Source organism: Halobellus limi (assembly GCF_004799685.1).
Taxonomy (GTDB): Archaea; Halobacteriota; Halobacteria; order Halobacteriales; family Haloferacaceae; genus Haloquadratum; species Haloquadratum limi.
Window position 1 is genome coordinate 2,188,184 of sequence record NZ_CP031311.1, and the last position, 54,750, is coordinate 2,242,933.

64 protein-coding genes, 1 tRNA gene and 1 pseudogene (2 of these 66 only partly in view) are annotated in these 54,750 nt (G+C 58.5%); 34 read left to right on the top strand and 32 right to left on the bottom strand.

Features of this window, described 5'->3' with window-relative positions; genetic code table 11:
• The 10 genes from DV707_RS10745 to DV707_RS10790 form a co-directional block, all read right to left on the bottom strand.
• Positions 1-15, bottom strand: partial view of a hypothetical protein gene (locus tag DV707_RS10745; RefSeq protein ID WP_103991704.1) — the start only. Its footprint begins 654 nt before the window's first position; the window shows 15 of its 669 coding nt (coding positions 1-15); its start codon is at positions 13-15; its stop codon lies beyond the left edge, outside the window.
• A gap of 3 nt (positions 16-18) precedes the next feature.
• Positions 19-288, bottom strand: a complete 270-nt coding sequence (locus tag DV707_RS10750; RefSeq protein ID WP_136361859.1) for a hypothetical protein — start codon at positions 286-288, stop codon at positions 19-21.
• Entirely contained in the window at positions 263-1,684 is a 1,422-nt protein-coding gene (locus DV707_RS10755) for a phage portal protein family protein (RefSeq protein ID WP_136361891.1), read from the bottom strand. Before DV707_RS10755 ends, DV707_RS10750 begins: the two co-directional genes overlap by 26 nt.
• A gap of 56 nt (positions 1,685-1,740) precedes the next feature.
• Positions 1,741-3,429 carry a terminase large subunit domain-containing protein gene (locus DV707_RS10760; RefSeq protein ID WP_103991701.1) on the bottom strand — a complete coding sequence of 563 codons (1,689 nt, stop codon included), beginning with the start codon at positions 3,427-3,429 and terminating at the stop codon, positions 1,741-1,743.
• 671 nt (positions 3,430-4,100) lie between these two features.
• On the bottom strand, positions 4,101-4,835 hold the full coding sequence (locus tag DV707_RS10765; protein ID WP_103991699.1) for a hypothetical protein: 735 nt from the start codon (positions 4,833-4,835) through the stop codon (positions 4,101-4,103).
• A gap of 3 nt (positions 4,836-4,838) precedes the next feature.
• Positions 4,839-5,162, bottom strand: a complete 324-nt coding sequence (locus DV707_RS10770) for a BppU family phage baseplate upper protein (RefSeq protein WP_103991698.1) — start codon at positions 5,160-5,162, stop codon at positions 4,839-4,841.
• 12 nt (positions 5,163-5,174) lie between these two features.
• Positions 5,175-7,553 (bottom strand): LamG-like jellyroll fold domain-containing protein, encoded by a 2,379-nt coding sequence (locus tag DV707_RS10775; protein WP_103991697.1) that lies wholly within the window; start codon positions 7,551-7,553, stop codon positions 5,175-5,177.
• Between the two features lie 4 nt (positions 7,554-7,557).
• Positions 7,558-7,887: a hypothetical protein gene (locus tag DV707_RS10780; RefSeq protein ID WP_103991696.1), complete on the bottom strand. Its 330-nt coding sequence runs from the start codon at positions 7,885-7,887 to the stop codon at positions 7,558-7,560.
• A gap of 5 nt (positions 7,888-7,892) precedes the next feature.
• Entirely contained in the window at positions 7,893-8,327 is a 435-nt protein-coding gene (locus DV707_RS10785) for a hypothetical protein (protein ID WP_103991695.1), read from the bottom strand.
• Between the two features lie 601 nt (positions 8,328-8,928).
• Positions 8,929-9,600, bottom strand: coding sequence for an arsenate reductase/protein-tyrosine-phosphatase family protein (locus tag DV707_RS10790; RefSeq protein ID WP_103991694.1), 672 nt, complete (start codon positions 9,598-9,600; stop codon positions 8,929-8,931).
• A 2,279-nt stretch (positions 9,601-11,879) separates the two neighbouring features.
• Between DV707_RS10790 and DV707_RS10795 the strand changes: the two genes are divergently transcribed.
• The 12 genes from DV707_RS10795 to DV707_RS10840 all read left to right on the top strand — a co-directional run bounded on the left by DV707_RS10795 (position 11,880) and on the right by DV707_RS10840 (position 18,091).
• The gene (locus DV707_RS10795; RefSeq protein WP_103991693.1) at positions 11,880-12,266 is read left to right on the top strand and encodes a hypothetical protein; all 387 of its coding nucleotides are present in this window, start codon (positions 11,880-11,882) and stop codon (positions 12,264-12,266) included.
• Positions 12,266-12,457, top strand: a complete 192-nt coding sequence (locus DV707_RS10800) for a hypothetical protein (protein ID WP_103991692.1) — start codon at positions 12,266-12,268, stop codon at positions 12,455-12,457. Before DV707_RS10795 ends, DV707_RS10800 begins: the two co-directional genes overlap by 1 nt.
• A gap of 337 nt (positions 12,458-12,794) precedes the next feature.
• A complete protein-coding gene (locus DV707_RS10805) occupies positions 12,795-13,130 on the top strand; it encodes a hypothetical protein (protein ID WP_103991691.1) in 336 nt (111 codons plus the stop codon).
• Positions 13,131-13,286: 156 nt separating this feature from the next.
• Positions 13,287-13,973 (top strand): hypothetical protein, encoded by a 687-nt coding sequence (locus tag DV707_RS10810; RefSeq protein ID WP_136361860.1) that lies wholly within the window; start codon positions 13,287-13,289, stop codon positions 13,971-13,973.
• Positions 13,970-14,119 (top strand): hypothetical protein, encoded by a 150-nt coding sequence (locus DV707_RS18465; RefSeq protein WP_160113926.1) that lies wholly within the window; start codon positions 13,970-13,972, stop codon positions 14,117-14,119. The genes DV707_RS10810 and DV707_RS18465 overlap by 4 nt, the downstream gene beginning before the upstream one ends.
• A 73-nt stretch (positions 14,120-14,192) precedes the next feature.
• Positions 14,193-14,471, top strand: coding sequence for a hypothetical protein (locus tag DV707_RS10815; protein ID WP_103991689.1), 279 nt, complete (start codon positions 14,193-14,195; stop codon positions 14,469-14,471).
• Between the two features lie 70 nt (positions 14,472-14,541).
• Positions 14,542-15,546: a hypothetical protein gene (locus DV707_RS10820; RefSeq protein WP_103991688.1), complete on the top strand. Its 1,005-nt coding sequence runs from the start codon at positions 14,542-14,544 to the stop codon at positions 15,544-15,546.
• A gap of 120 nt (positions 15,547-15,666) precedes the next feature.
• Positions 15,667-15,819 carry a hypothetical protein gene (locus tag DV707_RS18470; protein WP_160113925.1) on the top strand — a complete coding sequence of 51 codons (153 nt, stop codon included), beginning with the start codon at positions 15,667-15,669 and terminating at the stop codon, positions 15,817-15,819.
• Positions 15,812-16,450, top strand: coding sequence for a hypothetical protein (locus DV707_RS10825; RefSeq protein ID WP_103991687.1), 639 nt, complete (start codon positions 15,812-15,814; stop codon positions 16,448-16,450). The genes DV707_RS18470 and DV707_RS10825 overlap by 8 nt, the downstream gene beginning before the upstream one ends.
• Positions 16,451-16,673: 223 nt before the next feature.
• Positions 16,674-17,057 carry a hypothetical protein gene (locus DV707_RS10830; protein WP_136361861.1) on the top strand — a complete coding sequence of 128 codons (384 nt, stop codon included), beginning with the start codon at positions 16,674-16,676 and terminating at the stop codon, positions 17,055-17,057.
• Positions 17,058-17,482: 425 nt separating this feature from the next.
• Positions 17,483-17,671 carry a hypothetical protein gene (locus DV707_RS10835; RefSeq protein ID WP_103991685.1) on the top strand — a complete coding sequence of 63 codons (189 nt, stop codon included), beginning with the start codon at positions 17,483-17,485 and terminating at the stop codon, positions 17,669-17,671.
• A 132-nt stretch (positions 17,672-17,803) separates the two neighbouring features.
• Positions 17,804-18,091, top strand: a complete 288-nt coding sequence (locus DV707_RS10840) for a hypothetical protein (RefSeq protein ID WP_103991684.1) — start codon at positions 17,804-17,806, stop codon at positions 18,089-18,091.
• Positions 18,092-18,247: 156 nt separating this feature from the next.
• Here the strand turns inward: DV707_RS10840 and DV707_RS10845 are convergent, their stop codons facing one another.
• The 5 genes from DV707_RS10845 to DV707_RS10865 form a co-directional block, all read right to left on the bottom strand.
• Positions 18,248-18,733 carry a hypothetical protein gene (locus DV707_RS10845; protein WP_136361862.1) on the bottom strand — a complete coding sequence of 162 codons (486 nt, stop codon included), beginning with the start codon at positions 18,731-18,733 and terminating at the stop codon, positions 18,248-18,250.
• An 83-nt stretch (positions 18,734-18,816) separates the two neighbouring features.
• Positions 18,817-19,080 (bottom strand): hypothetical protein, encoded by a 264-nt coding sequence (locus DV707_RS10850; protein WP_136361863.1) that lies wholly within the window; start codon positions 19,078-19,080, stop codon positions 18,817-18,819.
• A 165-nt stretch (positions 19,081-19,245) separates the two neighbouring features.
• Positions 19,246-19,761, bottom strand: a complete 516-nt coding sequence (locus DV707_RS10855) for a hypothetical protein (RefSeq protein WP_136361864.1) — start codon at positions 19,759-19,761, stop codon at positions 19,246-19,248.
• Between the two features lie 146 nt (positions 19,762-19,907).
• Positions 19,908-20,354 carry an ERCC4 domain-containing protein gene (locus DV707_RS10860; RefSeq protein ID WP_103991682.1) on the bottom strand — a complete coding sequence of 149 codons (447 nt, stop codon included), beginning with the start codon at positions 20,352-20,354 and terminating at the stop codon, positions 19,908-19,910.
• Positions 20,347-20,832, bottom strand: coding sequence for a hypothetical protein (locus tag DV707_RS10865; protein ID WP_103991681.1), 486 nt, complete (start codon positions 20,830-20,832; stop codon positions 20,347-20,349). The genes DV707_RS10860 and DV707_RS10865 overlap by 8 nt, the downstream gene beginning before the upstream one ends.
• Positions 20,833-21,259: 427 nt before the next feature.
• On the opposite strand from DV707_RS10865, the gene DV707_RS10870 reads away from it, so the two are divergent.
• Positions 21,260-21,742: an LAGLIDADG family homing endonuclease gene (locus DV707_RS10870; RefSeq protein WP_136361865.1), complete on the top strand. Its 483-nt coding sequence runs from the start codon at positions 21,260-21,262 to the stop codon at positions 21,740-21,742.
• On the opposite strand, the gene DV707_RS10875 is transcribed toward DV707_RS10870, so the two are convergent.
• On the bottom strand, positions 21,723-22,325 hold the full coding sequence (locus DV707_RS10875; RefSeq protein ID WP_103991679.1) for a hypothetical protein: 603 nt from the start codon (positions 22,323-22,325) through the stop codon (positions 21,723-21,725). The genes DV707_RS10870 and DV707_RS10875 overlap by 20 nt on opposite strands.
• Before the next feature lie 337 nt (positions 22,326-22,662).
• Between DV707_RS10875 and DV707_RS10880 the strand changes: the two genes are divergently transcribed.
• The 16 genes from DV707_RS10880 (at position 22,663) to DV707_RS10955 (ending at position 36,169) form a co-directional block, all read left to right on the top strand.
• Complete coding sequence (locus tag DV707_RS10880; RefSeq protein WP_136361866.1) at positions 22,663-23,625, top strand: hypothetical protein; 963 nt, start codon at positions 22,663-22,665, stop codon at positions 23,623-23,625.
• 39 nt (positions 23,626-23,664) lie between these two features.
• Positions 23,665-23,737 (top strand) — tRNA-Asn (locus tag DV707_RS10885).
• A gap of 491 nt (positions 23,738-24,228) precedes the next feature.
• A complete protein-coding gene (locus tag DV707_RS10890) occupies positions 24,229-24,444 on the top strand; it encodes a hypothetical protein (RefSeq protein WP_103991677.1) in 216 nt (71 codons plus the stop codon).
• Positions 24,445-25,911 carry a hypothetical protein gene (locus DV707_RS10895; protein ID WP_103991676.1) on the top strand — a complete coding sequence of 489 codons (1,467 nt, stop codon included), beginning with the start codon at positions 24,445-24,447 and terminating at the stop codon, positions 25,909-25,911. It begins immediately after the preceding gene.
• 4 nt (positions 25,912-25,915) lie between these two features.
• On the top strand, positions 25,916-27,112 hold the full coding sequence (locus tag DV707_RS10900) for a hypothetical protein (RefSeq protein ID WP_136361867.1): 1,197 nt from the start codon (positions 25,916-25,918) through the stop codon (positions 27,110-27,112).
• A 63-nt stretch (positions 27,113-27,175) separates the two neighbouring features.
• Complete coding sequence (locus tag DV707_RS10905) at positions 27,176-28,354, top strand: ArsR family transcriptional regulator (RefSeq protein WP_136361868.1); 1,179 nt, start codon at positions 27,176-27,178, stop codon at positions 28,352-28,354.
• Between the two features lie 28 nt (positions 28,355-28,382).
• Positions 28,383-28,895: a hypothetical protein gene (locus tag DV707_RS10910; protein ID WP_103991673.1), complete on the top strand. Its 513-nt coding sequence runs from the start codon at positions 28,383-28,385 to the stop codon at positions 28,893-28,895.
• An 8-nt stretch (positions 28,896-28,903) separates the two neighbouring features.
• Entirely contained in the window at positions 28,904-29,182 is a 279-nt protein-coding gene (locus tag DV707_RS10915; RefSeq protein WP_103991672.1) for a hypothetical protein, read from the top strand.
• Between the two features lie 472 nt (positions 29,183-29,654).
• Positions 29,655-30,035 carry a hypothetical protein gene (locus tag DV707_RS10920; protein WP_103991670.1) on the top strand — a complete coding sequence of 127 codons (381 nt, stop codon included), beginning with the start codon at positions 29,655-29,657 and terminating at the stop codon, positions 30,033-30,035.
• Positions 30,035-30,628, top strand: coding sequence for a 5' nucleotidase, NT5C type (locus tag DV707_RS10925; RefSeq protein ID WP_103991669.1), 594 nt, complete (start codon positions 30,035-30,037; stop codon positions 30,626-30,628). Before DV707_RS10920 ends, DV707_RS10925 begins: the two co-directional genes overlap by 1 nt.
• Positions 30,629-30,782: 154 nt before the next feature.
• Positions 30,783-30,974, top strand: a complete 192-nt coding sequence (locus DV707_RS10930) for a hypothetical protein (protein WP_103991668.1) — start codon at positions 30,783-30,785, stop codon at positions 30,972-30,974.
• Positions 30,975-31,223: 249 nt separating this feature from the next.
• Positions 31,224-32,045 carry a PD-(D/E)XK nuclease family protein gene (locus DV707_RS10935; protein ID WP_160113924.1) on the top strand — a complete coding sequence of 274 codons (822 nt, stop codon included), beginning with the start codon at positions 31,224-31,226 and terminating at the stop codon, positions 32,043-32,045.
• Between the two features lie 60 nt (positions 32,046-32,105).
• Positions 32,106-32,636, top strand: coding sequence for a hypothetical protein (locus DV707_RS10940; protein ID WP_136361869.1), 531 nt, complete (start codon positions 32,106-32,108; stop codon positions 32,634-32,636).
• A gap of 53 nt (positions 32,637-32,689) precedes the next feature.
• Positions 32,690-35,209 carry a DNA-directed DNA polymerase gene (locus tag DV707_RS10945; RefSeq protein ID WP_103991665.1) on the top strand — a complete coding sequence of 840 codons (2,520 nt, stop codon included), beginning with the start codon at positions 32,690-32,692 and terminating at the stop codon, positions 35,207-35,209.
• A 111-nt stretch (positions 35,210-35,320) separates the two neighbouring features.
• The gene (locus DV707_RS10950; RefSeq protein WP_136361870.1) at positions 35,321-35,713 is read left to right on the top strand and encodes a hypothetical protein; all 393 of its coding nucleotides are present in this window, start codon (positions 35,321-35,323) and stop codon (positions 35,711-35,713) included.
• Between the two features lie 207 nt (positions 35,714-35,920).
• Positions 35,921-36,169 carry a hypothetical protein gene (locus DV707_RS10955; RefSeq protein ID WP_103991664.1) on the top strand — a complete coding sequence of 83 codons (249 nt, stop codon included), beginning with the start codon at positions 35,921-35,923 and terminating at the stop codon, positions 36,167-36,169.
• Between the two features lie 1,219 nt (positions 36,170-37,388).
• Here DV707_RS10955 and DV707_RS10960 read toward each other — a convergent pair.
• The 11 genes and pseudogenes from DV707_RS10960 to dapA form a co-directional block, all read right to left on the bottom strand.
• On the bottom strand, positions 37,389-38,723 hold the full coding sequence (locus DV707_RS10960) for a tyrosine-type recombinase/integrase (protein ID WP_103991663.1): 1,335 nt from the start codon (positions 38,721-38,723) through the stop codon (positions 37,389-37,391).
• A 66-nt stretch (positions 38,724-38,789) separates the two neighbouring features.
• A pseudogene (locus DV707_RS10965) lies at positions 38,790-39,131 on the bottom strand (Rpp14/Pop5 family protein); the annotation flags it as partial.
• A 3-nt stretch (positions 39,132-39,134) separates the two neighbouring features.
• Positions 39,135-39,812: a class I SAM-dependent methyltransferase gene (locus DV707_RS10970; RefSeq protein ID WP_103991661.1), complete on the bottom strand. Its 678-nt coding sequence runs from the start codon at positions 39,810-39,812 to the stop codon at positions 39,135-39,137.
• Positions 39,796-40,539 carry an RNase P subunit p30 family protein gene (locus tag DV707_RS10975; RefSeq protein ID WP_103991660.1) on the bottom strand — a complete coding sequence of 248 codons (744 nt, stop codon included), beginning with the start codon at positions 40,537-40,539 and terminating at the stop codon, positions 39,796-39,798. The genes DV707_RS10970 and DV707_RS10975 overlap by 17 nt, the downstream gene beginning before the upstream one ends.
• 180 nt (positions 40,540-40,719) lie before the next feature.
• Positions 40,720-41,271 (bottom strand): BGTF surface domain-containing protein, encoded by a 552-nt coding sequence (locus tag DV707_RS10980; RefSeq protein ID WP_103991659.1) that lies wholly within the window; start codon positions 41,269-41,271, stop codon positions 40,720-40,722.
• Between the two features lie 210 nt (positions 41,272-41,481).
• Positions 41,482-42,699, bottom strand: a complete 1,218-nt coding sequence (locus DV707_RS10985) for a M20 family metallopeptidase (protein ID WP_103991658.1) — start codon at positions 42,697-42,699, stop codon at positions 41,482-41,484.
• Positions 42,700-43,587 carry a diaminopimelate epimerase gene (dapF, locus tag DV707_RS10990; RefSeq protein WP_103991657.1) on the bottom strand — a complete coding sequence of 296 codons (888 nt, stop codon included), beginning with the start codon at positions 43,585-43,587 and terminating at the stop codon, positions 42,700-42,702.
• On the bottom strand, positions 43,584-44,831 hold the full coding sequence (gene lysA / locus DV707_RS10995) for a diaminopimelate decarboxylase (RefSeq protein ID WP_103991656.1): 1,248 nt from the start codon (positions 44,829-44,831) through the stop codon (positions 43,584-43,586). The genes dapF and lysA overlap by 4 nt, the downstream gene beginning before the upstream one ends.
• A complete protein-coding gene (locus DV707_RS11000; protein ID WP_103991655.1) occupies positions 44,828-45,673 on the bottom strand; it encodes a 2,3,4,5-tetrahydropyridine-2,6-dicarboxylate N-succinyltransferase in 846 nt (281 codons plus the stop codon). The genes lysA and DV707_RS11000 overlap by 4 nt, the downstream gene beginning before the upstream one ends.
• Positions 45,670-46,512 (bottom strand): 4-hydroxy-tetrahydrodipicolinate reductase, encoded by an 843-nt coding sequence (gene dapB, locus DV707_RS11005; RefSeq protein WP_103991654.1) that lies wholly within the window; start codon positions 46,510-46,512, stop codon positions 45,670-45,672. Before dapB ends, DV707_RS11000 begins: the two co-directional genes overlap by 4 nt.
• Entirely contained in the window at positions 46,513-47,427 is a 915-nt protein-coding gene (gene dapA, locus DV707_RS11010) for a 4-hydroxy-tetrahydrodipicolinate synthase (RefSeq protein WP_103991653.1), read from the bottom strand. It lies immediately after the preceding gene.
• A 353-nt stretch (positions 47,428-47,780) separates the two neighbouring features.
• Here dapA and DV707_RS11015 point away from each other — a divergent pair, with 353 nt between their 5' ends.
• A complete protein-coding gene (locus DV707_RS11015; RefSeq protein WP_103991652.1) occupies positions 47,781-48,278 on the top strand; it encodes a LabA-like NYN domain-containing protein in 498 nt (165 codons plus the stop codon).
• A 111-nt stretch (positions 48,279-48,389) separates the two neighbouring features.
• Here DV707_RS11015 and DV707_RS11020 read toward each other — a convergent pair whose 3' ends face one another.
• Positions 48,390-48,572, bottom strand: a complete 183-nt coding sequence (locus tag DV707_RS11020) for a hypothetical protein (RefSeq protein ID WP_103991651.1) — start codon at positions 48,570-48,572, stop codon at positions 48,390-48,392.
• A gap of 164 nt (positions 48,573-48,736) precedes the next feature.
• Between DV707_RS11020 and DV707_RS11025 the strand changes: the two genes are divergently transcribed.
• Positions 48,737-49,249 carry a PUA domain-containing protein gene (locus DV707_RS11025; RefSeq protein WP_103991650.1) on the top strand — a complete coding sequence of 171 codons (513 nt, stop codon included), beginning with the start codon at positions 48,737-48,739 and terminating at the stop codon, positions 49,247-49,249.
• Between the two features lie 89 nt (positions 49,250-49,338).
• On the opposite strand, the gene DV707_RS11030 is transcribed toward DV707_RS11025, so the two are convergent.
• From DV707_RS11030 to srp19, 3 genes are all read right to left on the bottom strand, one after another.
• On the bottom strand, positions 49,339-50,415 hold the full coding sequence (locus tag DV707_RS11030) for a presenilin family intramembrane aspartyl protease PSH (RefSeq protein WP_103991649.1): 1,077 nt from the start codon (positions 50,413-50,415) through the stop codon (positions 49,339-49,341).
• Between the two features lie 76 nt (positions 50,416-50,491).
• Positions 50,492-50,719 (bottom strand): H/ACA ribonucleoprotein complex subunit GAR1, encoded by a 228-nt coding sequence (locus DV707_RS11035; RefSeq protein ID WP_103991648.1) that lies wholly within the window; start codon positions 50,717-50,719, stop codon positions 50,492-50,494.
• A 2-nt stretch (positions 50,720-50,721) separates the two neighbouring features.
• On the bottom strand, positions 50,722-51,003 hold the full coding sequence (gene srp19 / locus DV707_RS11040; protein ID WP_103991647.1) for a signal recognition particle subunit SRP19: 282 nt from the start codon (positions 51,001-51,003) through the stop codon (positions 50,722-50,724).
• Between the two features lie 154 nt (positions 51,004-51,157).
• On the opposite strand from srp19, the gene DV707_RS11045 reads away from it, so the two are divergent.
• Positions 51,158-52,396, top strand: coding sequence for a M24 family metallopeptidase (locus DV707_RS11045; protein ID WP_103991646.1), 1,239 nt, complete (start codon positions 51,158-51,160; stop codon positions 52,394-52,396).
• 163 nt (positions 52,397-52,559) lie between these two features.
• Here the strand turns inward: DV707_RS11045 and DV707_RS11050 are convergent, their stop codons facing one another.
• Positions 52,560-53,063, bottom strand: coding sequence for a hypothetical protein (locus DV707_RS11050; protein ID WP_103991645.1), 504 nt, complete (start codon positions 53,061-53,063; stop codon positions 52,560-52,562).
• 297 nt (positions 53,064-53,360) lie between these two features.
• On the opposite strand from DV707_RS11050, the gene DV707_RS11055 reads away from it, so the two are divergent.
• Entirely contained in the window at positions 53,361-54,173 is an 813-nt protein-coding gene (locus DV707_RS11055) for a prephenate dehydrogenase/arogenate dehydrogenase family protein (protein WP_103991644.1), read from the top strand.
• Positions 54,170-54,750, top strand: partial view of a small ribosomal subunit Rsm22 family protein gene (locus DV707_RS11060; RefSeq protein WP_103991643.1) — the 5' portion only. The gene runs 880 nt beyond the window's last position; the window shows 581 of its 1,461 coding nt (coding positions 1-581); its start codon is at positions 54,170-54,172; its stop codon lies off the right edge, out of view. Before DV707_RS11055 ends, DV707_RS11060 begins: the two co-directional genes overlap by 4 nt.

Below are 54,750 nucleotides of genomic sequence, written 5' to 3' on the forward strand. Positions count from 1 at the left end.
CTTACTCGTGTCCATACATCAAATCCAATTCAAAAGGTCAGCTAACTTCGCAGAAATCGCCGTCAGAACCGCCCCGGAACCAATAGAGAATCCAGAAATTATCGTCGTATTTCGGCGCACGCGGTTATCGAGATCTTCGTAACTCCCCTCGATCGACGCAATGCGCTCATATTGCTCGGAGTTGGTTTCGTTAATCCGAACCTCCATCCGCTCCATACGATCTTCAATTCGTGCCGTTCGTTCGTCTACACGGTAAAGAAGCTCAGCGACCTTTCCATCGTCGCTCATTCTTGTGTAACATCACCCTGCGGGCGACTCTCGCCCCCGAGGTGTCCTTCTCAGGGTTCTGTCGGCCCTTTACAGACCGACCACCCGATTCCGTACCGCCACCTGTGCCACTCGGTGAGCCACCATTCGGGTTCTGAATGTTATCGCCCTTCCCCGCAAGCTCGTTGATGATCCGAATATGCTCAGCTAATTCGTCCTCTTGGGGAAGCTCCGTTTCCGGATCGATCCCGATTCTCTCGGCTGCTGCCTCTCTCGTGAGAAGCCCATTATTCACCAACTGAATCGCCATTTCAGCCTCAAGGCGCTCCTCCTCAGACGAGTGTTGCCCAAACTCGAAGTCCGGGGGGATCTCAACGTAATCCTCAGGCGTCGGGTGCCCAAGAATCGAGACAAACACTTGATAGCGAATGACGTGCCGTAGAATCCGCCGGAACCGCTGAATCCGGCGGTCGAACTTCGGCATTACCGCCACAGACGTATTTCGATTAATGTCGGTATCCATCCCCGTCAAGAACGGCGGAACACCCATCCCTGCGTGAATCCGCTGAAGAAGGTGCTTGAACACCGGCTCAAGATTCATCATCCCCGCCGAGGATTGCGTCGAAGTCGTCCCAACAACATCGTGCTCAACGTCGTGACCCGTTGCCAACATTGATTCCGGCTCAATATCTCGAAGCTCATTCAGCCAATTCGTGATCTCATCGGGATGCCACGGCCGATCCTCCGTCCCACACTTGAAGTGAATCGGCGGATAGGCCTTCGTCGCCACGAATCGGGCCATATCGATCTCCATATCTCGGAGCATATCGACCGGCTCCTGAATGAACTCGATCAGCGAGTGACCCCACGGCGAATTAACGTCCGGAAAAAACCGTAAAATCGCAAGATCGAACGGCCCAAACTCAATCGGATCGGCGGCATCCGGATTATCCATCTCATAGCCCGTGATATTCCCGAACTTATCACGCTGAATGGACATCGCCTTCGTGGGAAGCACCTTTGGCTTGAACACGTCGTCTTCGACAACTACAGCCAAAAACGCCGTCCCATCCGTCAGCGCAACATCAACCCACTCAGGTAACACGCCCTCGAAGCCCGACACCTCGATCAGCCGCTTGAAATCCGCTACCTCCTCGGGCGTTTGACCTTCATCGGTGTAGGGGATGTTCGCCGGGGCGACATTGAATCCCGTTCCCACAATATAATCTACGATCAGATTGATGATCTCCGCAACGTGCGGATCTGTACGCCGAATCGCCCGAAACTCGTCAATCTGTGATTCCGGAGCTTCACTCGGGCGAGGCTTCCCACCCGCCGCCTGCCCACGGACAACCACAGCCTTCGGAGATTCGAGCATAAAATCAGCCCGCCGCTTGGCGTCGTCAGAAACGACCATCTCGCCCTCGGCGGCCCGTCGATATAATTCAGTTTGAATAGCAGACATTAGATAAATTAGCGACGACCGTACCGAGAGCGGTAAGACCGACGACCTGTTGGGCGATTCACCTTCTGAGAGGCGAACGCAACCGGTCGCTCTGATCCCCGCGTGTCGCGGTCGTAATCAACAACTTTCCTACTCCGATCAACCTGCGGATACTCCTTCGCGGCAACCGATCGTGCGGGAGGAGTATCGAATCCGGGCGGAAAGGCGGACAAGACAGTAGCAATCGCAACATCATCCTTTCCCTCCGGAGCCGTGTCCTTCCCCGAAAATCGGGGCACAAGGTGGTCCTTCTTCTGAATCCGCTGAATCGCAACTAATTGCTCGAACAGCGTCTCATCCGGGAGCAAGGCAACCGTCCCCTGTCGAAGCCCCGCGTTCATCGCGTAGAACATATCGCGGACCTTCTTCGTATCAGAGAAATTGAACGGGATCACTGCGCTCCCGAGCTTCTTCCGAAGGAGTGCCGGGAGGGTCTGACCTGACCCCGTCACGTCCATAATCAGGTAATCGCAGTCGAGCGAATCGAAAACGTGGCTCACACGGGCAGCAACGTGATTCACGTTCTCCCGATCCGGATCAGCAATCCCAAGCGCCGAGATCGTCTTCGTCGAAACAACCTCAAGATAGCGTTGGGACCGCCGCTCCACGCCCACCTTTTCGTCCTCCCACGCATCGAACACAGAAATTACCGTGTCGTCGTGCGTGTACCCAACGTCGACGCCCATAAACCGAGTTCCGCCCATCCGAGGGGCCGCAATTCCCGAAATATAGGACTCGTTCCCCTGCGGTATCCGCATTGCCGCCTCAACTGACGGCTCAGAGAAGAACAGCGACTCCTCCGCAGCAGGAACACACAGGTACTCTTGGGCGAACCCCACCGGGTCCTGTGCGCGGTCCTGCTCGACCACATCGATATTCAGATCCGGGCGAGCCGGGGCAAGCTCCTGCTCGTACAACGGGACCTCAATGTCAATCTCGTCGTGATTGTGGAACGTCGGCTGAAACATCGAAATGACGCCCAACTTCGTCCCCTCCTCATCGAAGCCGCTCAGCGAACCGCGCTTGAACGACTTCATAAACTCGTCACTCTTGCCGTTCGGGGTACTCACCTGCAACATCTTCCCCGTCGACAAGCTCATCATCGGACGATAGGCGCGGAGCTTCTCCTTCTGCTTCTCCATAAACGCCATCTCGTCGAAGAGAATCGACCGAGCGCCGTCACCACGAGACGAATCTGGAGCGCCCGTGTACCCAACGAACTTCGTCCCGTTCCACAACTCAAGGTCGCCCTTATTCTTCGTCGGCAAGGGAACCTCGATCACCGCGTTCTCGAACAGATCAGTAAGATCAGAAATCCGAGAGTGCGACTGATCCTCCTTCGTCGAGACAATTGGATACAGTTGATTCGGCCGGACAATCGCCTCAAGCGCCATACAAATCAGCGCAATCGCCGTCCCCCCAATGCGCCGACCCTTCAGCAGCGTAATGACAGACGCATCTCCGTAGAAATACGCGTGAACGAACTGTCGCTGCCACGGATCAAACAGTGTGACCGGGTGTAACTGCCCGTCCGCATCCGGGAGCCGGAACAAATCCTCGATGATGTGATCAGGACGCCCATTCCACCGCTTCGCAACGGCCTCCGGGTCAGCGCCCGTCACCTCACAGAACTCCTGAAGAATTGCCCCGATTTTCATACTAACTTACATATACAGCTCAAGACTCGCCAGATCACACTGAATCCAACACGTCTCAGCCTTCGCGCACTCCATATCCCACGCAATCAGGAAATCCGAATCATCAAGCGTAAACTCGAACACCTGAGACGGGTCCGAAACACCTTCCCCCGGCCCCGCTCGTGACACCCGCGCCGCGTCAACGTGGTCCATTCTTCGCCACAATTCCCGACACAACGAGTGCCTTCAGCCCGTCACGGCGTGCAAAGTAGATCGGCTCCTCCGTCGTCTCCGTCCCATCTGACTCACCGTACATAGCTGAGGGAACTGCCAAAATCCCATACGGCATCGCCGAATCAACCACCACATCAACGTGATTTGACCCGACCTTCGCAACCATTCGCAACGAATCAGTTGCCTCGCAGATTTCCACACAGAAATCAGGCGAGACAGCAGCATACTGCCCCGTGTACGGAACCAGTTCTAATTCGTCAATCAAACAGTATTGTTCGCTAAGCTCACAAATTTCCATAGAAACCCTTATCGTCGCCACCAGCGTACCGTGGTTTGTTCCGACGCTTTCCTCGTCGGAGCAACAACAGACAATCGGGGATTAGTCACCCCGGTACACTCTCTCCCTACCACACAGGTAGGTAAGCACGCACATAGGGACTCTCTCCCCCACCCGTGCTTTACTCGAACATTTCAGGATCGTACGTAGACTCGTCGTTATTGATCAAATCACCGAGCGCACCCGCCAGCGAATCCATAACATCCGTTCGATCCTTCACCTGCTCGTCTTTCTTCTGTGCCTTCCGCGTGATTCCAAGCGACTCTTTGATCGTATCGATTAGGCGGATCTGCGACTGGTGATCCTTGATCAGACGATTGGAAACCTCCTTTGTCTCAAGAAGCTCACCCTTCGCATCGTAGACCCCCTCAGTCGTCACCTCAGTATTCGCCAAGATGTAATCAGACGAACGAGCCTGCCGGACGATCTCGATCGCCAACGTATCGAACGAATGACCCGCCGCCGGATCACTTTCGAGGTCAATATCATAGACCTCGGGCCACGTCATAATCCAATCGAGGAGATCCTGTTCCTCGTCGGTCAATGTTTCCCGGATCGTCTCAGGTAACGCGTACATAGAATGTTTGAGCGGGGCGTGCTTGTCCAAATTCTCAAGCGTCGGCTTCGCAAACGCCCCGTGGAAGCGACACCGATCTCGATTTCCATCCTTTGCAACCCGATTTTGGCAATAACGTTGCGGGCCGTCGTACTCCACAGGCTGCCTCCCAATGCGAGCAAGACAATACGCCTCCTCGAACGGAATCGCAGACTCCCGGAACTTCGGCGACTTCAGGTACTCAACCTTCAACTCGCCCAACTGCTGCTCATCGGCCCCACTAACCTCCTGTGAAGCCATACGCTATCCCAACTCAGGCCGAATGAAGATTTCAAGCGGCTCAGACGGAAACGTCTCCGGGAAGCCGTCACTGTACGTCACCTCAAACTCCGCGAGGAACACACCGGCCGTATCCGTATCACCAGCACGCCACTGATACGCCACCTTTCCCGCCGTCGCATCGAGAATCGACGCCGACTCGTTGACCTTCACCGCATCCGACCCACGAGCCTTCATATGAAACTCAACGGTTGCATCCGTCAGATCAACAGCCGCGCCGTCTTCGTCCCTACAGAAGCCGACAAGCGCCGGATAACGGTCATTCTGTGTGATTTTGTAGTCAACCATTGAGATCAGAGATCAGAGAAAATTGTCGTTCGTACTATCCAACTCGAAGCCATTACCGCCCGAATTATCCACCGATAACCCGTTTTCACCGGAATTGTCCACCGAAATCGACGAATTACCCGTCTCGCTCATCCGAAGGAACAAGAACAGGACGTTCTCGGCAGAAAGGGGGGCCACAAGTCCGCTCAGAGCCGCCAAATCGACGCCTACCGAGCGCGGAGCCACAGAGCTACCTACTGAAGACGACCCGAGACGCCCCGAAATGGAAGCTAAATCGGCTGAAACCGCCCCCGGAGACGCGCTCCACGCACCGCTTTCCGACCCCACAGACACGAGATCGAGCATCGCAACCATCGCGAGAACCACACCGAGGTCAAACGACCCCGCAGATGCGGACAGTGAACCGAGATCAGCCGAAACAGGCCCCGGAACCGCACCCGGAGAGGCCGGACTCGTTGGAAGATCCCCCGAAGATAGTGTTCGAGCCACCGGGCCAGCACTCGCACTCGGCGAGCTGATCGACGAGACAATCGACGCCACTCCAACAGCACTCGATACAGCGCCCACAATCGCCCCGAGATCGGCCGGAGAGCCCACCACACCTAATGACTCAAGGGCAGCATACACCGCCTCAGATGAGCCGATAGCGCGAGGGATCGCGACAAATCCCACCGAATCCACCGTCGCGGCGGTCGGACCCACGATCGATGACACCGAAACTGGTATTGCGCCCACAGTCGCTACTTCAAGGGGCGGCGAGACAGGAGCCAATAGTATATTGGGATCGGTCCCTGCTGACGTTATTGACGGTCCCTCCACCGCCGCACTCACCGCTCCCGGAGCAACCCCGATAATTGTAGGAGTACCCGAAGCACTCACACTCCCAAGCTGCGGCGCGACCGGACCAGCACTCGCAGTCATACCACTCGGAGCCGACGCGACCGAGCTTACCTCCATAGATGCACTCACCGCGCCCGGAGACGCCCCGAGATCGCTCTCCGCCGACGGTGAATCCACTCTGTCAATCGTCGCAGCAACCGCACCAGCGGAAGCCGAGACGCTGTAGGTCGCACCCGACACGTTCATCGTCGCCAGCGTAGCCGAAACCGACGAAACTGCGGTCCCATCGTACGCCGTCAGATCAGCAACCTCCTGATTCGTCAGAACGTCGCTGTAGACCCGAGCGTCGTCAACGCGACCGCCATTTTTGATGTAGCGGTCAGTCCCTTTCTCAGACCCAAATCGAAGCGGTGCAGTTGCGCCGCCGATTGTCGTCTCCGTGTTGGTCCCGTAGGAAACGCCGTCAACCCATAGCTCGAATGTCGAGCCGTTGTAGGTCACAATGATCGTCTGCCACGTATTCAGCGTCGGAGCCGGACCCTCAACCGTCACCGCGTTAGAACCAACGCGGACTTGGATCAGGCCATCCCACTCAACCAGCCAAAACGCCCGATCAGAGTAGCTAACGTTCTTACACGCAATCGTCTGAATATCGGTCGTCCCGGTCGTGGTCGTCGTCAGATACGATCTGATCGCAAACGTCCACGGGGCCGAGTCGATCGTCGCGTGGTCGCCCGCATCAATGTGAGACGATCCATCGAACTGCGCCGCTCCGTCAATGTAGCCGCCAGAAACGAGCGACGTTCCGTTATTCGTCGCATCGTACGTTCCGACTGAATCTGTGTATCCCGAGTCAAACTTCCACTTCGACGCAAGTGCACGAGTAACATCATCCGTCGGTGGCGCTGGTACCGACCCGGACACATCGTACGCCGTGACCGACGCCGACGCAACACCAAGTGTGGCCGACTGCGGACCACCGCCCTGCGTCGGCCCGGCTATGTCATCAAAATAGAACTCAGCCGGATCGTTGTTGGTTTGGGCGTAAATACCGATTCCGCCGCTTGAATATGCCGTATCAGTACCCGAAACCGACGCCTGAAGAACCTCAGAAGAATCGTAGAGATTAGCGGTGAATCCACCGGCCCCATCCCCAACGATCTCTAATTTAATCCACGAGTTGTACGGTAATGAGCCACCAGACCACCCAAGAAACGAAATCGACCCGTTGGTGTATTTGTATAACTCAAGCCCATCTGAGCCAATCGATGCAGAATACTCGTTTCGCTGCGACGAAGTGTCGTTCTGTACGCAAATCCTGAAATTTACTCTATGCCCTCCGGTTGCGTAAATCCAAGAAGACGCAGTGTCAGCGTTCGTGACAGTGAGATCCATCCGCTCTGCGAGCGCGCTATAGAATCCACCAATGAGGTCCCACTCACCCGAAAACGCCCCGTTCCGAGCCTGCGTGGTGCTTGCGGATAGAAGATAGGCTTTACCGCCGACCCAATCGTATACGTCACCATCTTCAAAGTCTACAAGAACGGGCATCTACTCACTCAGTCAGAAATTTAGAGAACATCAGCGCCCAATCTCGGGCAGAAATATCAACCGGCAGCATATTCGTCGCGTTCAGCGCGTTCTCGACCGCAGCAGGGTAGATCCTGAACGCGTCGGACTGCTGTTCAAGCTGATCTAACGCAACGTCGTCGGCGTCGTCAACGAACACACGAACAGCGTGATAGTCGCCCGTTGCGTGCGAGATCGCCTCCCCACCGTACCACTTTACGACACGGGAGTCATCGACGTACTTCGGTCGCTGCGGGTCATCTTCCGTACCAGCACCAACTTCGGGAACGATGAAGAAACCAGAAACAAGGGCCATTTAGCTCACCCGAGCGTCAGCAAGCCAGAAGCATTGATCGTCAACGTCACGTCGCCACCATTCGTCGGTAGCGGGAAATCAGCCGACTCGTACCATCCCACAACAGGGCTATCCGAATCAGTCGTGACCTCCTTGTAGATCAGAACACCCTGAATCGTCCCCGCATCGAGGCCCGTATAGGAGAGATCGTCGGCATCGACCACTCCCTGATCGTTCGTGTTGTCCGTGGAAACAGAGACATTCAGCGTTTTTCGTGTGTAACCCGTACCAGACATTTCATTCGCCACAGCCGTCACATCGTCAACGTAGATGTGAGTGTCAATATCAGGCGTGTAGGCCGCAGAATCGTCGATAATGAGTGCCCGAATCGTATCTGTATCGAGGTCAACACCGCCATTCAGCAGAAGCGTCTTGAAATTATTGTATAGAGTAGTAGCCATAATAGCACCCAAAATCGCATAGAAGCAGACCGCTCAGCCCGGACCCCGTAATATATCCTCCCGCAATCGATTTTCCACAATCGTAGCGGCTAACCAGTACGATCTAATCAAAAAGCGGACTGAGAAAACCAACAGTAGTCGTCAACCTCGATGGGCAAGATCACCGAACGGCCTCATCACTACCGAGGTAACCCGACCAAGATAACCACAAAGAGAATCCAAAACACAGTGGAACGTCAGAGCCAAAAACTGAAAGAGATAGAGAGATCCGGCCCCGAAGCTACCCACTAAAGAGAGCAGATAGTAGAGGATGAGCTGTTTGCTTCCAACTTCCTCTACCCCTATTAGGATACAACGGTATATATACCCGGTGCGGGATTTAAATACTCAATCGCTTAGACGCCCGAAAACGACCGATCTGAGAAGGTTCTCATCCCACCGGGTATTTAATTGTTTCGTAAAAAAGCGCGCTCGATGAATAGAGCAGCCGTGGCAAATACACCCCACACAGGGCGTTATATAACACTTCTCGCATCGATTATTTCACTATCTCATAGATGAATCAGTCGGGGGAGTTTACGTGCTAATTTATCCAAGTAGACTATGTCAGATCTTTCGAGATCACGCTTTCGTACTCATCAATGAGACTGCGGATACACGCGGCAATGTCGGCGTAGACAGTGTCAAATACCGACGAAGAGTTTCCATTCGGGTCGGGTAGTTGCATTGTAGATCCCGGTTCAAAAATTCGCAGAAGAAACATTCGGTCAATTGCCTGTGGAAAGTGAGTCGTGAAATTGTGATAATTTCGATAGTCCATCAAAAAAATAAGGTCAGCAGCTTCGATGATTGCATCAGTAGCTTTGACTGACCGATGGTCGGTGAGGTCAATATCGAAGGCTTCGGCGGCACTTTGTGCATTCCTCGGTGAACGGGGATTGTTCATATCGACAAATCCGGCTGAACTAACGTTGAGCGTATTGATTCCACGCGAAGACAGTTCCTTTCGGGCGTATCGTTCTGCAAAGGGACTTCGGCAAATGTTCCCGTGGCAGAGGAACAGTACTTCTTGAGAAGAGCGTAGTTGTTGAACCGCATCGTGACGGCGACGGGTTCGAGCAAAGGGAGTTACGTGGAGATCGTTCCAATAGTACGCGGCAATCGCACGCCTATTGAGGACTGTCCAAGCGTGCTGTGGTGCCAACCGTATCAAGTCAGTCAGTGATTTACTGCGGACTCTCGTTAGAAACTCCGACAACGTAGGCACACACACAGATCGATACTCAGATAGTTAGTAAAGAGGCAGTTACCCCATTCTGCAACGGTATCAACTGCACTGAGCGATTCCCGTGTAGGTGTGGGAAGTCTTCTACGATATACACTCACGCACCCGCCCATACAAACTCCCGAAAATCCCAAAAAATTCTGAGCAGCTTACCTCCCTCTACACGCGCCCCTCTGCTGATCGTGTCGTAACCCCATCCCTCTCGAATCCGGATCACTCTTTCTCGGCCGGATCTCCCGGATCACTCGCCCGGCACCGACGAAACCATACCCGGCACACGTCGACCGGCCGCCTTTCCGATTCCCACGGCCGACTCTCCCGGATCGAACCGACCAGATCACTCTTGACCGGATCGATCGCCCGACACTCGGCACACGTCGATCAGATCACACACAGTCTCGATCAGATCACACAGTCGAACAGATCGAATCTACCCCTAACCGCCCGGATTGATTCGGTCGCTCTGTGTCTATGGTATCACTATCGGGAGATCGTAGGGTGCAGAGAATTTCCGGCTTAGAGGGTAAGTCTCTCTCCCTCTCCCGGCACCAGTGACTACCCTTTGGTAGCGGATTCAGAGTGTCCGCTTCGATTCGCGCGTATGAGCCTGCGGAAAAGCACTTGCCCGGCGAAAAGCCGTCGGCACACACCACACGGCCGAATAGTGATAACTCTCCAGTTTCATTGACACTATCTGAGTCAAAACCGTTACACTGCGTTAACTTAGTATATATACAGATCAAAATAGAAAACTATAATACTAACCAAGTGGTTCAGTTGTATGTTGCTCGGCGAGGGTGACAGGGTGCTCGAATCGATCGGGTATCCTCCGAAAAGTAGGATGGCAAAACGGCACCGGGAGATACGCAGCTAAGGCCCGTGAACCGGAGTATTCGGCAAAAAAGCTCCGGGCAATATGATCCACTGCTCCGCGAGGAGTACGGAGTTAACATACTCCCTCGGATTCAAAGGTCGACCGAAACCACCGGCACCGGCCGGATATAACGGAACCGTGCAAAAGTGCTACCTTTGTCATTCAGTAGCAAGCAAGCCGAACTATTCGAGCGTAACCGAACGGGAGGCATACGTGGGGAACCTCAGTTATTCAAAAGGCCCGCGTATGTGTGCTGCTCAGTAGGTGCCGAGCCTTAGACTAAGTGCTACAGGTAGGGGTTAACCGCCCTGCGAGGATAGTTATGTGTGTGTTGGTACGGCCGGGATAAATCCCGATTCTACCCATACCGGGCGTTTTGCGTCTGGTATCGGTCGAAGCCGACGGTATTCGGCCGGGAGACACATACCGCTGATTTACAGGATAGTTCGGGCGTAAATGTCGTGATTCACTTAGAATTAGCTGCTATACCGGCGTATCCCTACGGATTGACTATCCGGGATACGTACGTGATACTGCCTCTCATACGTCACTATCCGAAGTCGGCGTAAAACAACGTGTGTGAGTCTCTGACTCATATACGTGTGTACGTAGGGCGGAATGGTAAACGAAAAGACACTATCTGTCGTTCGTCCGTACCTACAGGCACCGTTAACGGCGTTTCGTTTTATACCCGCTTAGGCGGGCGAATTGATGGAATACACTTTGATGGGCATATCCCGGTGAAACCCCGGAGAGGGACGAAATACGAACGATAACAGATACGAAACAAAACACGGTGCGCGCTTAGTGCGACAGTGTCGGTGCAATTCCGACGGCGTACCCTTCCCCTGCGGACGGGGGGATACGGAGAGAGCTATGTCTGATATGGCAATAAGCCGACGGCCGAGTGACTACCGGCCGACGACACACTTTGTTCAAAGATTGAAAGATCGGAAAGTGCCGGGCTTTGCGATCCGAGAGTGTATCGAATCGGGAGAGATTGAATCGGGTAATTCGCCCGATACGTGCGAGCTACGGCGTAATGGCTACTTTGTGGTGCTCAACGTCGAAAAGCGAGAGGCGGTGACTGTGGGTCAATGTGGTTGCTAATGAAGTGTCGAACACACGGCCGGGAGGTATCCCGGACCTATGACACTGCATTAGGGCGGTATGTGTATGAGTGTCCGGATTGCGTGAGAGACGCTTTTGAAAGAACGCGGGCGGGCGATACGGGAGAAGCTGTCTGATATGGCTACGATCGATCAGATCAATCAGGATATGCGGGCGGAGGCGGGCAAAAAGTGGCAGCGAAAACAGGCTGCGATTCGGCCGGATCGATCCGGGCGGGCGCGTCTGGTGAGTGTGGCAATTCGAGTAATCAGGAGAGAGTAAAATGGCTACGTTATACGCTGAAGTCGGTGGTATTGCTGTGAAGAAGGCAGGAGCGGGCGAAAACCGGGATTCGAGAGTGTCGGTTAAGCTGTCGGGCGAGCTGACGATTGAAAAAGAGATTGCATACGGTAATCCGAACATTGACGCGTATTTCGTCCACGACCCACACTACCGCGATGAGCGATACGTCGAGATCGACGGGCAACAATGGGAGATCGACTGGTCAGATGGATATGTTGAGCTGCTGCTGCGTGTCGACGAGGTGTTAGCGTGTGCGGAGCAGCGGGCGGCCGAGGATTGTTCGACTGTCAAAGAGGTGTTAGAATCGTGGGTTCGATGGGACGACGCACCGGCCGAGATCGGGCGGGCGCTTGAGCAGGTGAAATAATGACAGAGACGATCACGTTCGAGTTACCATTGAGCGCGCAAGCGGTCGAAGAAGACGGCGTTACGGTCGATGCGTTGTTTACGGCGTTAGATCACGCAAAAGCGTATCATAATCACGAGGGGGGTTACAAAGACCGATTCGACAATCTTGAGCAGTACATTTGGAATCAGGCCAAGGCGCAGTTAGAATGACAAATCCGTTTGCGCTCTATGTCCGGGAGTACGATGAGCACACGCGAGCGAAGCACACTGCGCTAGCTATCAAGTTGCAGAAATGTGAGGATTGGCCTGATTTTGTCGTGGGATTCCGCGCTGAAGATCCGGTGGTTGTCGTGTAATTCCGACAGTGAGTTGAGTACGTCGGCTGGTGAGTAGCCGGGGTTCGATTCCCCAGCGACGTTTCCGACCGAAAAGATAGGTCGGTAAGACATAGTTTTGGGGTTCCTCCCGTCCGCTCGTTCTTGGTAGATTATCCCCGGTTCGATTCCGGGGTACGAGCTTCCCCTTCGTTGGGGAGAGAGTGTTTGTAATGTCTGAAATTGAGAGAGCGGAGACGACGCGGCGAACGTACGGAATTGACGGTGGAATTGTGCCGGGGCGCTGTGCGGGATATGCGTACGATGGAGAGACGTATTGCCCTGCGTGTGCGGCGGAGATCGACGTAACGACGGCCGACGGCGACACGTACAAGATGGATCATTTTCCGGCCTACGACGACGACGGCCGAACGATCACGGACGGTCGAGGCTTCGGCGTTGGTGTAATCTCCGGATTTGACGAGTTTGAATATCCCGGTGGCTCTTGCGGTGTGTGCCTCCGACGGCTTGACACGAATATCCTCCCGGAAGGGACGCTTATCATCTAAGGAAATAGACAAGTGCAAAACAGATACATCTGCGAAAACTGCGGCGAACCGTCTTTTGGCTACCAATCTCGGTGTGCAATCTGCGGATTGATCTGCGGATCTCGCGGCCTTGAGTACAGCCCGGATGAGCTTGCGGCCTAAAATTGAGAGAGAAAAATGACGAGACACGACTACCCGGAGACTGAGTGGGGAACGCCGAACGGTCGGAACTACAGCTACAGGGTGCATATGAACAGCCCTGATTTCGAGCGTATGGTTCGGTTGAATCGGTGGGGGCTTCGAGATATTACGATGAATCCCCGCGACGTTCACGCACCATTCCCGTATGTCGGTTTCAAAACGTTCGATCGGAAGGGGAAGGTTGCGGGTATGGAGAAATGGCTGTATTCCCCTGCGTGGGAGTCTGGCCCGTGGGGACCGGGACGGCGCGAATCGCTCGAAATTCGTAATGCGACCGGTGGCGGGACTCGAATAAGAGGAGAGGTTTTCGTCGGGTTCGACAACGACGACATTCGATTCAATTACGTCGAGATCGATACGACGGTGCCGTTTACGCCGTCTGAGCTTGTCGCTATCATTGAGGGAGAGCCGGGCGAGTACCCGCACCCTGCGAACGAAAACCGGACGATCGACAGCGAAAAGGCCCGCGAGTTGATCGACGAAGAGCTGTTTTGGGCTGAGCAGGACGCTATTGAAGCAGCGGTTGAAGCGGTCTATGAGTACCGCGAGGAGTGCGAGCACACGCATACAGTTGAGTTTGAATCACCGAAGATCGGTATGACGGTGTGCCGGGCGTCGGGCTACTGCGAGGATTGTGGTGTAGAATTTGAGGCTGTGCTATGACTGAGATATTCCACGTTCCGGGAGAGGTCCACGAGTACGAGTTGTTCGATGGGTTCAAACACACGTTTCTGCTGGCTGAGACGGGGCGAGAGGCGACGGCGTGGATTGAGTCGGATATGACGTTTGATCTGTCGCTGAATCGGTAATTCCCTGCGAAATTTCGTAACCTAATCTCACCGTTAGGGTAGGGACTCCCGGATTATCCGGGGAGAGTGTAGAATGTCTGTAAATGCAGCCGTAAGCAGTGACGACGCACAGATTGAGACGCCCAAATATGCAACGTTGAGCGTTGGAAACGTTGAGCTTCAATTGAGCTTGAGCGACGTGTTCAATATTCGGAGCGGGCTGCGGCGTGAGTCGTGGCGCGCTGAGAAGGAGGGTCGGACGTTCACCGCTGAGTCGTACGACGGTCTAAAGCGTGATCTGGCTGCTGTCGCGTACGAGCTTGGTGGTCGGAATGAGACACTGCTGTCAGAAATGGCAGCGGTTGAGCAGTAACCCCGTCGGGTAGGTAATCCTCGGTTCAACTCCGGGGGCGGGTTTCCCCACTGTGGGGAGAGAGTGTATAATGTCTGAAACCAAGCAACTCCGATTTGATGGTGGAGCGATTGACGACGAAATTCTCGGGCTGCGCCGGGCGGCGAGAGAGGTTTTCGGGCTGTCGCGGGCTGACGCGGTTGAGCTAATCGCTGACGACGACGACGCGCGACCGCTGCGGTATCTCAATTATCTGGCTGCGGATCTCGAAGTCGGTAAGATCGAGTCGGTCAATCTCGCGGAATACCCACACGAATTTGATCTACTCATCGACGTGGGACCGACGGCGTGGTTTGTCGGCGAGTGCGAGCTATCGCTTCGAGAGGCTATGGATTTCGCGCCGCTCGGGTTCCAACTTGATGAGATCGAGATCCCGAAGCGGGTCGTTGAGGCGGTTGAGAATCCCCGTGAATGGATGGATCGGCTTGATGAGGCGTTTAGCGTTCGCGATAGCGGCGGCGACGACGTGTTTTGGCTGATTCCGAAGGGGAAGGACCGCTTTACGTGGATCGACGATTTCGGACATTCGTACTACGAAGACGCGTTCGAGTTTGTCGACGGCGATTACCTGTTTTGGGCTGACGACGACGACGCGCGAGATCCGCCGTTTGAGCTTGTTCACCGAGATTCGATGTGGGAATATTCGGATAATATTTCTGTGGTCGGTCACGCTGGCAAAGTCCAATACAATCACCTTGACGGCGTGATTTCTGAGAGTTGGCACGAATCGACCGGCGAATATGATGATCTTGTCCGGGCGGTTGTCAGCCGGAACTTGGACGACGTGGGATACGTCAGCGTTGCGGGCGGCTGGCACTCCTCGATGGAACGCTCGGATCTCTCGGAGCGGATCAATTCGCTGACTCGGGGAGAGGGTCACGAAAACGGCGAGCTTGATTATCCGGTCGTCGTCAAGTTCGGGAAGACGACTAACGTTTGCTCGCTGTCGATCTCGATCTATGCTCACCCGGACGACGTGGATATGCTTGAGGGATTCTTAGACGCTCGGGCGGCTCCGGCGTACGCGGGGTTCTAAGGTGGCGCTGTATTCCCGAGAGGTTGCCGTCGGGATCTCATTTTCTCTGGCGTTCGCGGCGCTTCTTGTCGTGCTGCGAGTGGCGCTGATTGGTGTGTGTCTATAGTACGGAGAGTGAAAATGACGACAGTAAAAGAGAGTCTGAGTGCGGAACAGCTTGTGGAGATTGAAGCGGCGGGGCGGAAAGCGAGCGAGGAGAAGAAAGCGGCGCTGCGTCGTCGACGGCGGGCGGGAACGAAATACGGCCTTCTAATGGAGCGAGACAATGAGTGACGTGCCTACCATTCAGACGCAGAGCGACTATCACAGATACATCAAGGGTCGGGCATACGACGAGATCCGTGAGACGATCGAGAATCTGTCGTATCGCCCGGACGGGCGGCGTCGGTGGTCTGGCGACGTTGAGGAGCTTGAGGAGGAGGTGTTTGATCGGATTCACTACTCGGTTGAGTGCTATGACGAGTTGACGTACAATTACCCCGCATTTTGGGGGCTTGTAGCTCACTTCTCAGACGCGACCGAAGACGATGTTGAGATGTATCTTCACCTTTCAGATCCGCGCTCGACGCTTCGAGAGCTTGCGTATGCCTGTGTCGTGACAGACCTTCAGCCTGCAATCTCTGAGATCCTTTCGCTGTGGCGGGAGTACCCGGAGGTGTTCGCACTGTTCGACGGATTTCAGGTTTCCCCGGCGAGCTTCGAGATTGACGGCTTTCTGTTCAAGCGGGATACGTCGGGCGAGCTTATGGCGTTCAATGAAGCGGAGAAGTTGGTTGAGTCCTACACTCCGTCAGCGTATGCGTACAATCACGACTTCCCGGAAGAAGCGTTCCTTGAGAACGTCGACGAGCTGATCTCATACAACCCTGAGGACGTGTGCGATTGGTTGAACAGAGAGAGATAAATGCACTACAGAGAGTCACTACAACTGGTTATCGGAGAGGCAACGCGGTTGAACGAGAGCGGGCTGCTGTCTGATTACGACCGGCGTATGGTTGAGGAGAGCGCAAAGGTGCTGGCTGAGTTTTTAGCGAACGCAGAGCAGCGGACTCGGTAACGCTGAGTGGTATTTTCAGGGGTTCGATTCCCCGACGGCGTGTCCCCATTGTGGGGAGAGAGTGTTTGAAATGGAATGTGAAAGAGAGAGTGAGACGGTAGAAATTCCGCTCGAAACGCTGGCTGATATGGCCTTCAATCTCGCTCCGGAAGTAATGAAAAGTGACGAGTACAAGACGATGATCCCCGACGGTGGGGAGGCTGATGATCTCCCGTATATCTACGATCTACGCGACAAGTATGATTTCGTCGAGACGATCATAGATACGGAACGAGGATGGGGAGTTGTCTTCGGCGGAGAGCTTGAGTTTCCGGTGAGCTACCGGGTTTCGCGAGGATCATATTGGCATCCCCCGGAGTACGATAACGACTGGTACGATCTCCCGTGGGAGCTTGGGTTCTTCCCCGGTGATAACGAGGGCTTCGGAAGCGCGTATTTCGAGGTTGGACTGTGAAACACCCTGAGAACGAAGACGACGACTACGAGGAGCCTGTGCTGTGTGCGACCTGCGCGCAGGAGATGAGCAAGTGGGCAAGCCGGTGCGAGCACTGCGGGGAAGTCTATGACTAAGAAAATAGAACTGCGACCGGGTTTACTTGTCCGATTTGAGTACGACAGCAACGTGGCTGACGGAACGATCAGATCAGTTGGCTCGAAGCGGATTCACATTCAGTCGGGAGACAAGGGCGTGTACGTCTCACCCGACGATATTCTTGGAGTGGTTCGAGAACCGAAAGAGAACGAGCTTCCCCTGCTTGGCGAGCGATTCCGGCTTTCCGGCGGGGTTCGGTGAGAGAAATGACTGATTCAGAGGAAACCGGGTGTGAGGTGAGCATAGCGGGGCGAGTAACGAACGCAAAACGGGCTGGTCTTCACCCGATGCAACGATCCGACATTGAGGAGGGCGTTCACTACGACGTGTTAGCGTACACAGATTGGGCGGATCTGTTCATTCCAACAGTCGTTCGGTGGGTGAACGGCGAGACGGATATGTTCAAAGATCCGGCCGTGACTGAGCGAAACAAGCGACAGTCGATTCAGCAGGTGATGATGGAGAATGAAGAGTAAAGTGGTAATTCAGGATCGAATAGACGAGTTGTGGGGATACACAGACTACGGGATCGGCCCGGAGGCAGATCGTCTTCGGCACAAGCATCAAGGGATGATCGACGCGCTGACGTGGGTTATGCGAGAGGAGTAATGTGGTCCGGTGTTCCTGACGAGTACCTTGGAGGGTGGCATAAGGTAGCCGACTACCCGGGGTTTGTCAAGTACCAATATAAGGACAGCCCGTACCGAGTGATAGCCGATCTCGATGAGCAGCGGGGGCACTACCGCGTTCTTTTCACCTCGGTCTACGGGACCGACTCGTACCTTGTGAAAGGCAATCTCGGGAAGGATGGGAGCCTCAAATCTATCGTGATTGCAGAGCAGTTTATGGCTCAGAACAAGTGGGGGTGTCCGTCTCCGAGAGCGTATGGAAAGTAGTCAGGGTATCAAAGAAGAGTTGCCACGGTGTTTATTTCACGATCGCACAGCCGAATCACCCTTGAACTCTGCTTGTGTATCTTCCGAACCACTTGATATTTCGATAGACTAAGAAGCTATAGAAGTCCAGAAAAATCGCAAATCCACCGCTCATCTTCAATGGTATCCAAGATAGCGGGGAATAAACCGTCTCATTGGTACACGTTCAAGTTGATCCGTTTGTTCCTCAATATATTCGTTCAAGCGATCCGCATCTTTGCGGTAATCAAGAAGCTCATCGGGACCTATGTTAGAATCCAGTTCCTTACTTCCTCTTCGGATATTTTTTCGATTGCGTAATATGTGTTGGATAGACCGAATCACACCAGAAACATTATGTTTCATTTCGGGGTCCATCCACCATTCGTTTTCAAGAAAAAGTCTCTGTAAGTCATCAACCAATTGATTCAGATCTTCATCGGCGGGCGAGTAGGGAGTATTATATGATTCAAGATTACGAACGGCTTTGATTTTCAGGTGTAGCTCTTCGATGCTCTGTTTCTGCTCTCTGTAATAGGTGAGAAACTGACCAATCAAGACAGCAAATAAACCACCAAGAAACGAGGCCAAGACCACCGAGCCAGTGAGTAAAATTTGATTCATCTTTACCCCTTCATATCCTAAGATCGACTAAGTGTTTGTGCCTCACTGCTAGCTCATTTAGAGCTAATCGGTGGGTGAAAATCTTATTCAGTACCCGTTGAGTCACTTGTTTCATTTTCGCTATCAGTATCCTTGGAAGATTCTCCGGAGGCAAAATTCTGGATTGGCCCCAAAAAGAACAACAGGACAAACACCCATCCAGTTAACTCCATTATTGCAGACTGTGTGACTGTCCCTGTTTCGATTAGTGATGTTAATGCAATAACGTAGACAATTAAAACGAGATAGTGGACTCTTGTTGGAGCAATCATATTTGTGATAAAATTCCACACCGTGCTAATGTCCATATCTTATCCTATTTTTCTCACCAGTTAATCATTTACCTGTACTGAGTGGTTCGTTACTATTGATTCCTCTTTTCTTTTGGTGAATCAACCATCAGAGCGCGTTTGCTTATGGAAATACCTCTCAGCTTAGAAGAGGGGCGTCGGCTTAGGAGTCAGCATCATCTTCTATGGTGAGGTAGACGGATCGGTATCTCGTTCGAGAGAAGCTTTCAACTGGTCCAATTCGTTCGTTACCAATCTCATACTAATCGGATTCACGGGGTTTCGGTGATAGCGTTCGAGAGTTTCTACGTCATATCCCCGAATCTTATACTCGCTTATTATCAATTCAACGTCACTCCCAAAATCTCTCTTGTATTCGTTAGATAACGCTTTCCTTTGTTTTTCTTCTTCCTCTGTTTGTCGGATGTGTTCCTTGTAGTTTTCTTGTTTGGATCGATCATCCAACATTAACGCGACATCCAGATCTACACTCTCGGGTTCAAAGTCTTGGATTAAATGTCGGATATCGCGTTGAATTTCTCGGGTTCGGTAGAGTAATTCCTCATCCGATAATCTCTTTTCAGAAAACACATCTGAAATGGCATCGTACAAATCATTCGAGAGTCTTTTCAAAATCGTCTTCCCTATTATGCCGAGAGCCATACCGAGTAAACCCACACCGATGTAGTCTAACTGCATAGATAGGATATCCCCTATGTTCGTAAAGTGCATATCATCAAAAAACGATCGGGTGCATTCGATGTGGCGAGAAATACTATTAATATCAATCGATATAGATTCTGTCTTGAACGATTCTCAGAGATACAGGGCGAATATACTGACGATCAGACAAACAGGTGAGAATACTTGTTCGACCACGCGAACAGTTGGCTGTACGCCCGTGCTTCGGCGGCGTCCCGGCTCCCGGTAAAGTAGAAATCAGCACTATGGGTCCGCTCCCACGCGTTGATTGACCCAATGATCGAGTTGGGATGCGCTTGGGAGTAGTAGTTCCCGGCTTTCAGATCGGCCTTTGAGGATTCGATATACACGTCAAATTCGGCGAGCTTATTCCCTCGGATCAGCTCGTCTTGGAATCGGTCGCGACCGTTGACGGTTGTGTTCACGAGATCGTCGAGTGATTTCCGTTCAATAGCAAATATATCCTCAAACCCGTGAACAGAGTAGTCGCCGGTATCCAATTTCGCTCGTTTAACCCGGACGGGGTATCCATCAAATTTCCACGGGGTCTGCTCCCGAGTGTCTACGACAATGACGAGCGGATCATTCATTGTTGACCCACTCCGGGAACAGCGGGATCAGCCGATGAATCAGCGATCGAATCTTTTTGTCGCTCAGATCAAGTTCGGCCTTGAGCCTGAGAAATTCAGAGTCATTGTTCTCGTCTGAGCGGTCGGGATTGTAGTAGCGCCGGTCACGGCGAACGGTCAGTGCACAGACGGCGAAGACGACGGCCTCAACAGGGTGCCCGATCTCTCGAAGATTGAGATTATCGACCACGGAGCGGCCGTATCGCTTCTGCCAATCGGTTAGTTCAAGCTGGCCCGCAATCGCGTCGAAAACCGCGAGGTTGTCGATGCGGCGGATCTTTTCTTGGTCGGTGCGACCACGAGTGTAGATACCCGAGTTGTATCGGGCGAGAACCCGGTAGTGGCTCTGCGCGGATTCGTGAGCTTCGTCCGGGTGAAATTTCGTAGCATTATCCCCATCGGGGGTAATCGTTGGCTCTTCTTCGTTTTCGTCGAACATAGAGAATCACAGAAGAGAGGGCGAGAGAGAACCGTGACAAGGTGAGACATAGATATAATGTATAAGATAGGATGTTAGAAGTAGAGATTCTACCTCTCTATGATAGAAGTAGTAGAGGTTAATCGGAAAGTGGACAGCAAGGAGGTAATGTAACCACTACAATGGTAGGAGTAGAGATTTTACTACGACAATGTTAGAAGTAGAGATTCTACCACTAAGATCAGATAGTACCTCTTAGTGGGAACATCATATTGATGAGATTGATCTATCTAACACACATTAGAATACACACTCAAATGGACGGTACAACGCTTGAGAAGCTATAACCCGCTTACTTCTCTTCACTAATTAGACACGGTTAGAGGAGATAACGTTGCCGGTGAGAGTCCCAACACAACTAAAAATGATACCCCCGATGGATCAGATTATGGATGACAGAAAGTACAGTGTAGAAGAATTGGTGAAAGCATATATGGCCGGTTTGGTCGACGGTGCCGGATCGTTCTCGGTACAGGTACACAAGGACACCAATTACAAATCTGGCTACGCGTTCGCGGCATTTTTCAAGATGAATCACCGCCAGCAGGAGGCATTAGTCGACTTTGCGAATTGGGCGGAAGATCAGGGTGTTGAGGTGTCGGTTGAAGGCGAGTCGTCGCTGACCGTCGGAAAGATCGATGATTTGAAGCTCTTGATCGAGACGCTTCGACCATTTGTCCGAACAAAGGCGCTCGACGTGGAGATACTCGCTGAAGAGATCATCCCCCGGATTGAGGCGGGTGAGCATACATCCGAAGACGGCCTGATCGAGTTGATGGGATACGTTGAGCAAATGCCGTCGGTGAATATGTCCAATCGAAAATACACGCAGGACTACTTCATTGAGGAGTTTAAAGAGGAGTCAGCCTGATCTGCCCATCTCGATATTCTTCAAGCAACTCGTCTAACATCCGAGCGGCGGTGACGAACCCCGCGCCCTGCTGTTCGCGTTGGCGGTACTCGTCAAGGAGATCCTCAAGAACGGCGACCGGGACCCCCTCTGCCGCCCCCTTTTCGCCGTGATCAGACAGGCTACCCATATGCGCTTGGAAGGCAGCGGCGGCATCTTCGGTATCAGGTTCGGGATCAGCGACCTTCTGCGGAACCCAAATCCCGGCAGTGTCAGCAGTGGCGCTCTCGGGGTGCTGAGAGTCGCCTTTGAGCATACCGAGGTGGGTTTCCAATCCCGCTTTGCCTTTGAAGTCGCCCCCACAGTGCTTACAGCGGTACACTTCATCAGACCTTCCCCGAACACGCTTACTGATCGGTTTGACCCCGACCGTCTCGGTTTCAGAGACGCGGAAGCCGTCGGGAACGGACCCTCGTGGGCCGTGGTCGTCATCGGCGGAAAAGGCAACGTGCCCGTAGAGAGAGCGGGCGAAGTGTTCCTCTCCACAGTAGGGACACTTCTTGATCTCTTCAAGAGATGTTGAGACTCTCTCGTATTCTGCCATAGGCTCTCATTCGCTGCAAAACTGCATATCTGTTGCGGTTAATTTTATGCATCAACGGATGAGAACCCACCGAGGTAGTCACTGAATTAGCGGCAAGGTTATAAACTCTCAGCACCTCTAATTAGTGAGGAGAAAGGGTAGTCACAACGACGCCCCGGAGTCCTTGTAATTTCTAAAATTCTATTCGGAGCAGCGATTGGTATAGCGTGAGTTGCCGGTTCGATTCCGGTACGCTGCTTGCGGCTATGTGCGCCGCATCTACCTGTGTTACGCCACCGGTTGAGTGGTTTCTATCTCTCTGATTTCTCTGCGGACGACAACAAAGAAATATAGCAAAATGTCCTACGGAAACAAGTTCGGAAACAGTGGTAACGGCAACGAAAAAGACAGCGCAGTGGTCAAGACAGACGCGAACGTGGCGATTCGCGGGCGGCTTTCTCGGCTGGTGTACGCTGGTGGTGACTACGGCGAGAGCGTCGGGCTGCTTCTCGACGATGCAGTGCTCGTTGAGGGCGTTCTGATGCGCGAGGTTGACTCTGGCTACCTCAAGGTATTCGGATGGACTGAGTTTGAGAATGATCTTCCGGAGGGCTACACTGCTGCGGACGCTCCCGAGGAGTACGACTTCCGACACCCGCAGGGCGTGAACACGTACTCGCTTGTCGCAGCCCGGCTTGTCCCTGATGGGGAGGAGCCGAGCGGCGAGGAGTACGAGATTGGAGATATGATTACGTTCGAGGGCGGTTCGGTGAAGCCAAAGGGATTCTCGCGGGCGCTCGTCAAGACGCTGGCATCGAACCCCGACGAGATGGTCCTGAGCACGGACGACATTTACAACTGGCTCAACTCGGAGGTCACGCTGCGACCAGAGCTTGAGGGCCGCGAAGTTATCTACATCAAGTACCTTCAGGAGCCGCAGGACGGACGCGGAAACCCGTTCCAAATGCCGCAAGTGATCGATATGGAGTCTGGCGAAGTGATTATCAAGGAGGGCTACGGACAAACCTTCTTGCCGGGCGTCTCGGACGACGAGATTGACGTGGTTGTCGGTCAAGAGGCTGCGATCCCTGCGACCGACGGCGGTGCGACGGACGTTGTTGCAGAGGCACCCGCTGAGGAGCCGTCCTCCGCCGCTGTTGACGAGTTTGTGACCACGATGATCGACCTTCAGGTTGACGACGAGGATCAGATTCTCGCACAGCTCACCTCGCTGGTGAACGCGGCGGGTCACGATCTGTCTGAGGATGCGGTTGACGCCTTCGGTGGTGAGTCCGCCGTCGTCGACGCGATTCTCGGATAGCTACTCTCTCCCTATTTCGCTGGTGTTCGGTTTCGGTTTGTCTCGGTAGCAGAGTTGGTAATGCGCCTCGCTGTTAACGAGGAGATCAGAGGTTCGAGTCCTCTCCGAGACGTGCGGCCTGTGTGCCGCGTTCTGCTGTCTGGTAGCCGTGGTTCGACTTCAATCTATATTCCTTTTTGCGGACCTCTCTATTTTTGAGAGCCACGGCGGTCGCTGTGTGTGGTGTTCGTCGGGTCCGACTCCCGACCACAGCGTGCCCCGTAAGGGGCTGATTTGGGGGAGTAGTTGTTCACCCGAAAGGGGACAGCGAAACCAACTCAGGGAAGCGAGTGTGGCTTACGCGGCTCGCCCGAAGAGAGCGAGTGTCTGATTCTCACGTCGGGGATAATCCTGATACGTCGCGGGTTCAACTCCCGCTCCTGAGTTTCCCCTTTGACTGTAGGGGATTTGATTTGTTCTGACTCATTTGGCTGCTGGTGGGCCTGACTCGCCCACCTTTCTGATTACCGACGAGGATTTGCTACGATTGGATTTCGGCGGTTCGATTCCGCTGCGTAGTTTGGCCCGTTGGGGGCCGCAAAGAGAGAAAGAGAGTGGTCTGATATGGTGAAAATCACGAAAACGACAGGGTACAGCCGGAAGGTACAGGCGGACAGATTTGAACCCGTGGAGGTTCACGAGACGGTCACGCTTGAGTTTGATGGGAGTGACTCTCCCGACGAGATCGAGCAGGCGGTCGAAGAGGCATTTTGGGAGTCTCGTGCAAACGTCGAACGGCGACTTGCTGAGGTTCTCACTGAGCTAAAAACTGAGGAGTAAATGGGGGAGAAGGATACTCCGTCACTACACGAGGTTCTTCTGTATCTCAAGGATTCGGGGATTGTGGGCGAGGAGGAACTTGCCCTCAGTCTGTACACGTTGCTCCCTAACGGCGGCTTGGTCCTCTTGATGGGTATGTCTTCGACGGGGAAGACTAACCTCTTAGAGACGGTTCAGAAAGCGTACCCGAAGGAATTGTTCTACGAGGTGAGCACGTCTACCTCGCCAGTCGCATTATTCTACGATGAGGCGCGGTGGAACGCTCACCCGATTCACATTTGGCCCGATCTGACTGAGCTTCCCGAAGCGCACGAGGGGATTGCGAAGGCCATTGGGGACCGAAAGCCCGCTGATCACACGGTGACGGACGTGACGGTCGAAGATGTGAAGAACAAGCTCCTGAATCCGGGGCGGACGGACATTATGGTCGCGGCGACTGACAACGAGAAATTCAACGTTGCTGACTATGCCGAGATCAAGAACCGTTCAGTGCAACTGTTCACGGACGCTTCGCAGGGGCTTACTGAGAAAATCCTTGAACGAGAGGCACTCGACGACGCCGGGCTGTATGAGCCTGAGTTGGACGAGAGCCGAGCACAGGAGGTTCGGGAGTATTCGGCTCGGATTATGCGCTTTGCGTCGACCTTTGACGCACAGGGTGGGTCGTTCCTAAATCCGCTTTCTCCGGAGATGACGCGGAATAAGGTTCTCCCGACGTTGTTCCCGGAGGCTCGCCGCGATTTCGGGAAGCTCAAGCGATTCATTCACAGTATGGCGCTGATCAACAACGAGGAGCGGATCAAGTTCTTCGATTCGGACGGAAAGCCGGTCCTCGTGGTCGCCCCGGAAGACGTGTGGCTCGCTATGAAAATCTTCGGCGAGAAGATGATTATGTCGTCGCTGAACGTCTCGAAAGAGGATGTGGCGATTATCACGCTGCTTCGAGAGCGCAAGTCTGCGTTCTCGAAGGCTGAGATTCGCCAGCTTCTCGCAGACCCGGACAGCGGGGCGGGGCTGAATATCAGCACTCGTGACGTTGCTCGACGACTTGACAGCCTGTGTGATAACGGGTTCGTGAATGAAGATCCGAGTACGACGCCGAACACGTACTACACAGGAATGTTCGCCGCACAGATCGATCACTCTACGTCTCTTGATTGGAACGAGGTGATCGAAGCAGGGATCGAGAACGCTCGTGCTGCGCTTGACGAGGAGACGGCTGAGGAGTACGTTCGGCGCTTCTGTCAGAATCCGACTTCGATCCACCCGATCACGGGTGAGTCGGTTGTAATCCGCGAGGATAGCTCGTTCGATGGTGAGCTTGCGGATGCGACGAAAGAGCTTGATGAGGCGCTGAGTACCCCGATGTGGGGTAGTTCGGATTCAGGCGATTCAGAAGAGGAGAAGAATGACGGGTCCTTGGCGGCCGAATCGACCGGGACGAAAGCACAAGGGACGTTGACCTAAGATGATGGTGAGTGTACAGAAACCGGATTCAGATATTGATGACGCGCTTTCTACGTGGTGTTCGACCTACCCGAGACGGTGTTCTCGAAAGCAGGTATGGGCGAATGACGCAGAGAAAATAATTGATACGCTGGTTCCGATCAGTGGATTTGGGCCGGGGTATGTCTCTGTGTACAGCTTCCCACGCGGACATACGAAGAGCGAGGAAATTCCGCATATTGACACGCTATTCTTCGATTGGGACATTCCGTCGGACGGTGCCTACGGACGACCGAGTGGACCTGAAGACGCGGATCTCCTCGCGTGGTATGCCGATATGAAGCCGTTGCTCGCTATCTTAAGCGACGTAGCTGAGGCGTTGATCGCAGCCGGAAAGGAGCAGTACGTTCGGTTCTCCTTATCGGGACACAAGGGCGTGCATATGTTTCTCGACTTTCCGCCGCTGCGACCCGATCTTGGATCTCAAGATGATTACAAGATGGGATTGCGAACGTTCGTCTCGGAATACATTGAGGATCTTGAGACAGTGCTTGGATATTCTGTCGACGAGTATCTTGACGTTGATTCGTCGGACTTAGGACGGCTGACACGGCTTCCGAACACTGTTCACGAGAAGGCGACCCGGAATTTCGGTGAGTCGAGATACTGTGTGGCTGTGTCGCCCGAGGAGTTGGTGGGATTAACGCCGGGCGAGTACATCCGGCTGACTCAATCCCCTCGCCCACTTCCCGACGAGGCACTCCGGGTTCCGAGCAGTACCACGTCGACTCGCCTGAGCGCGTGTGTTGATCAGGCGGCTGAACGTTCGTCTGCTTCTGTTGGTGCCAGAACGTTCGTGTTTGAGAGAGCGCCGACAACGTTGAGTGAGTACGAACGGAACGCTGATGAATCGATTACGTTCCACGGAGTGACTAATTCTGTTGAACAGATATTATCCCGAAGACCCGGTATGTGGGAATACCGAGAGCGGAAAGACGCATTTGACCACGGCGATCAATCGCATTTCTTTGAATTTGCGGTTATCATCGAATTAGTGCTCCACCGTGTCCCGGTGGATCTTATTCTGCGCTACTTCGAGGGTATTCCACGCTACGACAAGCAGTTTACACGCAGCCGAATTGCGGAGATCCTTGCTTGGGGTGCTGACTATCCGGTTAGCCTTCGGAAGTTGAAATCTCGATCCCCCGAGTTCCTTCCCTGACTACCTGCGGTACAACGAGATATTGCGGATTTTGCGGACTGTGCGGACCTGCGGACCTACCTAATGAACGGACTTAGTATTCGACAACAAGAGGTGCTGAACTGTCTTCCTGCGACCGTTTCTGAAGTTGCTGAAGATTTGGATATAACTGAGAGCACGGTTCGTGACCACCTGTCTTCGATTGAAGAACGTGGTTACGAGATTGTGAACCGGGATGGGCTGTACATTCCTGTTGACGCTCACCCGACGAATATCAATATGGTTCCGACGGGATCGAAAGGAGAGGCGACCCGGCGGGTCAATGATCACCTGTTCGATCTGAAGACGAGAATCAACACGATACTTGCGGAGACTGAGCCTGCGGTGCCCGACGGGGGACTTGCGTACAGGCCCGGCAGCTACGATATGGTGGTTCATTTTACTGATCTCCACATTGGACAGCTAAACCACGACGAGTTTGGTGTTGAGACGTTTAATCTCGATATTGCCGTCTCGCGTGTTCGAGAGACGCTCTCGGAGCTATTCGCCTTCAAGGAGAAGATGGAGGTGGCGGGGTACCGCTTCGATACGATTCACATTCTCCTCGGTGGCGACACGGTTGATGGCGAGGGGATCTACGAAAACCACGCCTACGAGGTGTGTGCGACGGCTGACCAGCAGATCGATACGGCAGTTGAATTACTGTATGAGGTGATTCTGTCTTGCTCGTCCGCCTTTCCGTCAGTGCAGGTGGTATGTCAGCCGGGCAATCACGGCGAGATCCGGGCGAAGAATACGAGTGAAGCCTTCAACGCTGACACGATCGTCTTCGGGTTTCTCGACCGGCTCGTCCGGGTTTGCCCGATGGATAACGTGAAATTCATTCGGAACGAATCAACGGAGTTTACGAACTTCTTGATGCGGGGCGGAAAGTGGCGCGGACACCTGCGTCACGGCGACGGACAACTCCCCCATATTGGAACTACGTCGTCGAAGAGCAAGTGGGGCCTGTGGCTGAACCGTCACAAGTTCGACGTGGCGTATCGGGGCCATTACCACGAAGTCAAGCTCGAACCGATCAACGGTGTCCCGGTGATTATGGGTGGGTCGATCACTCCTTCAGGCGATTATGAGGATTCGATCGGAGTCTACTCTGAGCCGTCGTCGATGTTCCACATTGTGTCTGATCGGCAGCCGGTAGAGATGTTGACGCCGGTTCATTTCGCGATGGTTGAACCCCAACTCGGCGGCTCGCGGGAGTAAGTCGATGGGCAAGGTTCCTCGGACGGGTATGCGTAGTGACTACGACTACCCCGTATCTGTCGGGCGGTACTATCTCGTGTGGGATGTACCGGACGAGAAGCGAGTTGAGAAAATCCCTGTTGATCCGTCGACTCACGAGTTGGGAGACGGGTGGGCAGAGGTATTCGACGACTCCCTCGATTTGCTGGTGGTGCTTCCCGAGTTTACGCTTCAATTTGAGGCGACGGCGGGCCTACATAGCAAGACCGGATGTATCCTCAAGCGAACGCGGTTCGTGACTAAGAGTTGTCCGGAGTGCTTCGATGAGACGGGGACGATCCACAAAGGCTACGTCGACGAAGTTGGTGACGACGTGTGCCCTCGCTGTGGGATGATTCTGACCGGCTCGCGTGTTGAGGCTACGACGGACGACCGGTATTTCACTCAGACGAGAGGCAGCGTTGATGATGGTCAAAAGGGATTCCCTGCGATTGACCACATTCCACAGCACAGCTACCGTCCGGGTAATGCGGGTAACGGGTCCCGCGAAGATATGGAGTGAGCTGTTCTATGGTATCTGAATCTAATTCTGACTCTACAGAGGAGACGTACACGGTAGAAGAGATCGCGGCAACGGTCTACCAGCTACACGATTCGATGGACGAGATCAAATCGTGGTCGGTGGATACGACGCGTGCTCTCGAACACGCGGTTGAAGAGCTAACGGCTGAGGGCGAGGGTGAGCGCGCCGAGGGTCTGATCGATCTAATGGTGCTGGTCAACACGCTATATCGTCGACTGACCCAACGCGAAGAGGAGTCGCTGATTCCGCTGACGGAGTTGCGTTGATTCCGGCGGATCTAATAGTAGCTCTGTGTGGGTGGGTGATGAATACCTCAGCGGCGACGACGTTGTTCAATGCTGAATCGTCTGTCCCGCTCACACACAGTGTTCCGGTTGTGGCTTGCCTGTTCGCCTTTACGATTGTCTACGCCGATCTCGGGTTTCTGTTATCGGCGCTGTCAAACGCGGCGGGCTTGGTAATTTGGCTTGGAATTGTGGTCTTCCGGTCGCCACAGGGTGATACCACGAGTTGAGAGTGCGAGATTCTACTAATGATTGATTGGACTGAGCGGTATTACTGTCCGGAGTGCGAGATGGTGTTTCGAGAACCGTTCCCGGCGTTCGCCGACGTAACTCCCTGTATATACTGCAAACGCTCGGCCGAGTCCGCGTGGGTTCCTGCGGGGACTACAGGCTTCGTGAAGTTTTCTGAGATGATCGAGTTTCACGACGAGCGAATGAACGAACTAACTTGACAATGGCTACTACTGAAATTGACTGCGGTGCTGATGTTGCTGAGATTCTCCGGTTGAGTGCTGAGACATACGAGTCGAAAACGACTGACTATGGAAGCAGTTGGCGGGCGATTGGACACATCATTCACCTGCTGGCGCGGGGCGAGCCGATCGTCCTTGAGACGCCTGAAGACATTATTGCGTTCGGGCTGTTCACCCGGCGGATGGACAAGTTCGCTCGGGAATTTAACGGAACGTTCCTGAGCGAGTCGCTGACGTTTGAGGCGCTCGCGGATTCACCTGAAGACGAGAGCGTGTACGCTGCTATGGCAGCGGCGAACATTCGGGATATGGAAGATAGAGAAATGACCGATCCAAACCGGGTGGGGATCGGTGCAAAGTAATGAAGATTGCACTTGATCACGACAGCACGCTGGCGGCTACCGGCGTCGTCGCGTTTGAGCTGATCGGTGACGACGCGGCCGGGCTGACCTACGAGAATGTGGAGTCGTGGGAGTGGGGCCTTGAGACGTTCGGCGCGGCGCGGTACCTCTCGGGGATGTGGCACGCGTGGACGCTGCGTCCGCTTGAGGTACCGGTGATGGACGAGTCGGTCGTGGAGACGGTTCGGAGGCTCGCAGAGGATCACGAGATCCACATTGTGACTTCTCAGCCCGATCATATGGGAGTCGCCGAGGGGAAGGAGCAGTGGCTTCAACACCACGGGATTCCCTACGAGAAGTTCGTGGTCGTCGGGCCGGATACGACGAAGGCGTTTCTCGATTACGACGTGTATGTTGACGACAAGCCGTACTTGCCTGAGAGAGTGAACAGGTGGAACCCCGACGCCCGTGTTTTCGTTCGTGACCACCGATACAACCGAGAAGCGGTCGGTGAGTACGTACGGATTCACAAGCTCGCGGACGTTCTACCACACCTCGTTGACGACGAAGAGAATGAGTTAGCTCTTGCTGACGACGGAAACGGTGATTGTTGATATGAGCCACAAGAAAACGGCGTTCAAACAACTACGACGACAAGGGCGGGTTCGAGAGTGCGTGACTAACGGGTGTCGAACCCGTGTTCGGACGGGCAGCGGCTACCGAGGAAAATACTGTTCGACGTGTTACGGCCGCCGGGCGTGAGCCGGGATGCGATTCAACACGGAGGAGCTTGCTCAGATCCTTGCGTACGCTTCGACGAGAGAGTACACGGTAATCGAGTTTGAGGTGGGCGAAGGCGATGATGGGAAGAGAATGGTCTACGCCTACGACGTGACGGACCACCTCAAGAAACTCGAACGGATCGTTACGGAGTTGAAACAGAGAGACGATGGAGAGTAAGAATTACTGCGCCGACTGTAATTTCCACTTTAATTCAACCATAGAGGAGCACGCGGCGACGTATCACAATGACGGGCTGTTCCGTGGTGTGATCGGTGGGAATTGGAAAGAGTACCAGAAGCGGCTGAAGAGCCGGAAAAATAACTTCAACTGAAAATGCCTGTACCAGATAGTCCTAACTTCGATCGGGCATCAACCCGACAAGCTCGCACGGGGAACCTTCACGCATACATCTCGAAATCGAGGGTGATGGAGTATGCGAAGAATCCCAAGCACTTCCATATCAAATACGTTCTCGGAATCCGCGAGCCAACGAACCATTGGATGATTAGAGGCTCGGAGGTTCACCTTGCGATCGAGAACTACTATCTCAATGTCTTGGAACGCTTTGAGGATGAGGGTGAAATCGACGACGACCTGATCTCGTATCTCCCGGAAGACGTGACGATGTGGGCGCGGTGGACTGAGCCGTTCATTAGCAATTTCCTCGCGTTCGAGACTGACCGCCTCAGAGAGTGTCGACGAAAAGGCGACGAGTCGCTGTTCCTCCCCATCGAGGTTGAAGCAGAGATTTGGGATTGGCGTGGGGACGACGACGTTCCCCTAATGGGATTCGCCGACGTGGTGCTCCACGCCGCGAGCCTTTCTGCTGTTGACAGTGATGATGGTGTCGTAATCATCGATCACAAGACCGGGAAGGTTCCGGACCCGAAGTATCGTGACGACGGGATCTTTCTCGAATTAGAATACTACAATTTCCTGTTCGGAGATCAATATGACGTTGCTGCGATTGCGGGGTATTATCCCGGCTTCAACGAGCTATTGATCGGCGAGCTTTCCGACGAGCGACTTGCGGAGATCGAGCGTATCATTTCGGAGATTGAGACGCTTGGCAAAAATCCGGAAGACTATCCGATCAAGCAAGGTCCGCTCTGCTGTTGGGGTAAGGAACCTGAAAAGCAATCATCGTACTATGGCATCTGCCCGTGCAATTGGGCGACTCCGGGTGGGCCGGGGCCGACGTATCGAGATGCCGATAAGCAGCCGTTTTCGGAACACGCTGTCGAGTGAAGATCCGTGACACACTGAGGCAGAGAAGTGTTATATTCATTGACAGAGATTCTAACCACTATGGAATTAGGGTATCCGAAACTTACCTTCAATGTCCCTGAATTAGTGTGGGGCCGTTTCACTGAAATGCCCCCACTTGCACCCCTTCTCTCAGGTTTTGCGGAATCTCTAATTTCAGAATCAGGGGAGCCAGACGTAGTAATACGGTATGTAGATATTTCTGGTGGGATGGATGCTGCTACCGTTAGCTGTGAGTACGGTACGACCATCTATATGACTCCAACGGCGAATCAGGCGTGTGTCGTCGATGTGTTCAAAAACGAGCGCGACGACGATGGGTGGATCACGGATTCAGTCCACGATTATTACCAACTTCCATACGCTGAGATCCCACTTCGGATCGAGCATCATATGGCAGGTGCGATCGGAGGAGGTGATCTCCTTCCATTTGTTTCGGAGGTCAATAACGTTCAGTTAGAAGAATGGTTCAGGGAGAACAGCGTCGATGCGTATTCGCGACAGAATTTCGGGCTTGCTCACGGGAGTCCAAAGATCGATAGCAAGGCATCTGAGATTCAGCTTGAAGAGTAGATAGCGGGCGATTTCGGATTTTCCGGCGACAGATACAGAGAGTGCATACAGATATGACTACACAGTTACACGTAACCAACATAGATATTGGGTGGGACTCCAATCGGAATGAAGTCCTACTCAATGTGTATGGAATATCGAACAGAGGTGAGCACGCAGAACAAGAGAGTGTAGCAGTATATGGGTTCTTACCGTACTTTTACGTTGAGACGGCCGAAGCGAAAGAGCGAGAGACTGATCTGATTCGGACTGACGGCGTTCGAGACGTTGAGCACGGATTCAAGTCGATTTACGGTGACGACACGAGTAAGATCACGGTCAACCGCACGAAGTTGGTGCGTGAGCTTTCTGATTCGTTCGACCGGTCCTTCGACGCTGATGTGCGACTTGAAAACAGATTCCGTATTGATCTCGGGATCTACTCAGGCATCGAGTACGAGGGTCGCCGGGTTCACTATTCGGAGATCACACCGATCGATCTTGAGGGCGAGCCGCGAATCCTGAACTTCGACATTGAGACGGACGACAGGGGCGCGTTTCCGGAGCTTGGCGAGAAGCGTATTCTCTCGATCGTTGCACACGATTCGTGGACCGACGAATATGTTGGGTTCATCGATCTCGGTGGTCGGCCGGTCGACGAGGTGCTGCCGGGCGGAAAGCCAGCGGGACTCACTCGGCTGAACTACTATCCAACTGAGCGGGATATGCTTCGCAGCTTCGCCGAGTATGTTCACGAGGTTGACTGTGATCTGATCACGGGATGGAACATCGAGCGGTTTGACGCGCCATATCTCCTCAAGCGGATGAAAAAGAAGGGCGTTGATTCCCGGCGGCTCTCCCGATCTGGCTACGCAAAAGTTCACACGGGCGGTCGGAATGGTGCGCTTGCGTTGATTGGTGGTCGAACCGTCTACGATATGCTCCACGCGTACAAGCGGACGCAGCGGAGCGAGCTTCCGAGTTACCGACTTGACGCGATTGCGGAGCGCGAGGTCGGCGAACAGAAGCTCGACCACACGGGCGAAGGGATCTACGAAATGTGGATCAACGACGCCGACAAACTGCTGCGATACAATTACCACGACGTTCGACTGGTCAACGAGATCAACGACGCCGTGGGTGTAATCCAATTCAACAATTCCCTGCGGATGGACGTTGGCGTAGACTTCGATATGACGAGCGCGAACCACAATTTTATCGAGATGCTGGTTCGCCGCGAGTTGTTCGCTCGAAACGTGTGCGCGCCGACCGTTGATTTCGACGGTGGCTCAGACGAGAAGTACACCGGAGCACACGTCGTCGATCCGTTCTACGGGCTTGCTCGCAATGTGGTCGGGATGGACTTGGCTTCGCTGTACCCCTACACGATGGCGCAGATTAATGCGTCTCCTGAGGTTCGGGTTGAGGTGGATATTGATTCGCTTGAGTGGAATGTCGACACAGGAGAAGCGTTCGCGCAGATCGACGGCGAACGAGTGCCTGTCTCTGTTGCCCCCAATGGGACGGCTTTCCGCCTCGATCAGGAGGGCGTGTTCACGTCACTGGTGAGCGAGGCTATCGATCTCAAGGCCGAGTGGAAGGAGAAGAAGCACGCGGCCGATCCTGCAAGCGAGGAGTACGAGAAAATTTCTGTTACCTATGATGTTAGAAAGACTATCGTTAACTCGGCCTACGGCGTGATGGGGTGGGTGTTCTTCTTCCTGTACGATGAGCCGACTGCGGAAGCGGTTACGACGATGGGGCAGGAGGTTATCAAGGCGACTCAGACGTTCATTGACGAGGAAAGCGTCGGCGAGGTGGTCTACGGAGATACCGATTCAAACTACGTCCAATTCCCGGAGTCGTGGGACCGAGAAGCGGTGATTGCGGCAGCGAAAGAAATCTCGGTCGATCTTAACGAGATGGTCTACCCCGAACTTGCGAAGGAGTGGGGGATGGGACAGCGAGAGTGCCTGTGGGATCTTGAGGTTGAGTCGTACGCGAAGACGTTCTTCCAAGCGGGAAAGAAGAAGCGGTACGCAATGTGGGTAACGTGGTCGGACGGTCACGAGACGGATAAGACGAAAATCGTCGGGTTCGACACGAATCGTTCTGACACGGCCCAACTGACGAACGACTTAATGAAGGAGGTGCTGGTGGCGATCATCAAGGAGGCGGATAAGTCTGAGATCACGGCGTTGGTTTCTGAGTATGCCGACCGGGTTGGCACGTCTCCCGTAGAATATATCGGGATTCCGCAGGGAATCAAGCGGGTGCTATCTTCGTATGGGGTAAAGACTGAGGCAATCCGTGGCGCTGAGAATGCGAATAGAATTATGAACACGAATTTCTCGGCGGGGTCGAAGCCGATGCGGGTTCGGATTCACCCGGCATACTTCGATCAGACCGGCACGATTGATGTGCTGAGTTTCGATGATCCCGAGGAATTACCCGAGGAGATTCGTGTTGACGTTACCGAAATGACCGAGAAACTCGTTACGAAGCCGATGGGCCGGATTCTCCCGGCGGTTGATATTGACGTGAACGCGGCTATCTCCGGACAGACGCAGGGTAGTCTGTCTGCGTGGGCGTGAGAGTATAGATGTGAACTCTAAATGACGATGCTCAATTTTGATTGAGACATCTGACCTTGACATACAGTAACACACTAATAATTTGTAACAGGTTCTACTAGTACACATTGTATGGGGTGGATATTTGGCCGCAACAAAGAGCGCGAAAAGATTTGCAAACCATCGAGCGGAATGCTCTCCAAGAAAGCATTTTATTGTGGAAAGAAGCACGGAGACAAAATAAAAAAATCAGAGGAGAAGAAGGGACGGTACAAATTGTCACGGTGCGAAAAATGCAGAAAGAAAAAGGGCAAAAAGAGGAGAAAAACTGACTACGAGTACGTCTGTCCCCAATGCGGAAGGGGGTGGGGATTTGAGGCATCAAACCCCGACGATCTAGCCAAGATGAAGAAGTGCGAGAAGTGTGATAGCAGTAACTCTAGTTCTGGTGGCGGTGGATCTAGTGTCAGCCTTGGAATTGGTTCAAGTGGGGGTTACGGCGCTGGCGGTAGTGGAGCACCGTAACCAAACAGGAGTTAGTGGCTCTGTTGAACCCCTTCTTCAGACACATTATCGTCTGAAACAGCCGGTCGATAACGAGTTGCGAATCGGTCACGTTCCTTCTGCCAGATGTCCGGGAAGTCGATGGGAACGATACTTCTACTTCCACTTTGGTATACGAGCCATTTAGTAGCCTGCTTTTGAACTACATCTTGAGCACAGACGAATACAATGGTAGATATAACGACTTACCTTTTGGCTAAACTGAAGCAACTTACTCAACTGGCCGATCCAACCCTCATACAGTCAATAATCGGTCTATACCTTTTCTATACCAGCGTTACTATCGCTACTGGAACGTTCTCAGTAGAAGACTTCCAGACAGCCACTTTTGGTGCTATTTTTTTGATATTTATATCCTACGCCTTTGGGTTTGTACTTCTTGATGAGGAGATGGGAGATAATACTGGCAATGAGTGACCGATATTTGGTTAACTTGTACTGAGCGATTCCCGGATTCGGTGCAGTAATCTTTCTATGACACCCTTACGCTGAATCGATCAGACGGGGAGAGAATCAATCCGAGCGGGAGCGAGCAATAATTAGGCGATTCCGCTTGACCTTGTGGGTGTGTTCACTGGTCGCGGATAAGCGCGATTCGGAGAAAAAACTGAGGTGACATATGAATTTTGAGAGAATTGATCCGGCAATTGAGAGAGCAGCAATTGAATATATTGTGCAAAGCGGGCTCGGGCACCACTTCGTTATGAGCAATCCCCACCTGTCATTAAGTCGAGGCGAAACGGAGGGGTTGACGTATCGAAACTTCCGCCCGGATTATGTCCCGCTACACAGAGACATTTTGACCTATCTGCTTGACGAGACTGAGCGGAGCGAAAAGGGGCGCGTGGAATGAACGTCTCGGAGCTTGATCGATGCCGGAGTTGCGGATCTCCCGCGTTGGCGAGACAATCCGGCTGCGTGACGTGTCAAGCCTGTGGGTGGGCGCTTTGCGGGTAGCCCTATGGGGATCGAGCTTCCCCCGTGCGAGAAGTGCGGCGGGACGGATAATGTGATTCGGTTTTACGGGAGAGAACACATCGATATAGGTGACGACTGGTGGGCCTGTTTCGAGTGCCGATGGCCGTACCTTAGAACGAGAACGTATGGTCCCGACTCGACTGGTCCGCCGGGGAACGTTGTGGTACCTGAATCTGAGCCGGAGCCGCTTTCCGGACAGACAGGAATGACGGATTTCTACTGATCGGAGATACTGAAATTGCCGGTATGGGCATCTCTATCGCCACCCTTGCCTTAGGTAAATGTATGCCCACACACTCGCTACGGCTGAGTACGCGACAGTTAGTACAACTGATGGAGCTAACCAAAGGCGTGATCGAAGACGGTGACGCGCCCTACGGTGAACGGCTTGATGCGAGTGAGATGTATCACGCGGCGAATCGAGAGCTTGGGTATCCTGAAGACGGTCGGCGGATTCGGGCGTAATTACCTGCGGATCTGCGGCTTGCGGCTTGCGGCACGGTTTTTGCTTGAGAGAGAAATATGAGTACGACTGAGTTTAATCTACGAGAATCGTTTGAGAACAGCGTCAGCGACGAAGAGTTGAGAGTGTCGTTGGAGATTTTAGCTGAGAGCGATACGGAATTTGCACACATCGCCCGAGCGTGGCTACGTGGGCTTACCCGTCGGCTTGAAGGCCGTCGATAATATCGATCAGCGTTTCGGCTTCGTCGTCGTCGAGTTTTTCGCGTGCGGTTTTCAGTGCTTTAAGCTCGTCTTTTGAGAGATTCCCGGATATTCCGGCGTCGAACATCATCTCCTTCACCTGCCGCTTGGTAGCCTGCGCGTCGGGGGTGATAAGCTCCCCACAGTTAGAGCAGGCTTTGTCGGTAGATTTGAGCGTGCGTCCGCAGGTCGGGCAAAGCTCGGGAACGACCGGGCTACCATCATCGTCGTCTCCAATGCCGAAGGCGGCCTCTGCGCTTTTCACGTAGTCATCAGCGGAGATGTGCTGGTACGTGGTGGACATTACGTTGCTGTCCTTCGCGTGCCCGAGGAGGAATTTGATCGTATCGTCGTCTAAGCCGTGATCTCGTTTCATCACGGTGACGAAGTAGTGCCGCATTTTGTGGGGCTTCACGTCCTTTTTGATACCCGCTTTTTCAGCAGCTTTGCGAAGGCCCCGGCGGATGCTTGAGGTGTTCATTGGCTGATCGAATTTGGTATGCGCGTTAGATGGATCTCCAATGAAGACGGGCGCTTCGGGGTCGTCCTTCCGGGGATGATACTGTAGCCAATCTCGGACGTACGCACGAGCACCGAGAAGGGGACGTTTTAACCCCCGCTTGTCGGCCCCTTTTAGCCCGTATTCGTCGTCGTTGAGGTAGAAGACTCCCTCGTTTACGTCTATGTCCTTGATCCGGAGGGTCATTATGGCGTGAATCCGCTGTCCGGTGAAGATCATCATTTCGAGGAGCGCCCGCCAGCGGGTATCGGGCATAGCGTCTCGGAGGGCGTTGATCTCCTCGCGGGTGAACATATCCCGGTCGTCGTAGGCGGGTCGGTTCGCCTTTTTGAACATATCGACCTCTCCGTGCGCTATACCGAGGTCGGAGTGATAGTGGTAGAACGCTTTGGCTGCACAGAGGAATTTGTTCACCGTTTGGCGGCTGTATCCACCGTCGGGACTCTCGGGGTGTAGGCCGGTATCCATATCGGCTGCGAGGTCGTTGATCTCTTTTGCGGTGGTGTTGAGGTAGTCAATCCCGTCGAGATCGTGCCAGCGGACGAGTACGTGGAGGTATTGGTAGATGGTGCCGGGTGAGTATTCTTTGCGCTCGCCGTTCGGTGCGATGTATTTGTGTTTGGGGTTTTCGCCGTCGAGGGCGGCGGCAAGTTCGATGAGTCGGCGGGCAAGTTCTCGATCGAGGGTACCGTCTTCGGCTCGGTCTCGGATGGTTTCGAGTTGGTTGTCACGCCTATATCCGGGGTTGTCCGAGTGTTTGTTTGCCATAACAGACAGTAATGTCTACGCGAGATTGGTATATAAAGGAGTAGTATTACAACGCACTCAGCGTTTGAGATACCTTTCCTCACAGGCGCGAACGGTGCCCGAAATCCCGCGGATCCGGAGGCCGACCGGCTTCCCGTCGACCCGATCCAGAGCGGCGACGGCGGCCCGCGCGCGGTCCTCCGTGCCGCGGTGGGCGCGGACGATCGTCTCGCCGTCGCCGTCGGCGTAGTGAAACGCGAGCACCGTCAGGTCCGCCTCGGCGCTCCCGGCGTCGCCGTAGAGGTTCTGGGCGGCGTACCACAGGTCCCGCTGGAACGCCCCGCGGTCGAAGTCGGCGTCGGGCCAGGCCTCGATCCCGACGGCCAGGTACCGCCACCGCGGCTGGAGGTGTTTCGGGAGGTGCTTCATCGGTCACTCCTCGCGGGTCGCGTTCGGGGCCTCCCCGTTCCGTTTCGGCGTGACGCCCACACGCTCGCTGGACGCGCCGAAGCGCTCGGCGACGAGGACGCCCACCTGGTCGTGAACGCGCTCGACGGCGGTGAGGACGAACCCCTCGTCGGTCAGCGCGTCGACGAGCGTCCCGACCGTCGCGGGGTCGTCGACCTCGGGGCTGTAGAACGGCTCCTCGGGGTCGGGCGCCCCGAAGAACATCACGTCGCCGAGGACGAACCGCCGCGGGTTCAGCCCCGCGATCACGGCGATAGCCTCCCGTTTCTCCGCGTCGGAGAGGTGGTGCATCGCGAAGTTCGACGTGACGACGTCAACGGGGCCGTCGTAGTTGGGCTCGCGGAACCGTCCCTCGCCGAACTCGACGTTGTCGATACCCTCCTCTCCGGCCTTCGATCGGGCCTCCTCGAGCATCCCCTCGCTGATGTCCCGCCCGATCACGCGTTTCGCCTTCGGGGCGAGTGCGAGCGCGATCGCACCGGTTCCGGTCCCGAGGTCGAGGACGACGTCGTCGGGACCGGGCGCGGCGTGTTCGACGACCAGGTCCGCACACGCGAGGTACTCCGTCGAGTCCTGCTCGTCGTCGTAGGAGGAGGCCGCCTCCGAGAACCGCTCGGCGTGTTCGTCAATCGTCTTCTTCATACCGACCACGTTCGACGCCCGGGGCAATGAACGACTCGGAGCGGCGCTCGCGGTTGCGGGCGGCGAGCCGTCCCCACTCGTCGAGCCCCGCTCGAATCCACTCGTCGCCGAGGCCGACTTCCGCGCCCACGGCCGCGAGTTCCCGGGGCGCACGGAGTTCCAGATGCGACGTGGGGTTCGCGCTCACGACGTACGGCGCGTCGTAGTGATCGATCAGTCGCTTGAGCCGCCGGAGCTTCGAGAGGTGGCGGACGCGGTGCCCGCCGCGGTCCCGAAGCACCGGCGCGAGGTTCACCTCGATCCGGACGTCGTTCTCGCGGGCGGCCTTCGCGAGCACGTGGTTGACGTCGCCGTCCCCGTCGCCGCCGCGGCCGTTCGGACCGTCGGTGCCCTCGCCGATCGGCCCCTCGAACGGCCGCGCGAGGACGTCCACGCGCGCCTGTTCGACCGCGAAGCGGTTCAGCGCGTTCGTCCCGCCGGAGACGATCACGACGGTGTGTTTCGTTCGCGCGTTCCCGACCGCGCCGCTCGCGTGCTGGGGGTCCGCGGCGACGATTTCGGCGGCATCGACCGCGTCGACCCCACGGGCCTCGCGGAGGCGGTCGTAGTCGGGCGCAGCGTCGTCGGCACGGACGACCACGCCGTCGTAGCCGTAGCGCTCCGCCGTCGTCGCGAAGCGCGCGGCCGTGCTGCGTCCGTCAGGGTGGGCGTGGACCGCCTCGTACATACGGGGGACCACTCGGCCGGCGGGTATGGCAGTTACGGATCCGCCACCGGCCGCCGCGGCGAGAGCGGGACCGCCGAGCGAAACGGGCGTTCGACGGCGACAACTACCTCGCCAGCGACCACCTCGACGACGGCGGCGACCTCGTCGGCGGTGAGATCAGCGCTGCTCGACCGACAGGGTTCAGTCTCGCCGGCGGAGGAGCGCCGCGCTCCCGAGGAGCCCGGCGACCGCAGTACCGATCCCGAATCCGGGCGCGGAGGCGAGGGAACCGCCCGAATCGGTCGGCGTCGCCCGATCGTTTTCGATCGGGACCTCGAAGCCGGCGCTCCGGTCGTCGCTCTCGTTCGTCACCACTACGGACACCCCGACGGTGTCGTGGGTCTCGATCGCCGAGAGGTCGAACGTCGCGTCCCACGCGCCGTCGCTCCCGACGGTCGTCGTCTTCGTCTTCAGGAACTGCGGGCTCGTCTCGCCGGTCGAACTGAGCCGGACCTGAATCTCCGTCCCGGCGTCCAGCGTCGTCGTCCCGCTGACGGTCGCGTTCGTCACCGATTCGACCGCCTCGGTATCCAACGCGAAGGGATCGGTATCGGACTGGGCGACGGCGGGCGACGCGACGGCAGCCGCGGCCGTGACGACGAGGACGGCCGCGAGAGCGAGCGCGGTCAGTCGGCGTCGGTTCGATGCTGACCGGAGACGTCGATGCAACCGCTTCGTTGGAGGGCTCGTCATTGCATCCGGGACGAGGAGGCGACGGATCAAGTAGGCGAGGAAAGCTTAAACGGCCGCTTGAAGCCGCGCCGCGGGTCGCTCCGCGGTCGTCGCGGGCGGCTGTCGCCCTCCGGGTCGATTCGAACGGCCGTCGACCCGCGCGTCTCACCGACGTCGTCGACCGCCTCGGACGACGTGTCAGCGGTCGCGTTCCACCAGTCGTCGCGTCCGTCAGCGGTCGCGTCCCACGAGCCGCCGCGTCGCGTCCGTGAGCGCCGTCGCCGCGCGGCGCACGTCGGCGACGTCGACGTATTCGCGCTCCGCGTGGGCGACCGCGCCCTCGTCGTCGGCGAGGACGCCCGGTCCGAAGACGACGACCGGCGCGGGCGAGAAGTACGACGCCTCCGTCGCGGCGGTGAACGGGCGGACGTCGCCGGAGCCGCCGGCTCGCTCGGACGCGGCCGCGAGCGTCCGCACGAGTTCGTGAGAGCCGTCGGTCGCGAACGCCTCCAGGAACGGGGTCGGCCGGTCGGTGAGGTCGAACGCGACGCCGACGTCGTCGGGGACGGCCGCCCGGACCGCGCGTTCGAGTTCCGACCTGAAGCCCTCCGCCGTCTCCGGCGGGACGCTCCGCCGGTCGACGACGAGTTCGCAGCGCGCCGGGACCTGGTTCGTCGAGTCGCCGCCGGTGACGACCGTCGGCGTCAGCGTCGCCGAACCGAGTTGCGGGTGGGCCTCGCGCCCGTCGTCGAACGTCCGGATCGCGGCGAGGGCGTCTTCGAGCCCGGCGATGGCGTTCGTTCCCGACTCCGGTTCCGCGGCGTGTGCGGCCGATCCTTCGAGCGTCAGCGTCCCCTGGAACCGGCCCTTCGCGGCGGTGCAGACGTCGAGCCCAGTGGGCTCGCCGACGACGTAGCAGTCCCCGTCGAGGTCGAACGCCGCCGCGCCCGTCGAGAGGACCTCCTCGTCGGGCGTCACCGCGAGCGTCACCCGGGCGTCGTCGCGTGGCTCGACCGCGAAGAACGCCGCGAGGATCGCCGCCAGGGGGCCCTTCGCGTCGCAGGAGCCGCGGCCGTGGACCCGGACCAGGTCGCCGTCGACCTCCTCGCGCTCGAACGGCACGTGCGGCGAGACGGTGTCGACGTGGGTGTTGAAGACGAGGTGCGTCTCCGGACTCCGTGCGCCCTTCGACGCCAGGGTGTTGCCGGCGTCGTCGACGCGGGCGTCGACGCCCCGCGACTCGATCGTCTGGATCAGGAACTCGCGCATCGCAGCGACGTCCTCGTTCGAGGCGATCGGAACGGCGGATTCGAGAAAGGCGATCGGATCGAACTCTGCGGAGTCGGCAGCGGCACTCGAGGCGGAGTCGTCGGCAGGGGCCGGGGCCGAGCCGTCGACATCCGAGACCGAGTCGTCGGCGGTTCCGGAGACGGCGCCGTCGTCGGCCATCTACGTCGACCGGACCACGGTTTCCAGTTCGCCGGCGAACTCCCGCTCGGCGGGCCCGGCCAGCGTCGCAGAGTCGCCGTCCGGGACGGTGATCCGGAGGTCGCCCCCCGGCGGACTGACGGTGACGGACTCGTCGCCGTCGATGAGGCCGAGTCGCTTCGCGACGGCCGCGACGGCGACCGCGCCGGTGCCGCAGGAGCGCGTCTCGCCCTCGACGCCGCGCTCGTACGTCCGCTGGCGGAAGTGCGGGCTATCGTCGCCATCGTCGCTGTCCGCCCGCGAGGCCAGCGTGACGTTCGCGCCCTCGGGGAACACGTCCGCGTGTCGAACTGCCGGCGCGACCGATTCGAGGTCCACGTCGTCGACGTCGTCGACGACCGCGACGGCGTGCGGAACGCCCGTGTTCACCGCGGTGACGGTGAGCCCCTCGACCTCCTCCTCGATCAGTTCGGTTTCGCGGGCCAACGGGACGTCCCGCGGCGCGAACGAGGGAACGCCCATCTCGATGGTGACGTCGTCGCCGTCGACGACGGCGCGGCGCGTGCCCGCGGGCGTGTCGATCATCAGTTCGTCCGAACCGGTCCGTTCGGCCGCCCACGCCGCGGCGACGCGCGCGCCGTTGCCGCACATCGCGGCGACGGAGCCGTCCGGTTGAACGAGCGTCATCACGACGCGCGGCGGCGAGTACATCGGCTCCAGCGCCAGGAAGAGGACGCCGTCGGCGCCGGTTCGCGGGGACGCCTCGTGATCGACGCCCGTCTCGCGGTCGCAGTGGGTCGTCGCGAACGCGGGTCTGTCGGGGATCGATTCGACGGCGTCGACGACGATGAAGTCGTTGCCGGTGCCGTGGTACTTCTCGACTGCCACTCTGTCGTGCTGTACGCTCATTGTTCCAGGCTGGTCAGGTCAGTCAGGGTCTCTCGCCGTCGAGTGAGGCGAACGGTCGTACCGGACAGCGCGACCTCCGCCGGTCGCGGCCGGGAGTTGTAGGTGCTCGACATCTCGTATCCGTACGCGCCCGCGTTCCCGACGGCGAGGACGTCCCCCCGATCGGGTCGCGAGAGCGGTCTGTGCTCGCACAGTACGTCCGCCGACTCACATATAGGTCCCGCTACGGTCGCGTCGATCTCCTCGGCGTCGTCGCCGGCCGAGAGGTTCGCGATCGCGTGGTACGCGTCGTACATCGCCGGCCGGAGTAACGTCGTCATCCCGGCGTCGATACCGACGACCGTGGCGTCTCGGGCCTCCTTGACGGTGTTGACCCTCGTGAGGAGGACGCCGGCGTCGGCGACGACGTACCGGCCGGGTTCGATCGCGAGCGTGGCTTCGACCTCGCCGAGCGCCTCGCGGGTCGCCTCGGCGACAGCGTCCAGATCGAGCGGCGGTTCGTCCTCCTCGTAGGGGACGCCGAAGCCGCCGCCGACGTCGACGAATTCGAGGCCGCCGGCGCGCGATTCGATCTCCCGCGTCAGGTCCCCCATTCGACTCACCAGTTCGCGGTGCGCCGAGAGGTCCTCCCCGGAGATGCCGCTGCCGGCGTGGGCGTGGACGCCGACGAGGTCGAAGTCGGCCGCCCACCGGGTGGCGAGGTCGGCGACCCGCTCGATCGGGATGCCGAACTTCGCGTTCGCGCCCGTGGATACCTTCTCGTGGTGGCCCGCGCCGACGCCGGGGTTCGCGCGGACGCAGAGGCGGCCGTCGAACCCGCGTTCTCGGAGGCGCTCGACGGTGTCTTCCGCGCCGACGGTGATCGTCAGTCCGGGGTTCTCGCGCCAGCGTTCCATCACGAGGTCGAGGTCGCCCGCGGGCGGGTTGACCGCGGTGTACTGAACTCGCTCGCCGGGGAATCCGGCGTCGAACGCGCGCTCGACTTCGCCCGCCGACGCGCACTCGGCGTCGAGGCCGGCCTCGCGGACCGTCCGAAGGACCGCTCGGCCGGAGTGGGCCTTCACCGCGTACCGGACGTCGGCGTCGGGAAACGCATCGAGGAGTCGCATGCAGTTCTCCTCGACCCGATCGAGGTCGACGACGTAGAGGGGAGTCTCGTACTCCTCGGCGAGCGCTATGAGGTTCTCCTCGTTCCACTCGGCGAGGCGGCGGACCGCCGGCCCGCCGTCGCCGGTCTCGCTCATTCCCGCAGCGCCTCCTCGCGGCGGGTCTTATCGAGCGTGTCGTCCTCGATGTCGAGGGCGACGACCGCGGGCTTGTACGCGCCCGACTCGAAGAGGTCGTGATCGCCGAGCGAGGACTCGACGTAGCGGGTGAACGCGCGGCGATTAGATGGAAGGTGGCCGTAGATGACCTCCTCCTCGACGAGGTCGTAGACCGGAATCCGGGGGCTGAGAAGCGTGTTCTCGCCGACGACCGTGTTCTCGCCGACGTGGAACCCGGAGGTGACGCGACAGCCCGCGCCCAGGGAGACGCCGTCCTCGACGATCACGGGCGCGTCCTCGACGGGTTCGAGCACGCCGCCGATCAGCGTGTTCGCGCCGAGCTTGACGTTCTCGCCCAGCTGGGCGCAGGAGCCGACGGTGTCGCAGGAGTCGACGAGCGTGCCGTCGCCGACGTGCGCGCCGACGTTGACGAACGACGGCGACATCATGATACAGTCGGAGCCGAGGTACGCGCCGCGTCGGATCGCGGTGCCGTCCGGCGTGTTTCGCGTCCCGCGGCCGCCCAGGTCCGTCGTCGACCGGAGCGGGAGCACGTCGTAGTAGGTCACGTCGCCGTACTCGCGGGGGAGCGTCTCGCGCAGGCCGAAGTTCAGGAGGATGCCGCGCTTGACCCACTCGTTGACGACCCAGCCGTCGGGGCCGCTGTCTCCCACCTGCTCGGCCGCCCGCACGTCGCCCGTCTCGAGGGCTTCGAGGAACGCGTCGAGCGTCGAGCGCGCGGCCGACCCCGCGCTCGCGGCGTCGACCTCGTCGTCCTGGTAGCGCTGCCACAGGTTCTCGATCTCGGATTCGAGGCTCATTGTGAATCGGTGTCCGTGTCGTCAGCGTCGGCGTCCAAGACTTCGTCGAAATCGTACCGGCCGGCGTCGCGGCCGGCCAGCCAGACCGCGGCGTCGAGCGCCCCGGCGGCGAAGATGCCGCGCGAACCGGCGCGGTGAGTTAGTTCGAGCACCTCCTCGTTGCCGGCGAGCAGGATCTCGTGCTCGCCGGTCACGTCGCCCGCGCGCCGGGCGTGGACGCCGATCTCGTCGCCCTCGCGCGGCTGTTCGCCGACGCGCCCGTGGACGCGCTCGGCCCCGTCACCGCTCGCGTCGCCGCCCGATCCCCGCGCGTCGTCGATGTCGTCGAGGATCGTCAGCGCCGTTCCGGAGGGGGCGTCGCGCTTGCCGTTGTGGTGCGTCTCCGTCACCTCGACGTCGTAGCCGGGGAGCGCGGCGACGGCCTCCCGGACCGCTCGCCGGAGCGCGCCGACGCCCCGGGAGAAGTTCGACGCCCGCAGGAACGGGACCTCGCTCGCGACCGAATCGAGCGTCTCTTCGCCCGCCTCGTCGTAGCCGGTCGTGCCGACGACGACGGCGACGCCCTCGTCCGCGGCCGCGCGGAGGTACTCGACGCTCGCCTCGGGGACGGTGAAGTCGACGAGGACGTCGACGTCGTGCTCGTCGAGCGCCGCGCCGAGATCCGCGTCTTCGACGACCGCGTCCGGTGCGCCCGGCGCGTCGCCGCTCGGAACGTTCTCGGGCGTCCGACTCGCCGCCAGCACGGACCCGACGTCGTCGTGGTCGGCGGCGGCGGAGAGGAGTTCGCCGCCCATCCGACCGCTCGCGCCGGTGATCGCGACGGTGAGATCGCCGCCCATCTAGACGGCCTCCGTCGCTTCTGCCGCCGCGCTCTCGTCGAGTTCCGCGAGGATGCGTTCGAGGTCTTCGCGGTTCTCCGGCTCGATCTCCGTCAGCGGCGGACGGAGCGCGCCGGAGTTGTGCCCGCGGATCGCCATCGCGGCCTTCACCGGGATGGGGTTGGTCTCGACGAAGAGCTGTCGGAACAGCGGCGAGAGCTCGTAGTGGAGCTCTCTGGCGCGTTCGAGGTCGCCCTCCAGGGCGGCGTCGACGAGTTCGACGGTCCGCTCGGGTTCGACGTTGCCCGCGACGGAGATGACGCCGCGGCCGCCGAGCGAGCAGACCGGCAGCGTGAGCGCGTCGTCGCCCGAGAGCACCGCGAGGTCCTCCTCGCGAGTGTACTCGATGACCTCGGAGATCTGTGCGACGTCGCCGCTGGCGGCCTTGTACGCCCGGACGTTCTCGTGGGTGGCGAGCTCTGCGACCGTCTCGGGTTCGACGTTCTGGCCCGTGCGGCTCGGGACGTTGTAGACGATCTGCGGGAGGTCGACCTCGTCGGCGATCGTCCGGAAGTGCTCGTAGAGGCCCGCCTGTTCGGGCTTGTTGTAATACGGCGAGATGAGAAGCAGCGCGTCCGCGCCGGCGTCGGCCGCGCGTCGCGAGAGGTTCAGCGCCTCGCGGGTCGAGTTCGATCCCGACCCCGCGACGACGGGGACGTCGTCGACGGCCTCGACGACCGTCTCGACGACCTCGATGTGTTCGTCGTGGGTCAGCGTCGCGCTCTCGCCGGTCGAGCCGGCGGGCACGAGGCCGGCGACGCCGGCGGATTCGAGCCGGCGGGCGTCGGCTGCGAGCGTTTCGTGGTCGATCGCTCCGTCCTGGTCGAACGGCGTGGTCATCGCGGGGAACACGCCGGTGAAGTCGATGTCTGTCATCGTTGTGTAGTGTACTGTCGGCTTCCGTGTAGGGTGTGTCGGTTGTTCGCCGTCGGAACCGTCCCGATCGGTTCGACGCTCGAACGTCGGTGCGCGCCCGGTCGTTGGGTCGCCAGGGACGGGGATGCCACTCCCGCCCAGAGCGTCAGGGCGCGCGTTTTTTACCGATGAAAAAGGGGCCACGCGTCGCTGTCTGACGGGACGAATCCGTCGAGGTCGACGTGGCGCGAGTCACGTCCGGAATAGGACGCTCCTCGATAATATACGTTTCGTCGTCGAACGCCGATGACGGCGAAACGGGCACCCGCCCGTAGGACCGGACATTCATGTACTATCGCGCCCCCAGGGACAGTATGACCGAGATTCACCCGAGTCAGCGGGTGGCGATGCTCGCCGACGCACAGAACCTCTATCACACGGCACAGAGCCTCTACTCGCGGAACATCGACTACTCGGCGCTCTTGGAGAAGGGCGTCGCGGGGCGGGATCTCACACGCGCCATCGCGTACGTCGTCCGCGCGGACTCGCCCGACGAGGAGAGCTTCTTCGAGGCGCTCGTCGACATCGGCTTCGAGCCGAAGATCAAGGAGATCAAGACGTTCGGCGACGGGTCGAAGAAGGCCGACTGGGACGTGGGGATGAGCCTCGACGCCGTCACGCTCGCGAACCACGTCGACACGGTCGTCCTCTGTACGGGCGACGGCGACTTCTCCCGGCTGTGCTCGCACCTCCGACACGAGGGCGTCCGCGTCGAGGTGATGGCGTTCAGAGAGTCGACCGCCGAGGAGCTGATCGAGGCGACCGACACGTTCATCGACCTCTCGGAGCGGCAGGAGACCTTCCTGCTCTGAGAGCCGAGTCGTCGGTCACCCGCCGCGGGGACGGTGCCGTTGATCCGGAGCCGGATTCGGGCGGCGCAGAACTCGGGATCGGGCTCGGGCGGCGTGGGTCCGAAACCCCGATCAGGCGGCGTGGGCGTCGCTCTCGCCTGCGCGGGCACGGGCGGCCGCGAGCGCCGTGGCGACCACCGCGACGCCGGCGATAGCCACCGAAAGGTAGCCGCTGACGCCCGCCTCGAAGAAGAGCCCGCTGCTCGCGAAGAGCAGCAGCGCACCGAACGCGACCAACCGGACGTCGACTGTCATACTCGACCGAGAGACCCGTCGGTATATATGAGTTTTCGAGTCGAGAGACTGTGCGAACGCGGCGCATAGGTCGGCGGAGGCACCCGCTCGACCGCCCCGACGACGGGGCAGAAGGCGGTCTCCGTACCGCGAACGTCTTGCCGCTCCGCGGTGAAGCGGGTGGTATGAGCGACGCAGACGGCGACGGGGAGACGATGCCGGAGTTGCGAACCGTCGCCGACTACCAGTTCGGATCGGGCGCGGGCGAGGCGCTGTTTCCGAGCGACGACGACGAGTCGCTGACGGTGCACCGTTCGACGGGCGGGCGACCGCGGCAGATCGTCGCCCCCGAGGGCCGGATCGTCTCCTACGGGACCGACGGTCGGTTCACCCTCGGCATCGCGGGCGGGCGACGGCTGATCGACGCGCTCGACCGCCCCGCGGCTCGCGTCGTCGTCGGCGAGGAGAGCGAGCCGTTCGTCCGCGACGGCAAGAACGCCTTCGCGAAGTTCGTCCGGGCGGTCGACCCCGACGTCAGACCCGGCGACGAGGTGGCGGTCGTCCTCGACGACGACACCGTCGTCGCGGTCGGCCGCGCGGAGCTCTCGGCCGACGCGATGGCGGACTTCGAGACGGGGATGGCCGTCCACGTCCGCGACGGTGCGGGCGCGGACGACGAAGCGGAGGCCGACGACTGACACTGATCACTCCCGTCTCGTACCGCCGAGCGCCATCCCCGTTGACGGCGCTCGGCGGTGAACAGTGAGCGTAATCAGTACGAGCCGGCTCAGAGCCCGAGCGCGGTGAGGATCGGGACGCCGCTCGCGAGCGCGCCGAGCAAGTAACCGCCGATCGCGCCGCCGTTCAGGAGCGGGAGGCCGGCGTGGGCGCGCCCCTTCAGAACCATCCACAGAAGGACGAACAGTCCGGCGAACGTCCCGAGCATCGCCGTCAGCGCCGGGAGCGTCAGCGCCGGGAGCCACGCGACTCCGAGCGAGGGCGTCAGCGACGCCGGGAGGAAGAAGGCCGCGCTGGCGATCATCACCGTCGGCATCACGGCGTCGCCGAGGCCGATGAAGAACGCGTCGCGGACGTCGCCGGCGTCCTCGTCGGCGTCGCTGTCGACGTCGGCGTCCGCATCGCCGCCGACGTCCGCGCTGCGGTCGTCGTCTCTCTCGGCGTCGCTGTCGGCCTCGACCTCGTCAGCGTCCACGACGTCAGCGCCGGACTCGATCTCGTCATCGCCCGCGGCGTCGCCGCCCGCGTCGGCCACCGTCTCGGCGGCGTCGGTGTCCCGCAGCGAGTACGACAGCGTCGTGGGCACGACGAGCACCACGGGGAGCTTCAGGTCCATCACCCCCGAGGCCAACTCGAGCATGTGTTCGGTGCCGTAGACGCTGATCGCGTCGTAGACGGCCAAAACGGAGAGCAGCAGAATGGCCGGAAGGAGCCCGAAGCTGATCCCGAACAGTCCGGCGGCCCCCGCGCCCATCACGACGCCCGCGGCGTCGATGACGTACCACTCGGGGTGGATCACGAGCAGCGCCGCGAGGGCGATCGAGGCTCCGACGGCCGCCAGCGGCGGGAGCAGGACCGAGAAGACGTACCACGAGATCGAGGCGGCCGCGAGGACGACGAACGCCCGGACGACCCAGTCGAGGTCGAACTTGAACGCCGCGAGCATCGCCGCCGTCGCGACGAGGATCGCGACGATATAGACGAGACTGTTCGTGGGATCTGAGGGGTCTTCGACGGTCTGATAGCCCGACTCGTAGAACGTCGGGACGAGCGCCAGCGCGCCGAGTTGGACGAGGAGGAACAACAGGGCGGCGAACCCGACGCCGGCGGCGACGCGTCTTCGCATAGGCGGCCGTTACGACCGACCCACTATGGGGATTGTGTTTCGGTCCGTTCGGGACCGGCGTCGTACATAGAATCGCTCAGCGCGCGTACAGCCGCTGTCCGACGAGCGACGCCGGCCGAACGTCGCCCGCGGGCGTGACGGCCACGTAGGGGCGCGAAACCGGGCCGAAGACGTCGACGACGCGGCCGACAGTCGACAGGGACTCGTCGACGGCCTGCGCGCCGATGTCGGGGCGGTCGGCGTCGTCGCAGCGGACGATGAGCAGGTTCTGCGCCGTCCGCGAGACGGTTCCGAGGCGCTGCATCGTCAGTCCCGGAGGATCCCGACGTAGGCGGCGACCGCCTGCACGAGGTCGTTCTTCGTCGAATCCTCGGCACCCTTCACGAGCACGCGGCCGCGGGCGTCCCACTCCTGCGGGTGCGTCACGTCGCGTTCGATCACGGCGTCGTAGCCGATCTGCTGGACGGCCTGCGCGATCTCGTCGACCGTCGGCTCCTCGACGGCGTCGTCGAGCGGGACCCGACGGCCGTCCTCGCGGGAGACGGACGCGTCGAGGTAGCGCGGCCAGATGACGTTCTCGACAGCCATAGTCCAACGACCGCGACGCGCCCGTAATACGGTTGTGGTCCCGTCGCGGCGCGGGCGGTCGCGATCGACGAACGACGGTCGTCGACCGTCGAGCCACGCGGTCGCCGGCGGGCCGAGCCGACATTCTTTATCCGCCCGCCCGCGACCACCGCGTATGGACCCGGATCTCTCGCCGCTCGACGAGTACCTCGACGAGGGGGGCCTGGACGGCTACCTCGTCGACGCCGACAGCTCTGAGTCGACCCAGCGGTACCTCTCGGGCTTCGACGCGCCGGACCCGTTCGTGACGCTCTACACGCCCGAGACGACCGCGCTTCTGGTTTCCGCGCTGGAGTACGGCCGCGCGAACAGACAGAGCCGCGCGGACGACGTGTCGCGGCTGGCCGACTACGACTACCGGTCGCTGGCCGGCGAACACGGACCCAGGGCGGCGAAGGCCCGCGTCGTCGCGGCGTGGCTCGACGACCGCGGCGTCGACAGCGTGGCGACGCCGGAGCGCTTCCCGCTCGGCCCCGCGGACCGGCTCCGCGAGCGGGGCGTCTCCGTCGCGCCCGAAACCGAGGACGTCGTGACCGAGGTGCGCGCGCGGAAGACCGACGAAGAGATCGAGCACGTCCGCGCGGCTCAGCGCGCCAACGAGGCGGCGATGGACGCCGCCGCCGACCTGCTTCGGGAGGCGGAGGTCGTCGAAGCGGGCGGGGCGAAGGGAGGCGCCGGGAACGAGCGGGACGGAGCAGGGGAGAGCGATGCCGGAGACCGGGCGCTCGCGGTCGACGGAGACGTCCTTACCAGCGAGCGCGTCCGCGAGGAGATCGAGGTCACGCTGCTCCGCCACGGCTGTGCGCTCGACGAGACGATCGTCGCCTGCGGTTCGGACGCCGCCGACCCACACGACCGCGGGAGCGGTCCGCTCCGGCCCGACGAGCCGATCATCGTCGACATCTTCCCGCGCTCGAAGGAGACGAAGTACCACGCGGATATGACGCGGACCTTCGTGAAGGGCGAGCCGACGGACACGATCCGCGAGTGGTTCGATCTGACCCACGAGGCGCTCGTCGCCGCCGTCGACGCCATCGAACCGGGCGTGACCGGCGCGGCGGTCCACGATATCGTCTGTGATGTCTACGAGGACGCCGGCCTTCCGACCCTCCGCTCGGATCCGAAGAGCGAGACCGGATTCATCCACTCGACGGGCCACGGGGTCGGACTCGACGTCCACGAACTGCCGCGGCTGTCTCCCGACGGCGACGAGCTGCAGCCGGGCCACGTCGTCACGGTCGAGCCGGGGCTGTACGATCCCGAGGTCGGCGGCGTGCGCATCGAGGACCTGGTGGTCGTCACCGAGGACGGCTCGGAGAACCTGACGAACCAGCCGATAGAACTGCAGATCTGAGGCTGATTAAGCCGATCTTACCGCCGGAGTTCCGCAGAACGGGTTCCGAAACCGCTCGGGGCGACCGCGTTCGAGTCGCCTCATACCGATTACTCTCACTTTGTACCGCCGAGCGCCACCTCTGCTGACGGCGCTCGGCGGGAAGAGACGAGAGTACTCAGTATCAGACCGACGACTCGCCGGCGTGCTCCGACCCGTTCGATTGCCGGTTCTTCTCGTCTCGGTACGCTTCGAGCAGCGACTCCAGGGCCTCGCCGGTCTCGGGCGTGAGCACGCCCGCGGCCTGACGGACCACGTGTCCGTCCTCGACGAGGAACGCGTAGATGGTCTGTTCGCCGAGGAGGCCGAGCTGGCGCTGGAACGCCTGCTTGTTGACTGACAGCAGGATCGTGTTGTCGTGAACGCGCTGTCTGGCGTTCGTCGGCGACATCCCGCCCGTGGAGGTCGGCGGGAGCATCCCCCCCTGGCTGCCGACGACGAGTTCGTAGTACGCGAAGTGGTCGAACTGGTCACACAGTTCGGCCGCGAACCCGCGCCAGGATCCGACGAGCGACCGCTGGCGGAGGTGAAAACTGACGACGAGCAGCGTCTGCTCTCCGTCGAGGTCGTCGGGCAGGGTCACCCGACGCCCCTGCGTGTCTCTCCCGGAGACCGTGGGAAATTTCATCAGTAACTGCTGTCCTTACGCGCGTATTGTTATACGGCTGTTAAGCGTGCATTCGCCTCCTGCGTGGCCGAGTGCGGGTACCCGGGCGTCGGCGGAGACCACTATCGACTCGATCGACCGGTCGGTGTCACGGCGGCGCAGATTCCTTTCCCCCGGCGTTTCTCTAGCGACCGGCCCAATAAACGTACGCTCCCGAGTATCAAAGTCGATATTTTCGGACCGGATCGGCGGCCGCACGGAGAGAGCCGACTCCGGCATCGAACCCCTTTTGATTGCGGCGCCGCGTAGTGAGCGGCGATGGAGGTACTCGTCGTCGGGGCCGGCGCGATGGGTCGCTGGGCCGGCGAAACGCTCGAAACGGAGTTCAGCGTCGCGTTCGCCGATCGGGACCCGGACGCCGCGAGCGCCGCCGCCGACGCCGTGGGCGGGCGTGCGGTCGCGCTCGAAACGACGTCGACGTTCGACGCGGTCTGCATCGCCGTGCCGATCACCGCCGCGCGCGACGCCATCGAAGCGCACGCCGACCGTGCCTCGCGCGCGATGCTCGACGTCACCGGCGTGATGGCCGATCCGGTGGCTGCGATGCGGGAGCACCTGCCCGACCGAGAACGGGTGAGCCTGCACCCGCTTTTCGCCCCGGAGAACGCGCCCGGAAACGTCGCGGCCGTGGTCGACGCTCCGGGTCCGGTGACTGACGCGGCGCTCGACGCCATCGACGACGCCGGAAACCGCGTCTTCGAGACGAACCCCGAGGAGCACGATTCGGCGATGGAGACGGTTCAGGCGGGGGCTCACACCGCGATCCTCGCGTACGCGCTGGCCGCCGAGGACGTGCGCGAGGAGTTCGCGACGCCCGTCTCGCGCGCGCTCTCGGACCTCGTCGGAACCGTGACCGAGGGGACGCCGCGCGTCTACCGCGAGATCCAGGAGTCCTTCGAGGGGGCCGACGCGGTCGCGGCCGCCGCGTCCCGGATCGCCGAGGCGGACGGCGAGGCGTTCGATCGACTGTACGAGGAGGCGAGAGACAGGCGGCGTCGCCGCCTCGAAGGTGCGGACACCGACGACGTGTCGGGAGACGGCGACGCGACAGCGCGGGGCGACAGGCAGTGATCGATCGCGACGCCGTCCGGTCGAACGCGAAGTACCTGCGGAACGTGCGCCCGGTCGACCCCGAGGAGATCCACGAGTACGTCGAGGGGACGCCGCACCCGGCGGTCGTCCGCGAGACGCTCCGGGAGGAGGCGTACGACCTGCGCCTGCGCGAACGCGAGGACGGCACGTTCGTCCCGGTGAGCGACGACCCCGCGCCGCGGCCGGGATGGACCCCCGACACGTTCCCCGACACGTACGCGTTCGCCGTCGAGGACCTGCTCGTCGAACGCTACGGGGCGAACTGGCACCGCGGCGAGAGCGGCGACCGGCTCAGGGGCGTGATCCGTCGGCTCAAGGAGGACTACTACCGGGGGAACCCCGTCGAGTACGACGAGACGGCCGCACTCGGGTACGCGATCTATCACCTCCCCGATTACTACGCCGCGATCGGGTACGTCCTCGACGACCTCGCAGAGCGGGACCGGCTTCCCCGAACGCTCCGCGTGCTCGACGTCGGCGCGGGCGCGGGCGGACCCGCGCTGGGCCTCCACGATTACCTCCCCGAGGACGCCGTCGTCGACTACCACGCCGTGGA

Excerpts from the sequence above, each read along its gene's own strand:
- DV707_RS10750 (WP_136361859.1), bottom strand. The coding sequence starts at position 288 with ATGAGCGACGATGGAAAGGTCGCTGAGCTTCTTTACCGTGTAGACGAA.
- DV707_RS10755 (WP_136361891.1), bottom strand. The coding sequence starts at position 1,684 with ATGGTCGTTTCTGACGACGCCAAGCGGCGGGCTGATTTTATGCTCGAA.
- DV707_RS10760 (WP_103991701.1), bottom strand. The coding sequence starts at position 3,429 with ATGAAAATCGGGGCAATTCTTCAGGAGTTCTGTGAGGTGACGGGCGCT.
- DV707_RS10765 (WP_103991699.1), bottom strand. The coding sequence starts at position 4,835 with ATGGCTTCACAGGAGGTTAGTGGGGCCGATGAGCAGCAGTTGGGCGAG.
- DV707_RS10770 (WP_103991698.1), bottom strand. The coding sequence starts at position 5,162 with ATGGTTGACTACAAAATCACACAGAATGACCGTTATCCGGCGCTTGTC.
- DV707_RS10775 (WP_103991697.1), bottom strand. The coding sequence starts at position 7,553 with ATGCCCGTTCTTGTAGACTTTGAAGATGGTGACGTATACGATTGGGTC.
- DV707_RS10780 (WP_103991696.1), bottom strand. The coding sequence starts at position 7,887 with ATGGCCCTTGTTTCTGGTTTCTTCATCGTTCCCGAAGTTGGTGCTGGT.
- DV707_RS10785 (WP_103991695.1), bottom strand. The coding sequence starts at position 8,327 with ATGGCTACTACTCTATACAATAATTTCAAGACGCTTCTGCTGAATGGC.
- DV707_RS10795 (WP_103991693.1), top strand. The coding sequence starts at position 11,880 with ATGGCTACGTTATACGCTGAAGTCGGTGGTATTGCTGTGAAGAAGGCA.
- DV707_RS10800 (WP_103991692.1), top strand. The coding sequence starts at position 12,266 with ATGACAGAGACGATCACGTTCGAGTTACCATTGAGCGCGCAAGCGGTC.
- DV707_RS10805 (WP_103991691.1), top strand. The coding sequence starts at position 12,795 with ATGTCTGAAATTGAGAGAGCGGAGACGACGCGGCGAACGTACGGAATT.
- DV707_RS10810 (WP_136361860.1), top strand. The coding sequence starts at position 13,287 with ATGACGAGACACGACTACCCGGAGACTGAGTGGGGAACGCCGAACGGT.
- DV707_RS18465 (WP_160113926.1), top strand. The coding sequence starts at position 13,970 with ATGACTGAGATATTCCACGTTCCGGGAGAGGTCCACGAGTACGAGTTG.
- DV707_RS10815 (WP_103991689.1), top strand. The coding sequence starts at position 14,193 with ATGTCTGTAAATGCAGCCGTAAGCAGTGACGACGCACAGATTGAGACG.
- DV707_RS10820 (WP_103991688.1), top strand. The coding sequence starts at position 14,542 with ATGTCTGAAACCAAGCAACTCCGATTTGATGGTGGAGCGATTGACGAC.
- DV707_RS18470 (WP_160113925.1), top strand. The coding sequence starts at position 15,667 with ATGACGACAGTAAAAGAGAGTCTGAGTGCGGAACAGCTTGTGGAGATT.
- DV707_RS10825 (WP_103991687.1), top strand. The coding sequence starts at position 15,812 with ATGAGTGACGTGCCTACCATTCAGACGCAGAGCGACTATCACAGATAC.
- DV707_RS10830 (WP_136361861.1), top strand. The coding sequence starts at position 16,674 with ATGGAATGTGAAAGAGAGAGTGAGACGGTAGAAATTCCGCTCGAAACG.
- DV707_RS10835 (WP_103991685.1), top strand. The coding sequence starts at position 17,483 with ATGCAACGATCCGACATTGAGGAGGGCGTTCACTACGACGTGTTAGCG.
- DV707_RS10840 (WP_103991684.1), top strand. The coding sequence starts at position 17,804 with ATGTGGTCCGGTGTTCCTGACGAGTACCTTGGAGGGTGGCATAAGGTA.
- DV707_RS10845 (WP_136361862.1), bottom strand. The coding sequence starts at position 18,733 with ATGAATCAAATTTTACTCACTGGCTCGGTGGTCTTGGCCTCGTTTCTT.
- DV707_RS10850 (WP_136361863.1), bottom strand. The coding sequence starts at position 19,080 with ATGGACATTAGCACGGTGTGGAATTTTATCACAAATATGATTGCTCCA.
- DV707_RS10855 (WP_136361864.1), bottom strand. The coding sequence starts at position 19,761 with ATGCAGTTAGACTACATCGGTGTGGGTTTACTCGGTATGGCTCTCGGC.
- DV707_RS10860 (WP_103991682.1), bottom strand. The coding sequence starts at position 20,354 with ATGAATGATCCGCTCGTCATTGTCGTAGACACTCGGGAGCAGACCCCG.
- DV707_RS10865 (WP_103991681.1), bottom strand. The coding sequence starts at position 20,832 with ATGTTCGACGAAAACGAAGAAGAGCCAACGATTACCCCCGATGGGGAT.
- DV707_RS10870 (WP_136361865.1), top strand. The coding sequence starts at position 21,260 with ATGGATGACAGAAAGTACAGTGTAGAAGAATTGGTGAAAGCATATATG.
- DV707_RS10875 (WP_103991679.1), bottom strand. The coding sequence starts at position 22,325 with ATGGCAGAATACGAGAGAGTCTCAACATCTCTTGAAGAGATCAAGAAG.
- DV707_RS10880 (WP_136361866.1), top strand. The coding sequence starts at position 22,663 with ATGTCCTACGGAAACAAGTTCGGAAACAGTGGTAACGGCAACGAAAAA.
- DV707_RS10890 (WP_103991677.1), top strand. The coding sequence starts at position 24,229 with ATGGTGAAAATCACGAAAACGACAGGGTACAGCCGGAAGGTACAGGCG.
- DV707_RS10895 (WP_103991676.1), top strand. The coding sequence starts at position 24,445 with ATGGGGGAGAAGGATACTCCGTCACTACACGAGGTTCTTCTGTATCTC.
- DV707_RS10900 (WP_136361867.1), top strand. The coding sequence starts at position 25,916 with ATGGTGAGTGTACAGAAACCGGATTCAGATATTGATGACGCGCTTTCT.
- DV707_RS10905 (WP_136361868.1), top strand. The coding sequence starts at position 27,176 with ATGAACGGACTTAGTATTCGACAACAAGAGGTGCTGAACTGTCTTCCT.
- DV707_RS10910 (WP_103991673.1), top strand. The coding sequence starts at position 28,383 with ATGCGTAGTGACTACGACTACCCCGTATCTGTCGGGCGGTACTATCTC.
- DV707_RS10915 (WP_103991672.1), top strand. The coding sequence starts at position 28,904 with ATGGTATCTGAATCTAATTCTGACTCTACAGAGGAGACGTACACGGTA.
- DV707_RS10920 (WP_103991670.1), top strand. The coding sequence starts at position 29,655 with ATGGCTACTACTGAAATTGACTGCGGTGCTGATGTTGCTGAGATTCTC.
- DV707_RS10925 (WP_103991669.1), top strand. The coding sequence starts at position 30,035 with ATGAAGATTGCACTTGATCACGACAGCACGCTGGCGGCTACCGGCGTC.
- DV707_RS10930 (WP_103991668.1), top strand. The coding sequence starts at position 30,783 with ATGCGATTCAACACGGAGGAGCTTGCTCAGATCCTTGCGTACGCTTCG.
- DV707_RS10935 (WP_160113924.1), top strand. The coding sequence starts at position 31,224 with ATGGAGTATGCGAAGAATCCCAAGCACTTCCATATCAAATACGTTCTC.
- DV707_RS10940 (WP_136361869.1), top strand. The coding sequence starts at position 32,106 with ATGGAATTAGGGTATCCGAAACTTACCTTCAATGTCCCTGAATTAGTG.
- DV707_RS10945 (WP_103991665.1), top strand. The coding sequence starts at position 32,690 with ATGACTACACAGTTACACGTAACCAACATAGATATTGGGTGGGACTCC.
- DV707_RS10950 (WP_136361870.1), top strand. The coding sequence starts at position 35,321 with ATGGGGTGGATATTTGGCCGCAACAAAGAGCGCGAAAAGATTTGCAAA.
- DV707_RS10955 (WP_103991664.1), top strand. The coding sequence starts at position 35,921 with ATGGTAGATATAACGACTTACCTTTTGGCTAAACTGAAGCAACTTACT.
- DV707_RS10960 (WP_103991663.1), bottom strand. The coding sequence starts at position 38,723 with ATGGCAAACAAACACTCGGACAACCCCGGATATAGGCGTGACAACCAA.
- DV707_RS10970 (WP_103991661.1), bottom strand. The coding sequence starts at position 39,812 with ATGAAGAAGACGATTGACGAACACGCCGAGCGGTTCTCGGAGGCGGCC.
- DV707_RS10975 (WP_103991660.1), bottom strand. The coding sequence starts at position 40,539 with ATGTACGAGGCGGTCCACGCCCACCCTGACGGACGCAGCACGGCCGCG.
- DV707_RS10980 (WP_103991659.1), bottom strand. The coding sequence starts at position 41,271 with ATGACGAGCCCTCCAACGAAGCGGTTGCATCGACGTCTCCGGTCAGCA.
- DV707_RS10985 (WP_103991658.1), bottom strand. The coding sequence starts at position 42,699 with ATGGCCGACGACGGCGCCGTCTCCGGAACCGCCGACGACTCGGTCTCG.
- dapF (WP_103991657.1), bottom strand. The coding sequence starts at position 43,587 with ATGAGCGTACAGCACGACAGAGTGGCAGTCGAGAAGTACCACGGCACC.
- lysA (WP_103991656.1), bottom strand. The coding sequence starts at position 44,831 with ATGAGCGAGACCGGCGACGGCGGGCCGGCGGTCCGCCGCCTCGCCGAG.
- DV707_RS11000 (WP_103991655.1), bottom strand. The coding sequence starts at position 45,673 with ATGAGCCTCGAATCCGAGATCGAGAACCTGTGGCAGCGCTACCAGGAC.
- dapB (WP_103991654.1), bottom strand. The coding sequence starts at position 46,512 with ATGGGCGGCGATCTCACCGTCGCGATCACCGGCGCGAGCGGTCGGATG.
- dapA (WP_103991653.1), bottom strand. The coding sequence starts at position 47,427 with ATGACAGACATCGACTTCACCGGCGTGTTCCCCGCGATGACCACGCCG.
- DV707_RS11015 (WP_103991652.1), top strand. The coding sequence starts at position 47,781 with ATGACCGAGATTCACCCGAGTCAGCGGGTGGCGATGCTCGCCGACGCA.
- DV707_RS11020 (WP_103991651.1), bottom strand. The coding sequence starts at position 48,572 with ATGACAGTCGACGTCCGGTTGGTCGCGTTCGGTGCGCTGCTGCTCTTC.
- DV707_RS11025 (WP_103991650.1), top strand. The coding sequence starts at position 48,737 with ATGAGCGACGCAGACGGCGACGGGGAGACGATGCCGGAGTTGCGAACC.
- DV707_RS11030 (WP_103991649.1), bottom strand. The coding sequence starts at position 50,415 with ATGCGAAGACGCGTCGCCGCCGGCGTCGGGTTCGCCGCCCTGTTGTTC.
- DV707_RS11035 (WP_103991648.1), bottom strand. The coding sequence starts at position 50,719 with ATGCAGCGCCTCGGAACCGTCTCGCGGACGGCGCAGAACCTGCTCATC.
- srp19 (WP_103991647.1), bottom strand. The coding sequence starts at position 51,003 with ATGGCTGTCGAGAACGTCATCTGGCCGCGCTACCTCGACGCGTCCGTC.
- DV707_RS11045 (WP_103991646.1), top strand. The coding sequence starts at position 51,158 with ATGGACCCGGATCTCTCGCCGCTCGACGAGTACCTCGACGAGGGGGGC.
- DV707_RS11050 (WP_103991645.1), bottom strand. The coding sequence starts at position 53,063 with ATGAAATTTCCCACGGTCTCCGGGAGAGACACGCAGGGGCGTCGGGTG.
- DV707_RS11055 (WP_103991644.1), top strand. The coding sequence starts at position 53,361 with ATGGAGGTACTCGTCGTCGGGGCCGGCGCGATGGGTCGCTGGGCCGGC.